We start from the raw sequence: 55868 nt of genomic DNA on the forward strand, positions 1-55868 counted from the left end.
CGGAGGTGCCGATGCCATGGGCCAACGCGCCAAACGCGCCGTGGGTCGAGGTGTGCGAGTCGCCGCAGACCACGGTCATGCCCGGCAAGGTCGCGCCCTGCTCCGGGCCGATCACGTGAACGATGCCCTGACGCACGTCATTCATTTTGAATTCGGTGATGCCATATTCGTCGCAGTAGTCATCGAGGGTCTGAACCTGCAAACGCGAAACCTGGTCGGTAATCGCTTCGATGCCGCCCTTGCGATCCGGGGTGGTCGGCACGTTGTGGTCCGGGGTGGCGATGATCGAGTCGACACGCCAAGGCTTGCGCCCGGCCAGACGCAGGCCTTCGAAAGCTTGGGGCGAAGTCACTTCATGGATGATGTGGCGGTCGATATAGATCAGCGACGACCCATCGTCGCGCCGTTTCACTTCATGGGAATCCCAGAGCTTGTCGTAAAGCGTTTTGCCGGCCATCAGACGGTCCTCATCAGCTTGCTTCTATTTTCTATGCCTTGGGTCGTGCACGGTTCAATAACCCCTTGGCTTGTGAGGTCGATCCTAGGGGGTTACATTAAATAACTCAAATTCATATTTTTCATGCTTTGGATAACCAACTGGAATACAACAATGGATCTGGCCAACCTCAACGCTTTTATCGCGATTGCCGAGACCGGGAGTTTCTCCGGCGCGGGCGAACGGCTGCACCTGACACAACCGGCGATCAGCAAGCGCATCGCCGGGCTGGAGCAGCAATTGAAGGTGCGCCTGTTTGATCGCCTGGGCCGTGAAGTCGGCCTGACCGAGGCCGGCCGCGCCCTGCTGCCACGGGCTTATCAGATTCTGAATGTGCTGGACGACACCCGCCGCGCCCTGACCAACCTGACCGGCGAAGTCAGCGGGCGCCTGACCCTGGCCACCAGTCACCACATCGGCCTGCACCGCTTGCCGCCCTTATTAAGGGAATTCACCCGACGTTACCCACAAGTAGCGCTGGATATTCAGTTCCTCGATTCGGAAGTGGCCTACGAAGAAATCCTCCATGGCCGCGCCGAGCTGGCGGTCATCACCCTGGCGCCGGAGCCCCATGCGTTGGTCAAGGCCACGCCAGTGTGGGACGACCCACTGGATTTCGTGGTCGCCCCGGAGCATTCGCTGATCAGCGACGGCCCGGTCAGCCTGGCGGATATCGCCCTGCATCCGGCGGTTTTCCCCGGCGGCAACACCTTTACTCACCACATCGTCCAGCGCCTGTTCGAAGCCCAAGGCCTTACACCGAACATCGCCATGAGCACGAATTATCTGGAAACCATCAAGATGATGGTGTCGATCGGCCTGGCCTGGAGCGTTTTGCCGCGCACCATGCTCGATGATCAGGTGGCGCGGATACCTTTGCCGGGCATACAACTCACTCGCCAGCTAGGCTATATCCTGCACACGGAAAGGACGCTTTCGAATGCGGCACGTGCCTTTATGGCCCTGCTGGATGCACAAATCGATCTGCCACGGACCCACGGCTGACTTGTGCTACTCCTATAGAGCTGCGAAACCCCGTGCCTAACGCCCCATTCAGCCCAAGGCCTGCTGCCAATGCCCAAATCTGTTGACCGTATTCCGCCGATGCCGCGTATTCAGGCCATTGACCCGCAGCGGTCAGAGCAGAGCTGGGAAAGCGCCCCGCAGTTGCTGGCCGCGCTCAACGGCGCGCATCTGGGCGCGTGGTATTGGGACATCGAACGCGGGCAGATCAGTTGGTCCCGGGGCACCCAGGCGCTGTTCGGCTTCGATCCCAAGCAACCGCTTCCGGCGGACCTGGAATACCTCGACCTGTTGCCGCCCGAGGACCGGGCGAAAACCATTCGTGCGTTCCATCAAGTCATCGCCGGCGCCCCGCTGGAACAGGCGATGCATCACCGCATCCGCTGGCCCGACGGCAGCCTGCACTGGCTGGAGATCAACGGCAGCCTGCTGCCGGACAAACACGGTCGGCCACGGATGATCGGGGTGATTCGCGAGATCACCCACCAGCGCCAACGCGAGCAGGCCCTGAGCAGCTCGGAAAAGCGCTTCGCCACGCTGTTCCACCTGTGCCCGAACATGGTGCTGCTGACCCGCCAGGAAGACGGACTGATCAGCGAGGCCAATCAATATTTCGAAAGCCTGTTCGGCTGGCCGGTGCAAAGCGTCATTGGCCGCACCACCCTGGAATTGGGCCTGTGGGTGCATCCCGAACAACGGGCCGTGCTGGTCAAGGCAACCAAAGCCAAGGGCGAATTGATCAGCATGGAAGTGCAGTTTCGCGCCAGCAACGGTCAGGTTCACGATGGCATCCTCAGCGCGCAAAAGGTCGAACTCGAAGGTCAGCCTTACTTATTGAGCACGTTCCTTGACACCACCGAACGCAAAGCCGCCGAACATGCACTCAAGGACAGCCAGGAACGCCTCGACCTGGCCCTGGACTCGGCGCAACTCGGCACTTGGGACTGGCACATTCCCAGCGGCATGCTCTATGGCTCGGCGCGGGCGGCGCAGTTGCATGGCCTGGATCCCAAGCCGTTTCATGAATCTTTCGATGAATTCTTCGAAGGCGTGCCCGGCGAAGAACGCAGCAGCATGCGCAATGCCTACCGCAGCCTGCGCGAAGGCCCGGCCGGCAATTATCAGTTGACCTATCGGGTGCAATTGCCCGACGGCAGTTCGCGTTTCCTGGAAAGCCGCGCCCGGCTCTATCGCGATGAAAACGGCCAGCCGTTGCGCATGGCCGGCACCCTGCTGGACATCACCGATCAGGTCGAGCGCGAGCAGCAACTGGTGGCCTCGGAGGAGAAATTCGCCACGCTGTTCCAGGTCAGCCCGGACCCGATCTGCGTCACCCGCCAGGAAAGTGGTCAGTTCATCGAGATCAACTCCAGCTTCACCCAGATATTCGGCTGGACCGCCGCCGACGTGATTGGCCGCAGCGCGGATGAAATCGGCCTGTGGGACGCCTCGGCGAAAAGCCTGCAACGCATCGAGCAGGTTATCCGCGAACAAGGCCTGAGCAACGTTGCGATCCTGGTGCAGCACAAGGACGGGCAAACCCTGACCTGCGTGATTTCCAGCCGGCAGATCAGCGTCGGCGAACAGCCGTGCATCGTCACGACCCTGCGCGACATCACCCAGCAACAGCGGTCAGAAGCGGCGCTTAAGGCCAGTGAAGAGAAATTCGCCAAGGCGTTCCACTCCAGCCCCGACGCCATCACCATCACCGAGCGCGACACCGGACGCTATCTGGAGGTCAACGACGGCTTCTGTCGCCTGACCGGCTATCGCGCCGACGAAGTGATTGGTAAAACCGTGTATCAGGTCGGCATCTGGGCCGAAGAGAAACAACGCTCGGCGCTGCTGGCCGAGCTACAGATCAAGGGCCGCGTGCACCATCAGGAGATGCTCGGGCGCAATAAACGCGGGGACCTGCTCACCGTCGAAGTCTCGGTAGAACCGATCACGCTTAACGAAACCGCATGCCTGCTGCTGACCGCCCGAGACGTCAGCCTGCTGAAAAACGCCGAAGCGCAGATCCGTCACCTGGCCTACCACGACCCGCTGACCAACCTGCCCAACCGCGCACTGTTGATGGATCGCCTGAGCCAGCAAATCGCCCTGCTCAAGCGCCACAACCTGCGCGGTGCCTTGATGTTTCTCGACCTCGACCACTTCAAGCACATCAACGACTCCCTGGGTCACCCGGTGGGCGACACGGTGTTGAAGATCATCACCGCACGGCTCGAAGCCAGTGTGCGCATGGAAGACACCGTGGCGCGGCTCGGTGGCGACGAGTTCGTGGTGCTGCTCAGTGGCCTGGAAGGTTCGCGCAGCGAAGTCAGCGAGCAGGTTCGGGAGCTGGCGGACACCTTGCGCGAATTGCTCTCGGAACCGATGTTCCTCGACGGCCAGCGCCTGCAAGTGACGCCGAGCATCGGTATCGCGCTGATCCCCGATCACGGCTCGACCCCGACCGACCTGCTCAAGCGCGCCGACATTGCCCTGTACCGGGCCAAGGATTCGGGGCGCAACACCACGCAGATGTACCACAACACCATGCAGAAGGCCGCCAGCGAACGGCTGCGCATGGAAACCGACCTGCGCCTGGCCCTTTCCCGGGGCGAATTCAGCGTACATTACCAACCGCAGGTCGATGCTCAGGACAACCGCATCATCGGCGCCGAAGCCTTGGTGCGCTGGAACCACCCAGAACTCGGCGCGCAATCGCCTACCGAGTTCATCAAGGTCCTGGAAGACAGCGGGTTGATTCTGGAAGTCGGCACCTGGATCCTCGACGAAGCCTGCGATGCCTTCAAACAATTGATCGCCAAGGGTCTGATTGACCCGCTCAATTTCAGCCTGTGCGTGAACATCAGCCCACGGCAATTCCGCCAGAACGACTTTGTCGAACGCATCGAACGCAGCCTGAGCAGCCATGGCCTGCCCTGCTCGCTGCTGAAACTGGAAATCACCGAAGGCATCGTCATCCAGAACCTGGAAGACACCATCAGCAAAATGCGCCGCCTGAAAAAACTCGGCGTGAGCTTTGCCATGGACGACTTCGGCACCGGCTATTCCTCACTGACCTACCTCAAGCGCCTGCCAGTGGACACACTGAAAATCGACCAGTCATTTATCCGCGACGCCACCACCGACCCCAACGACGCCGAAATCATCCGTGCCATCGTCGCCATGGCCCGCAGCCTGGGGCTGGAGGTGATTGCCGAAGGCGTTGAAACGCCGGAGCAACTGGCGTTTTTGCAGGGGTTGGGCTGCCATTTGTATCAAGGGTATTTGCACAGTCGGCCGTTGCCGGTGGAGGGGTTTCTGAAACTCCTCAAATGACGGGCACACACCCGAAATCGATGCAATCTCGTAGCAGCTGTCGAGCCCCGGCGAGGCTGCGTTCGGCGGCGCAGTCGTCGTGAAATCAAGCGATGCGGTGTGTCGGGCAAACCGCATATGCAGGGTTTGCGACGGCTTCGCCGCCGAACGCAGCCTCGCCGGGGCTCGACAGCTGCTACGACGGGTGTGTTGCGCTTCAGAGCAGCGGTGGGCTGGAATTTTTTAAGCGGCTTCCACGACTTGCAGGCCCAGCAAACGCGAAACCTGATCCAGCTCCGTTTCACGCCGCAGCACGGTGAACAACTCCACCGCTTCGGGATAATTGCGGGTCAGCATCGCCAGCCACTGCTTCAAGCGCCCCGGCGATTGACGGGCCGTCATCTGCGCCTTGGCTTGCAACCAGAAATCCTGAATCAGCGGCAGCAGCTCGGCCCAGGTCATCTCGACCACTTCTTCACCGGCGCGCGCGGCGGCGATTTGTCGGGCCAGGTCCGGGCGCGACACCAGACCGCGCCCAAGCATGATGTCTTCCACGCCGCTGATTTCGCGGCAACGGCGCCAGTCTTCGACGCTCCAGATATCGCCGTTGGCGAATACCGGGACTTTGACCACGTCCTGCACGCGCGGAATCCATTCCCAGTGGGCCGGGGGTTTGTAGCCATCGGTCTTGGTCCGCGCATGGACCACAATGTGCGCCGCGCCACCTTCGGCCAAGGCCGTGGCGCAGACCAGCGCGCCGTCCGGACTGTCGAAGCCCAGGCGCATCTTGGCGGTGACCGGGATATGCGCAGGCACCGCACGACGCACGGTTTCGACGATTTGATTGAGCAGTTCAGGCTCTTTGAGCAGGACCGCGCCGCCACGGGATTTGTTGACGGTCTTGGCCGGGCAGCCGAAGTTCAGGTCGATGACTTCCGAACCCAGTTCGCAGGCCAGTGCGGCGTTTTCCGCCAGACACACCGGGTCGGAACCGAGCAGCTGCACGCGCAACGGCACGCCGGACGCGGTGCGGGCACCGGTCAGCAGTTCAGGGCCGAACTTGTGGTAATAGGCGGGCGTGAGCAGTTGATCGTTGATCCGAATGAATTCGGTCACACACCAATCGATACCGCCGACGCGGGTCAGCACGTCCCGCAGGATGTTGTCGACCAACCCCTCCATGGGCGCCAAAGCAATTTGCATGGAAAACACACTCAACGAAAAACGTGCGGCAGTTTACTGGTTTCGGCGGCAATCTGCAGAACATCGCAGATCCACTGTGGGAGCGGGCTTGCTCGCGAAGGCACTCTGTCAGTCATATCAATGGTGACTGACACACCGCCTTCGCGAGCAAGCCCGCTCCCACATGATTAGGTTTTGGTTGTATCCAGGATCTGCAACGCCGGGCCATAGCCCTCGATAAATTCTGCCGGCATGCGCTTGGGCTTGCCGGTGGACAGTTCGATGCAGACGAAGGTGGTCTGGGCCCGCAGCAACGTGGTGTTATCGCTGGGGCGCTTGAGCTGGAAGTGTCGGGTCATTTTCAGGCGCTGGTCCCAATCGACGATCCAGGTCGCCAGTTGTAACTCATCACCTTCATAAGCAGCGGCGAGGTAATCGATCTCATGGCGAACCACGGCCATCGCCCGATCCAGCCGCCGGTACTCGACCAGATCCAGGCCAAGCCGTTGCGAGTGACGCCAGGCACAGCGCTCGAGCCAGGTCACGTACACCGCGTTATTTGCGTGGCCCAACCCGTCGATGTCCTCGGCGCCGACTTCCAGATCAATGATAAATGGCGTTGCCCGATCCCAGCCCATGCCCCACTCCCGGTCAGATAAATTCGACCGGGGCAGTGTAACGGATGTCAGGCCGATTGCCGCGCTTGAAGGCTGCGACCGGCCAGCAGTGATAACACCCCATCAATCACCCGAGGATCTGCCATCACCCGGTGATGACCGCCCTCTTCCAGGCGCAGCAGGCGACTGTCGAACCAGGCTTCGTGAATCAGCTGGGATTCCTTGACCTGCACGTAGCAATCGTCTTCGGCGTGTACGATCAGCCCCGGCATATCGAGTTGATAGTGCGCGACATCCAGGGTGGCGGCGCGCATGCCGACGTCTTTCTCGACCTGCCGGATGAACGCCGAGCGGGCTTTCGGTGGCAGCCGCACATAACGGGCGAAACCACGCAGCACGCCAAGAATTCGCGCCGGAGCGCCAATCGTGACCAGCGTTTCAGTGCGCAAACCCAACTGCACCGCGAGCATCGCACTGGCGCCGCCCATGGAGTGGCCGATCACCGCTTGCAGGGGCGGCAATTCAGCCGCGGCTTCGAGCATGGCCCGGGCGAACAACACCACGTTCGCCTCACGCCCCGGCGAGCGACCATGGGCCGGGCCGTCGAGGGCGACCACGGTGTAACCGGCGTCCACCAACGCGGTGATCAGGTTGGCGAACTGAGTCGGCCGGCCTTCCCAACCGTGCATCAGCAGGACCGTCGGCCCCTGCCCCCAGCGCAATGCCGAGAGGCCGAAGCGCAGGGTGATGCGCTCGGATCTAGCCAGCATCGGCAATTCCCAGTCACTGGGTGCGAACGTGCGCGGCGTCATGAATGCCAGGCGCATTTTGCTCGCGACCAGGTGTGGCGCGAACCAGCCCAAGGTGCCATTAACGCCACGAACCCACTTTAACGTGCTCATCGCTCCACTCCTCAGGCCATTTTGCCTTCAGGTCATAGCACCGCTGATTTGGCGGCGCGCAGCAATCGATCGGACAATTCGCCTGGCCCCAGCGCCCGCGCCAGAGCCAGACCACCGACCATCAAGGCCATGTCGGCCAAGGCTTTGTCGGTGTCTTCCGGGCTGGCCGCCAACTGCGCGACCATCAGTTCCACATGCTCATTCAATGCCACCCGGAATTCGTCCGGCAGACGGCCCAGTTCACCGACCGAAGCCGGGATCGGGCACGCCGAGCTAGAGGAATCACGGTGTTTGCGCGACAGGTAGAATGCAGCCACCAAGGCGCGGCGTTCTTCTCCGGTCAACTCGGCATCCATGTCGGCAATCAGCTCTCGACGGTGGCCGAGCAACTGCTTGAACGCTTCCAGCATCATCGCGTCCTTGCTTTCGAAGTGCGCATAGAAGCCGCCGACCGTCAGGCCGGCCGCGCCCATCACTTCGCCCACGCTAGGCTCGGCCGGGCCGCGCTGGATCAGCGCTGCGCTGGCAGCCTTGAGGATGCGTTCGCGGGTTTGAGCTTTTTTATCGTTCATCGTTGCCTCCGAATATTACGACTAGAATATTATTCGCATAATAAATTTGCGCAAGTCATGGGTGTGACCGCTGGTCTGAAGAACAGTTTTGAAGAAAAAGGAGAATTGGCCAAACGCCAGACAAACAAAAGGGCCATTCAATAATTGAATGACCCTTATAAATCCCGCAGAGCGGGTAATCGTGGCGTCCCCTAGGGGACTCGAACCCCTGTTACCGCCGTGAAAGGGCGGTGTCCTAGGCCACTAGACGAAGGGGACACAAACCCTTCTATACAGCTGACCAGTGCTGAGCGCTGATCGATTCAAGGCCGGTGTGGCCAGACCTTGAACTGTAAAATTGGTGGAGCTAAACGGGATCGAACCGTTGACCTCTTGCATGCCATGCAAGCGCTCTCCCAGCTGAGCTATAGCCCCGATTTATCGCCTGGCGGCGGAGCAGCATCTTGCGACACTGCTTCTGTAAAACTGGCGTCCCCTAGGGGACTCGAACCCCTGTTACCGCCGTGAAAGGGCGGTGTCCTAGGCCACTAGACGAAGGGGACGCAAACCCTTCTATACAACTGATCAACGCTGAGTGTTGATCGCTTCAAGGCCGGTGTGGCCAGACCTTGAAGTGTAAATTGGTGGAGCTAGACGGGATCGAACCGTCGACCTCTTGCATGCCATGCAAGCGCTCTCCCAGCTGAGCTATAGCCCCTCATCGCTGAGGACGGGGCGAATCTTAATGGCGCATCGGAAGGCTGTCAAACTTATTTTTAAAATATTTCAAAGTTTTTTGCCGACATAACAATCACTTACCGCCAAACCCCGTAAATCCGAGGCCAGATCCGTTCCTGTAGCAGCTGCCGCAGCCTGCGTTCGAGTGTGCAACACTCGCGATTCGGCGGCCCTGCCCTTTCAGACAGATTGTGTCGCTGCCATAAGGGGCCGCTACGCAGCCCAACGCAGCCTTCGGCAGCTGCTACAGAGTACAGTGGGAATCAGGCGATATTGCCCAACAGTTTTTCCCACTCCTTGTTTTCCTTCTTCGACACGCCACCGAGCAAGTCGAGGGCCTGGCGCAGACGGAAACGCGTCAGGTCCGGGCCGAGGATTTCCATCGCGTCGAGCACCGACACCGAACTGGCCTGCCCGGTGATTGCAGCGAACATCAGCGGCATCGCATCGCGCAGCTTCAATTCCAGGGATTCGACCACCGCCTGAATCGTCGCGGTGATGCTGTCCTTCTCCCACTGACGCAGGCTTTCGAGCTTCCACAGGATCAACTGCATCAACTGCCGAACCTGATCGCCCGAAAGCTTCTTGGATTCGAACAGCTTGGCATCCGGGTTCACGCCACCAGCGAAGAAGAAACCGGCCAGCGGTGCAACCTGGCTAAAGGTTTCAACCCGGCCTTGCACGTGCGGTGCGATCTTCATCATGTATTCAGGGTTCAGCGCCCAGGTCTGCAAGCGGCTGGCGAATTCTTCCACCGGCAAATCACGCAGCCACTGGCCGTTGAGCCACGACAGTTTCTCGATGTCGAAAATCGGCCCGCCAAGAGACACACGGCTCAGGTCGAAGTTGTCGACCATTTCCTGCAGGGAGAACTTCTCGCGCTCATCCGGCATCGACCAACCCATACGACCCAGGTAATTGAGCATCGCTTCCGGCATGAAGCCCATGCGCTCGTAGAACGTTACCGAGGTCGGGTTCTTGCGCTTGGACAGCTTGCTCTTGTCCGGGTTACGCAGCAGCGGCATGTAACACAGCTCCGGTTGTTCCCAGCCGAAGTACTCGTAAAGCAGGATCAGTTTCGGTGCCGAAGGCAGCCACTCTTCACCGCGCAGCACGTGGGTGATGCCCATCAAATGGTCATCGACCACGTTGGCCAGGAAGTACGTCGGCAGGCCGTCGGTCTTCATCAGCACTTGCATGTCCATGCGATCCCACGGGATCTCGACGTCGCCACGCAACATGTCCGGCACCACGCACACGCCTTCGCTCGGCACTTTCATACGGATCACGTGGGGTTCGCCAGCGGCCAGGCGACGGGCAACTTCTTCCGCCGACAGCAACAGCGCACGGCCGTCGTAACGCGGGGTTTCGCCGCGAGCCATTTGCTCGGCGCGCATCTGGTCCAGCTCTTCGGCGGTGCAGAAGCACGGGAAGGCATGGCCCATTTCAACCAGTTGCAGGCAGTACTTCTGATAAATATCGCCGCGTTCGCTCTGACGGTACGGACCGTGCGGACCGCCGACGTCCGGGCCTTCGCTCCAGTCGATGCCCAACCAGCGCAGGGCGTCGAAAATCTGCTGTTCGGACTCGCGGGTCGAACGCAATTGATCGGTGTCTTCAATCCGCAGGATGAACTCACCGCCGTGCTGCTTGGCAAAGCAGTAGTTGAACAATGCGATGTAAGCGGTACCTACGTGGGGGTCCCCGGTAGGCGATGGCGCGATGCGCGTGCGGACGGTGGTCATGGCAAATCTCGAATGAAGATAAAACAAAGGGCGAATGGTAACAGGCGACACCCGCCCGGCTCCAGTGAGCAGGGCATTTAAGCCAAGGTTGCGCCTACAACGCCCGTATGCCGTGGTGAATGACCGAATATCAGCCGATGGCATTTACCGTTTATCGGCTGTATGCCAGATTCGCCTGCTGATAACTTTCCTTACAATTCTCGACTACAGTCTGCCCCATGCCAGCCCAACTCAAGCGTCGCCTGTTCATTTTTCTGCTGATCGTCCTGTTGATCGCCGGAGGCTTCTTTGCCCATTGGTTCTTCAAGGGGCGCTTTTATGAAAGCACCGACAACGCGTATGTCCAGGGCGAGATCACCCGCGTCTCCAGCCAATTGGGCGCGCGCATCGATGAAGTCCTGGTGCAGGACAACCAGCACGTCGAGAAAGGCCAACTGTTGATCAAGCTTGAGGGCGACGATTTCCACCTCGCCGTCGACCGCGCCAACGCCGCTCTCGCCATGCGAGAAGCCGAGCAAGTGCAGGCCCGAAGCAAGCTGACCCAACAATCCAGCCTGATCGCCGCCAGCGATGCGCAGGTCGCGTCCAGCCAAGCCAGCTTGGGTCGTTCGCAAATCGACCTGTCCCGCGCCCAGACCTTGCGCAAACCCGGTTACGTCTCGGAAGAACGGGTGACCACCCTCTCCGCCGATAACCACATCGCCCGCTCGCAAGTGACCAAAGCCCAGGCCGACGCGCAAAGTCAGCGCCAGCAAGTCAACGCCCTGAGCGCCGAAATCAAACGCCTCGACGCAATGATCGCCAACGCCAAAACCGACTTGGCCCAGGCGCAATTGAACCTGACCCGTAGCGAAATCCACGCGCCCATCAGCGGTCTGATCGGCCAGCGCGCCGCCCGAAATGGCCAATACGTGCAGGCCGGCGCTTATCTGCTGTCGATCGTCCCGGACGAGGACATCTGGATTCAGGCCAATTTCAAGGAAACCCAGATCGGCCATATGCTGCCCGGGCAGAAAGCCGAGTTGACCTTCGATGCCTACGGCGACACGCCGATTGAAGCGCGGGTCAACAGTCTGTTCGCCGCGTCAGGTGCGCAGTTCAGCCTGTTGCCGCCGGACAATGCCACGGGCAACTTCACCAAAGTCGTACAACGGATTCCGGTAAAACTGACGTTCGCTGCGGACAATCCGCTGCACGGCAAGATCCGCCCGGGGATGTCAGTCACCGTCAAAGTGAACATCAAAGACGCCCCTGACGATGGCCGGTGATCAACTGATCCGCCCGGCCGGCGAACCGACCCGGCGCGACTGGATCGCGGTGATGAGTGTAATGCTCGGCGCCTTCATGGCGGTGCTCGACATCCAGATCACCAACTCCTCGCTCAAAGACATTCAGGGCGCGCTGTCGGCAACCCTGGAAGAAGGCTCGTGGATTTCCACCTCGTACCTGGTGGCGGAAATCATCATGATTCCGCTGACGGCGTGGCTGGTGCAGCTGCTGTCGGCGCGACGCCTGGCGGTGTGGGTGTCGCTGGGATTTCTCGGCGCCTCGCTGTTGTGCTCGATGGCCTGGAGCCTGGAAAGCATGATCGTGTTTCGCGCCTTGCAGGGATTCACCGGCGGTGCGCTGATCCCGCTGGCGTTCACCCTCACGCTGATCAAACTCCCGGAACACCACCGTGCCAAAGGCATGGCCATGTTCGCCATGACCGCGACGTTTGCGCCCTCCATCGGCCCGACCATCGGTGGCTGGCTCACGGAAAACTGGGGCTGGGAATACATTTTCTACATCAACATACCGCCCGGCCTGCTGATGATCGCCGGCCTGATGTATGGCCTGGAGAAGAAAGAAGCCCACTGGGAATTGCTCAAAAGCACCGACTACATGGGCATCCTGACCCTCGGCGTCGGCCTCGGTTGCTTGCAGGTGTTTCTCGAAGAAGGGCATCGCAAGGACTGGCTGGAATCGACCCTGATCGTGAGCCTGGGCAGCATTGCGCTGTTCAGCCTGATCAGCTTTGTGATCGTGCAGTTTTCCAAACCCAATCCGTTGATCAACCTGCGCATCCTCGGTAATCGCAACTTTGGGTTGTCGAGTATTTCCAGCCTCGGCATGGGCGTCGGGCTGTACGGCTCGATTTATTTGTTGCCGCTGTACCTGGCGCAGATCCAGAACTACAACGCTCTGCAGATCGGCGAAGTAATCATGTGGATGGGCGTGCCGCAGCTGTTTTTGATTCCGCTGGTGCCGAAGTTGATGAAGTTCATCCCGCCGAAGTGGCTGTGCACCATTGGTTTCGGGCTGTTCGGGTTGGCGAGTTTTTCGTCCGGCGTGTTGAATCCGGATTTCGCCGGGCCGCAGTTCAATCAGATCCAGATCATCCGCGCGCTGGGTCAACCGCTGATCATGGTGACCATCTCGCTGATCGCCACGGCGTATATCCTGCCTCAGGACGCGGGGTCGGCGTCGAGCCTGTTCAACATCCTGCGCAACCTCGGCGGCGCGATTGGCATCGCCCTCCTCGCCACCCTGCTGGATGCGCGGACCAAGACCTACTTTGATTACTTGCGCGAATCGATTGTGCCGAGCAATCCGCAAGTGGCGGAACGCATGGCGTCGATGGCGGACCGGTTTGGCAGTGATAACGCGGCGCTGGGCAAGATGAGTGAAATCGTGCATCAGCAGGCGTCGATCATGGCCTACAACGATGCGTTTCATTTTGTCGGGATTGCACTGGGGATCAGTATGTTGGCGGTGTTGCTGACCAAGGCGTTGCCGGCGGGGTTGAAGGCTGGGGAGGCGCACTGATGCACCACAATCCTTTGTAGGAGCTGCCGAAGGCTGCGATCTTTTGATTTTGTTTAAGGGCAAAGATCAAAAGATCGCAGCCTTCGGCAGCTCCTACAGGGGTCTGTCAAACGGAGATCAGCCGCTCCCGCAACTTGCCAATCTCATCGCGCATTTGCGCCGCCGCTTCGAATTCCAGATCCCGCGCCAACGCGTACATCTTCTCTTCCAAGGCTTTGATGCGCTTGGCGACTTCTCCCGGCGAACGCAATTCCGCTTCGTACTTGGCGCTCTCCTCTGCGGCCTTGGCCATGCCTTTGCGCTTCTTGCTGCGCGAGCCCGGTACGGTGGCGCCTTCCATGATGTCGGCGACGTCCTTGAACACGCCTTTGGGCGTGATGCCGTTGGCCAGGTTGAACGCGATTTGCTTGTCGCGACGACGCTCGGTCTCGCCGATCGCCCGCTCCATGGAGCCGGTAATCCGGTCGGCATACAGAATCGCCCGACCATTGAGGTTGCGCGCCGCCCGGCCGATGGTCTGGATCAGCGAGCGTTCGGAACGCAGGAAACCTTCCTTGTCCGCATCAAGAATCGCCACCAGCGACACCTCCGGCATGTCCAGGCCTTCACGCAGCAGGTTGATCCCCACCAGCACGTCGAAGGTGCCGAGGCGCAGGTCGCGGATGATTTCGACCCGCTCCACGGTGTCGATGTCCGAGTGCAGGTAACGCACGCGCACGCCGTGGTCGGCCAGATAGTCAGTCAAATCTTCGGACATGCGCTTGGTCAGCGTGGTGACCAGCACCCGCTCCTCCAGCGCCACGCGCTTGCCGATTTCCGAGAGCAGATCGTCGACTTGGGTCAGCGCCGGGCGGATTTCGATTTGCGGGTCCACCAGACCGGTCGGACGCACCAGTTGCTCGACCACACGACCGGCGTGCTCCGCCTCGTAGTTGCCCGGCGTCGCCGAGACAAAAATCGTCTGCGGGCTGATTTGTTCGAACTCGTCGAAACGCATCGGCCGGTTATCCAGCGCCGACGGCAGGCGGAAGCCGTATTCCACCAGCGTTTCTTTACGCGAACGGTCGCCCTTATACATCGCGCCGACCTGCGGCACGCTGACGTGGGATTCGTCGATCACCAGCAAGGCGTCGGCCGGCAGGTAGTCGAACAAGGTAGGCGGCGCCTGGCCGGACTCACGGCCCGACAGGTAGCGCGAGTAGTTTTCGATGCCGTTGCAGTAACCCAGCTCGAGGATCATCTCGAGGTCAAAACGGGTGCGCTGCTCCAGACGTTGGGCTTCCACCAGTTTGTTGTTGGTGCGCAGGTAGTCCAGGCGTTCCTGAAGCTCGACCTTGATCCCTTCGATCGCGCCGAGCAGGGTCTCCCGAGGCGTCACGTAGTGGCTTTTCGGGTAGAAGGTGAAACGCGGCAACTGCCGGGTGACTTCGCCGGTCAGCGGGTCGAACGCGGAAATTTTCTCCACTTCGTCATCGAACAGCTCGATGCGAATCGCTTCAAAATCGGATTCCGCCGGGTGGATATCGATCACGTCGCCGCGCACGCGGAACGTCGCACGGGCGAAATCCATGTCGTTGCGGGTGTATTGCAGATCGGCGAGACGCCGCAGCAAGGCGCGCTGATCGAGCTTGTCGCCGCGATCAACGTGCAAAACCATTTTCAGATAGGTTTCCGGGCTGCCCAGACCGTAGATGCAGGACACCGTGGTGACGATGATCGCGTCTTTGCGTTCCAGCAACGCTTTGGTTGCGGACAAACGCATCTGCTCGATGTGATCGTTGATCGAGGCATCCTTCTCGATGAAGGTGTCGGACGACGGCACGTACGCTTCGGGCTGGTAGTAGTCGTAGTAGGAAACGAAGTATTCGACGGCGTTGTTCGGGAAGAACGCCTTGAACTCGCCGTACAACTGCGCGGCCAGGGTTTTGTTCGGCGCCAGCACCAGGGTCGGACGCTGCACCTGGGCGATCACGTTGGCAATGCTGAAGGTCTTTCCCGAGCCGGTCACACCGAGCAACGTCTGGTGCGCCAGCCCGGCCTCGATGCCCTCGACCATCAGGCGGATGGCTTCCGGCTGATCGCCGGCGGGCTCGAAGCGGGTGACTAGCTGGAATTCAGACATGAAATACCTCTGGAATCGCGCCAGCACGGCCAAACCGGACAGGAACGAAAATAGCCGCAAACGACTGACGTCGCCCGAGGAAAAAACTGGATTGAGCTCAATGTGGAGCCGATTGCCCGCGCTTTCAAGGCAAACGTCCTACATCCCTCGAAGTCTTTGACGCTGCCAATCGACTAACGGTCGAAAAATAATCGGAAAAACTTAACCAAAAAGGCGAATCGTCTGTCGCCATCAATCGCAGATGGCCTCTATACTAGCTCCCCGTTTGTGCACCGCTCTAGTGCATTCGGCTGGAGCGCGACACGTCCCTCCACACTCCATTCAGAGCCGCCGCAAAAATGAGCCTGTTCTCCGCTGTCGAAATGGCACCACGCGATCCAATCCTGGGCCTCAACGAAGCATTCAACGCCGATACCCGTACCAATAAGGTCAACCTGGGGGTCGGTGTTTACTGCAACGAGGAGGGGCGAATTCCACTCCTGCGCGCCGTTGTCGAAGCCGAGACGATTCGCGTCGCTCAGCACGCTTCCCGTGGCTACCTGCCCATCGACGGGATTGCCGCCTACGACCAGGCCGTGCAAAAACTGCTGTTCGGCAATGACTCGCCACTGATCGCTTCCGGTCGCGTCCTCACCACCCAAGCCGTTGGCGGGACGGGCGCACTGAAAATCGGTGCCGACTTCCTCAAGCAACTGCTGCCGAACGCCATCGTGGCGATCAGCGACCCGAGCTGGGAAAACCACCGCGCGCTGTTCGAAACCGCGGGTTTCCCGGTGCAGAACTATCGCTACTACGACGCCGCGACCCACGACGTTAACCGCGCCGGCCTGCTGGAAGACCTGAACGCCCTGCCAAACGGCTCGATCGTTGTGCTGCACGCTTGCTGCCACAACCCGACCGGCGTGGACCTGAGCCCGGCGGACTGGAATAACGTGCTGGACGTGGTGAAAGCCAAGGGGCACGTACCGTTCCTCGACATGGCCTACCAGGGTTTTGGCGACGGCATCGACGAAGACGCGGCGGCTGTGCGTCTGTTCGCCGAATCGGGCCTGACCTTCTTCGTGTCCAGCTCGTTCTCCAAATCGTTCTCGTTGTACGGCGAGCGCGTGGGCGCCCTGTCGATCGTCAGCGAATCGAAAGAAGAAAGCGCGCGCGTCCTGTCGCAAGTCAAACGCGTGATCCGCACCAACTACTCCAACCCGCCGACCCACGGTGCCAGCATCGTCGCCGCCGTGCTGAACAGCCCGGTACTGCGCGCCCAGTGGGAAGAAGAACTGGCCGAAATGCGCCTGCGGATTCGCGGCATGCGCATCCAGATGGTTGAGGCGCTGGCGAAGCAAGCGCCACAGCGCGATTTCAGCTTTGTCGGTCGCCAACGCGGCATGTTCTCCTACTCCGGTCTGACCGTTGAGCAAGTGACCCGCCTGCGCAGCGAGTTCGGCATCTATGCACTGGACACTGGCCGCATCTGCGTGGCTGCACTGAACCAGAGCAATATCGAGGCAGTGACCAAGGCCATCGTTGCGGTGATCTGAGTTTTTGCTTGATACGAAAACGGGAAGCCGATTGGCTTCCCGTTTTTTATTTGTCTCAGATAAGTGTCAAAGCGATGTCTGCGCCCTCTAAACTGCACACAGATCCAATGTGGGAGCGGGCTTGCTCGCGAATGCGGTGTATCAGGCAACATCGATGTCGACTGACACGCCCTCTTCGCGAGCAAGCCCGCTCCCACAGGGTTTTGTGTACACCCGAATATCGACGAGAACCCACATGAAAAACGATGACCTACGCGCTGACCGGGACGAGCTGGACCATTTCGTGCCCCGCACCCCGACCAAACGCGGCAACAACCTGGTGCTGCAAGTGGCGGCCGGCGTGTTTCTCGGTGGCCTGGCCTTGTGGCTGGTGCAACTGGCCGCCACCTCGCTGTATGCCAAGCTGATGCTCGGCACCTTCACCTTCGGCGGTTAAGCCAGTTCGGTTGCGCGTTGGCTGGCGGCGTCGTCATACGCCACGTAAAGCGATTCGGCCACTTGGCTTTTGATGGCCTTGGCGCTTTCCAGACCCAGGACGAAGCCTTCGGCCTTGCCACCGGCGCGATTCAAATCGTCGGCGGTGCTGGCCTGAGTGATGGCGTCGAACAGTTTCTCGGCGTGAGGGCCGACACCTTTGGGCAAGCTGATCTGGGCGATGCTCATGCGAACACCCCGTTGTTGTGCGATGTGAGTGCTGGATGATTCATGGCGCGTACCTTTTCGGCGAATGGCCGGCAGCGCGTGTCACCACTTCCGGGCGGCTATGGTAGACCTCTGCTACGGTTCTGGTAACCGCCAATGAGCGTTAAAACACCCTTGGCGCCACTGAATCGATGAAGTTGGCAATGGATGCTTGACTTCTCTTTTTGAATCAGTAACATACACGCCATTCCGCGATAGCTCAGTTGGTAGAGCAAGTGACTGTTAATCACTGGGTCCCTGGTTCGAGTCCAGGTCGTGGAGCCAGACAGAAATACCGAAAAGCCCCTGAATCGAAAGGTTCAGGGGCTTTTTTGTGGACTATGGAAAGTCAAAAGATCGCAACCTTCGGCGGCGCCCACAGACGCGTAGGAGCTGCCGAAGGCTGCGATCTTTTGATCTACAGCCCTTTTAGCGTGTACCTGCCGTCAGACATGCTCCCCACTTTTCGAATGCACCGCCCTTGGCTCTGCATGCCCATGGTCGGCCTCGATGATCGGGATTTCCTTCCCGTCGCAGTCATGCAGCTTTCCTTCGCTGAAGTAATCGCCTTCGCGCAACGCCGCCAGGTCCTGATAGCGCAGGACGCGTTCGGTACCGGCCGCAAACACTGACTGCTGGTCCGAATTGCCGGTGGTGAAGTGGTTGAAGGTCAGGTTCAGCACGATGGCCATGATCGCCGACGAACTGATGCCCGAGTGGAAGATTGTCGCGAACCAGCTCGGGAAGTGGTCGTAGAAGTTCGGCGCGGCGATGGGGATCATGCCGAAGCCGATGGAGGTGGCGACGATGATCAGGTTGACGTTGTTGCGGTAATCAACCTTGGACAGCGTCCGAATGCCACTGGCGGCCACGGTGCCGAACAGCACGATGCCGGCACCGCCGAGCACCGACGTCGGCACAGCGGCAATGACCCGACCCATGAACGGCAACAGGCCGAGGATCACCAGGAAGATGCCGCCGGTAGCCACCACGAAGCGGCTCTTGATGCCGGTCACGGCCACCAGTCCGACGTTCTGGGCGAAGGCGCTTTGGGTGAAGGAACCGAAGATCGGCGCGATCATGCTCGACAGCATGTCAGCGCGCAGGCCATTGCCCAGGCGTTTGGAATCGACCTTGGTGCCGATGATTTCGCCCACCGCCAGGATGTCGGCGGAGGTTTCCACAAGGGTCACCATGATCACGATGCACATCGACAGGATCGCGGCAAAGTGAAAGGTCGGCATGCCGAAGTGGAACGGTGTCGGGAAGCCGAACATTGGCCCTTGGGTGACGGACGAGAAGTCCGCCATGCCGAGGAACACCGCAATCACCGTGCCGATGACCATGGCCAACAGAATCGACAGACGGGAGATGGTCGCGCTGCCGATCTTGCTCAACAGCAGCACCAGCACCAGGGTCACCGCTGCCAGACCGATGTTCGCCATGCTGCCGAAATCCGGGGCATGGTTGTTGCCGCCCATGGCCCAGCGTGCGGCTACCGGCATCAACGTCAGGCCGATGGTGGTGATCACGATGCCCGTGACCAGCGGCGGGAAGAACTTGGTGATTCGCGAGAACACTGGCGTGATCAGTAATCCGATCAACGACGCAGCGATCACTGCCCCGAGGATCGACTGGAAGCCCCCCTCCCCGCCGCTGCTGACAATTGCCACCATGGTCGCGACGCCAGAGAACGACACGCCCTGCACCAGCGGCAACTGACAACCGAAAAACGGTAACCCGAGGGTCTGCAGCAATGTCGCCAAGCCCCCCGCAAACAATGAAGCAGCAATCAACAAACCGATGTCCGCCGGCGAGAGCCCGGCCGCCTGGCCGATGATCAAGGGCACCGCGACGATGCCGCCGTACATGGTCAGAACGTGTTGCAGGCCGTAAGCCATATTCGCGCCGATCCCAAGGTTTTCATCCTCGGGCCGTTGGTGTGAAACATGGGGCGTTTTCATGGTTGGGGGGGTTCCCTGGTTTTTGTTATGCGCACACTGTATGCAAGACTCAGGACAAATGTCTATAGAGTTGTATACAACTAATCGGTCAGATTATGGACATCTGTTCCTCCTGACCGTCGCGCCGCGCAACCAACCGCTCTAAAACCTTGCAATACATCCATCCCGGCCTACCTCCCTTCTCCCGCTAATCTTTTTCCTTCATGGCGACCGCCGGCACGGATGCCCTCTTTTTTATACATATAAAGTATGCATAATGAAGCCATTCGAAATTCAGTACGACAAAGCAAAAAATGCGGCCAACAAACTCAAGCATCGAGGTATCAGCCTTGCAGAAACCGAGCCAGTGTTCGATGACGAGCGAGTCCTGACATTGCAGGACGGCGATCACGATGAACAGCGATGGATCATCGTGGGGCAGGACGCCAAAAGTCGTGTGCTGGTGGTTGCCTACACCTGGCGTGACCCGAATTTCGTTCGAATTATTTCCGCGCGCATCGCCACCAGAAACGAGCGCCGCCAATACAGGGAGGCATGACCATGAAAGACGAGTACGACTTCAGCAACGCCAAGCGCGGGGCGATTGCCTCCAGCAAAGGCAAGACCCGCATTACCATCATGCTGGATGATGCCGTTATCGAGGCGGCTCGCACGCTCGCGGAGAACGAGGGGTTCGGTTATCAGACCGTCATCAACAATACGTTGCGCCAGGTATTGCTCAGCGATAAAGGGCAAGCCGCGAAGACCGACCCACACTGCGGTGTCAGCGGCGGTCATCTCAAAAAAGGCGTCACGGCGACCGACCTGAAATGCCTCGAGAAAAAACTCGCAGACGCCCTCAGTGAAATCCATCGGGTGATGGAACCGGATGTCCGCCCCTAGTTAACAACTTCGTCGCACCGCCCGGAATGGATGCGTGGGCGGTGACTAAAGGAAATAGTTGCGATCTGTTGACGGAGAAATCATTGAAACACCCATCCCTGCTCAGGCTTCTAGCGGCCCTGTTAATGATCTTCGCCAGTGCTGCCAAAGCCGAACTCGCCTGTGACGATTTTCTGGCCAAGTTCGGCAACAAACCTGCGTTTATCGAGTTTCAAGGGTGCGAGCAATCAGTCGATCGCCAAGGGCAGCCGTTCTCGGCAAGTTACCAAGTGTCGGGGGCCAACGCAGCCAAAGCTGAAAAACACCTCAAGCAACAATTTGGCCTGCCAGCGCTCAAGCGAGTGTGTTGCATATGGGAATCGACGGCGCATTTCTATCGAGATAAGCAGACCGACATTGGTTACTTTATCGGGATGGGATCAGAAGAGACGCTGGTCCACGATCGGAAGTCCTGGCCATCCATCACCCACTTTTACATCAGCGTCGATGCCTATGCTGAGGATCCCTGAAGCCCGTCTGACGACGATCGCCACGAGAAAGAAGACTCGGTCAGGCCTGTTCTTTCGGCGCAATCAACCCCTTGAGCACCTGCCGCAACCGGGCATTGACCGGCACCCGAATCCCGAACTCTGCTTCCAGCAGCGCAATCAACTCATCCACCTCCTCGACCTGGCGGCGTTCGCTCTCGCTGCCGATCCGGTGGATCGCAAAGCTGCCGTTGTTCAGGGTCCGCCGCCAGCCTTCCCCGGTGCGCGCCACCATTAATTGTTTGACGAAGGACGACTCTGGATGGGTCGAGACGTACCAGTTGCCAATGGTGTAATCGATGTCTTCCTGGCGTTGCAGGTCGAAGATGTACATCGGCCGCCACTCATCAGCGACCTTCGCGCGAAGGGTGTAACCGTCGGCATGTTGTTCGAGGCGATAAGGTTCGTGGGGGGTGGATTGCTCGTCAGTAATATCCAGCATTAGCGGTGCGGTGGGCACCATGCCGCCGAAGCCGACGTCGGTGATGTAGCGCACGCCATCCAGAATCACCAGGCTCAAGCGGTGAGTGCGTGCCGTCCACGCGCCTTCAGGCTGCCCCATCACCACGCGACCGCTGATGCCGCGGGCGTCAAAGCCCAGCTCCTGCAGCAAAGCCAGGAACAGATTATTCAGTTCATAGCAGTAGCCACCGCGACCTTGGCGCAGGGCTTTGTGCTCAACCGAAGGCAAGTCGATAAGTACCGGCTCGCCCGACAACGTCGTGAGATTCTCGAACGGAAAAGCACCGGTGTGGCGCAGTTGAAGTTGACGCAGGGTTTCCAGTGTTGGCGCGGGAGGCGCGTTGAAACCCAAGCGTTGTAAATACAGATTCAGATTTTTCAGGCGTGGCTCGCTCATTGCTCAGTCCTTATGCGCGGGGCCGCGGATCACTCCGCCGATGGGCGCCATATATAAGGGATAAAGCGGCTGGACCGACAATTGATTTAGCCAATCGTCGGTCACGCCAATATCAACGGCGATCAACGGCGCTTGCGCGTCCCCAGCCGAATCCACGTCGGCGCATGGTCACTGGCATGGGGCTCGTTGCGCACCCAGGCATCGACGCCGGCCTCGTGCAGATACGGACTCAGCGCGGGGTTCAACAGCAGATGATCGATACGCAGCCCGGAATTTTTCTGCCAATGCTGTCGGAAATAATCCCAGAACGTGTAGAGGCGATCTTCCGGATAAAGATGCCGCAGGGAATCGGTCCAGCCCTGGTCCAGCAGTCGCTGATAACACTCACGGCTTTCGGGTTGCAGCAACGCGTCCTTGAGCCAGGAACGCGGGTTGTAGATGTCGAGGTCGGTGGGCACCACGTTGTAATCGCCGGCCAGCACCACCGGGTGATCACTGACCTGGAGGGCTTGCGCATAACTGATCAGGCGTTCGAACCACGCCAGTTTGTAATCGAACTTCGGCCCCGGTTGCGGGTTGCCGTTGGGCAAATACAGGCACCCCACCAAAATCCCATGAACGGCTGCTTCGAGATAACGGCTCTGAGTGTCGCTGTCGTCACCGGGCAAACCACGACGGCTCTCCAGCGGTTGCGCATCCCGGGCCAGAATCGCGACACCATTCCAGGACGATTGGCCCTGCCAGATCGCGCCGTAACCGGCAGCTTCCAGGTCGGCGGCCGGGAACGCACTGTCGAGGGATTTGAGTTCCTGCAGGCAGACAATGTCCGGCTGTTCTCGCGCCAGCCAGGCCAGCAGGCTGGGCAGTCGGGCCCGCAGGCCGTTGACGTTGAACGTCGCGATTCGCAAATTCTTCATCGGCCAAGGCTCCCGGCAACGAGGTGTCTAGCGTGTGACACCAGCCCGTTCTGGTGGTTGCGCCGACAAAGCAATGTGCCGCGTAATAGGCGCCCGACACCCTGCCTGATTTGCCGAGAACAGCGACGTCATGGAAACCAGCCTCGAAGGCCACCGAATCATCCTGCGCCCCCTGCAATACACCGACGCCGACGCTCTGGTCCAGGCGGCCGGGGACGGCGAATTGTGGAACCTGACGGTCACTGTCGTGCCCTCCCCGACCACCGTCGACAGCTACCTGAAGCGAGCGCTTGATGGTCGCGATACCGGCACCGTTTTGCCATTTGTCATCGTGCTCAAAGACACGGGCCAGGTCATCGGCTCGACACGGTTCTGGAAAGTCGACCGACTCAACCGCAAGCTCGAAATCGGCAGCAGCTGGATCGCCGCCAGTTGGCAGAAAACCTTCGTCAACACCGAAGCCAAATACCTGATGTTGCGTCATGCCTTCGAAACGCTCGATTGCGTGCGCGTGCAATTCACCACCGACGAAAACAACCAGACGTCACGCGACGCCATCCTCAGGCTGGGCGCACAGCAGGAAGGCATCGTGCGCCACGAACGGATCATGCCGGACGGACGCAAGCGCAACTCGGTGCGGTTCAGCATCATTGATGATGAGTGGCCGCAGGTTCGCCAGCATCTGGAAAAGAAACTGGCCGAGCCCACCTCTCGCTAACACCACAAATTGACTTTGGAAGCGAGCCTGCTCGCGAAAGCGTCGGCACATCTTGCATTAATGTGACTGACAGACTGCCTTCGCGAGCAAGCTCGCTCCCACATTGGAACATCGCCATTCGTCATGTTTTCGGCACCAATCGCGCGCCCTCCGACACCAATATCAGGTAACGACTCAACTCTGGAGACGTACCATGATCACGAAAAAAATCACCTCATTGCTGCTCGCAGGCTTGCTGTGCGCTGCGCCACTGGCCAGCTTCGCCGCCGACGATTCGCCTGACGCCACCGGCACCAAGTCCGGAGGGGTCAGCGATTCGCCAATGCCGCCCAATAGCACGCCCGGCGCACCGTCAGGTGGCAAGGAAGGCAACAACGGCACTAACTCTTCGAGCACAGGTTCTGGCGTCAATGGTGGCAATGGTGGCACCAGCGGTTCTGGCGCGGGTGGTGGCACGGGCGCTGCTGGTGGCGGGACGGGCGGAGCCGGCGGTGGCACGGGCAGCTGAACGCGTAAAGGCAGCTTCTGATTTTGATGATCAGGATCAGGGCCTGCCTGTTCACCGACTCAACGATCCGAACGCATCAACGCCTCGACGCCGCCCTCCATCGACAGCACCGCCGAACGATTTCGGCCAGAGTGTTTGGCCTGATACAACGCGGCGTCTGCACGCTGGATAAAGACTTCGATGCTATCCCGTCCGGTCGGCACAAACGAATAGCAGCCCAGGCTGACGGTCACATACCCGGTGGGCGAGCCGCTGTGGGTGATGTTCTTGTCCATGACGCTGCGACGGATCTGCTCGGCAATCACCAGTGCCCCGTGAATGTCAGTATCCGGCAGCAGCACCGCGAATTCTTCACCGCCATAGCGCACCGCCAGATCGGCCTTGCGATGACAACAACTCTTCAGCGCTCGCGCCACTTCCGCCAGGCAATGATCCCCCGCCACATGGCCATAAGTATCGTTGTAGCGCTTGAAGAAATCGATATCGAGCATCACCAGGCTCAACGGGCTCGCCTGTCGGGCACCACGGCCGAACTCGATGTCCAGCGCCCGCTCGAACAGGCGTCGGTTGGCCAGGCCGGTCAGGCTGTCGTGGGTCGCAATCAACTCCAGCGCTTCCTGGGCCTGGCGCAGGTCGGCTTCGATCCGCCCGCCGTCGCGCACCTGATGAATGAACACCCAGCCGAACAGCCCCACACCCAGCACCACCAACGCAACAATCACGCTGGATTGAAATGCCGTGGCGTACCAGTCCTTGAGAATCGCGTCCTTTGAAGACGCTGCCGACACCACCAACGGATAGGCTTCCAACTGACGGTAGCCATACAGACGCACCGTGCCATCGACCACCGAGCCGATCATCGCGTTGCCCGAGTTGGCGCTGGGCAAGTGCCTCTGGAAAATCGCGCCCTGGGCCAGCGACGTGCCGATCTGCGATTCCACAAATGGCCGCCGCGCCAGCAAGGTGCCGTCCGTGAGCGCCAGAAACATCGACCCATGCTCATCAATGCTGAAGCTTTTGAAGAACTGATCGAAGTACGCCATCTTGATGCCGGCGAGCAACACCCCCTGGAAATTGCCATCCTTGTCATTGACGCGCTTGGTCACCGGAATGATCCACTCGCCGTTCTCGCGACTGCGGATGGCCGGCCCGATGTGCGCCAGGGACGAAACGTTCTGCTGGTGGAATTTGAAGTACTCGCGGTCCATCACGCCCGAACCCCGGGGCAAGTCCTGGAACGAGGTCACGACCCACTGACCCTGTTTGTCGAACAGAAAAATCCCGTGCAACTGATGCAGTGCCTGCACCCGCTGAACGAAAGTTTTGTGCAGGCGCGGCAACTCGGTCGAGTCGTAACCGTCGACTTGAATCCAGTCCGCCAGGCTGGTCAGCACCAGATCGGCCTTCATGAACGTGTCTTCAGCCTGCTGCGCCATGGCCCGAGTGAGATTCGATGACGCGATTTCCGCCAACGCCAGGTCATGGCGCCGCGATTGCTCCAATTGCAGGTACAACAAACCACACAGGCACAGACACACCGCCGCGATAAAAAACGCCGCCGCCTTGAGCAGAGGCAAGCGTTTCAGTGCGCCGGGGGCATGGTGCGTGTCGTGAATGGGGATAGGCAAAAGTGTTTCCTGGAGGGCACGGCATGGGCGAAGGCCCAAAGCCCTTATTTTTTGTGAGCTTAGTCTACGGGGTCATCCGGGGCCAATGGCAAACCCGCTCTGCTAGGATCAAAGGCCTCAGGACCTGTCCCACAGGTTTACCCATGGAGGAAAACATGAGTGCTCAGTCTCACCCGGTCGCCATCAATACCGCCGTTTTCGATCTCGGTAATGTACTTATCCGCTGGAACCCCAGAAACCTTTACAAAAAATTGTTCGGCGACGACGTAGAAGCGATGGAAACCTTCCTGGCGGAGGTCTGCCACACCGCCTGGAACGAACAACAGGACCAGGGCCGAACCTGGCAGGAAGCGACCGCGGAAGCCATCGCCCGGCATCCGGACCAGGAACCGCTGATCCGCGCCTACCGCGAGCGCTGGGAAGAAATGCTCGGCGGCGCGATCGAAGACACGGTGGCCATTCTCGATGAACTGCACGCCAACGGCATCCGGCTGCTGGCGCTGACCAACTGGTCCGCCGAAACCTTCCCGATTGCCCTTGAGCGTTTTGAGTTCTTGCAGCGATTCGAAGGCATTCTGGTGTCCGGCGCCGAAGGCGTGATCAAGCCTTCGCCGGAGATTTTCCAGTTGCTGGCGTCACGGTATGACGTTGATTGCCGTCGCGCGGTGTTCATTGATGATCACCGGCCGAACATCGATGGGGCGCAGCGCGAGGGGTTTCATGCGGTGCAGTTCTTCAGCGCGGCGCAGTTGCGCGAGGATTTGGTGGCGTTGGGGTTGCCGGTTCAAGCAGGCTGACATTGGGGATAACTCATTCGCGAGCAAGCCCGCTCCCACAGTGGATCTGTGCCGCACATAAAATTTGTGCTCACTGAAGATCCACTGTGGGAGCGGGCTTGCTCGCGAAGAGGCCCCTCCAGTCACCACAAAGCTAAATGCCCAACCTGCGCATCGCACTCTGCAAATGCGCCCGCGCACTCTCGGCATCCCCCAGGCGCATCTGCTCATAAGCGCGCTGGGCAATTTCGTGAGGTATCGGCTTGAGCTCGCGCCCGCTCGCCATCGCCATCAACTGCACTTGGGCGGCGCGCTCCAGGTAATACAGATCATCCCAGGCCTCGGCGATGGTCGGTCCGGCAACGATCACACCGTGATTTTTCAGGAACAGGATATCGGTGTCGCCCATCACGCTGGCAATCCGGTCGCCTTCGGATTCGTCCAGGGCCAGGCCGTTATAGTCCTCATCCACCGCCGTGCGTCCGTAAAACTTCAATGCCGTCTGCCCCAGCCACAGCAGCGGCGGGCCTTGCAGCAGACACAACGCCGTGGCATTCGGCATATGGGTGTGAAACGCCACCCTCACCCTCGGCAATTGTTTATGCAGCCGCGCATGAATGTAGAACGCCGTCGCCTCCGGCTGCCCTTCACCGGCCACGACATTGCCGTGGAAGTCGCAGACCAACAGATTCTCGGCGCGGACCTCGGCGAACGCATACCCATAAGGGTTCACAAAAAACAGATCATCGCGGCCCGGCACCATGGCGGAGAAGTGGTTGCAGATGCCCTCCTCCAAACCGTGCAATGCCGCCAGCTGGAAGCACGCCGCCAGTTCCGTGCGGGCGGTAATGGCAGCCTCCGAATCCAGATTCAGGTCGGCGTAATGTGCCGGGCGAGAACTGCCTGCAAGGGTGTGTGCCATAGCGACGACTCCGTGAGTTACCAGCCAAGTGAAGTGAACAACGGCACGACCTGATCCAGCGTGCTCAAGATGGCATCGGGTCGATAATCCGGCAGCAATTGCCGACCGGTGCCACGGTCGATCCACACGCAGCGGAACTGCATGTCCCGGGCAGCCGCGTGATCCAGCGTCGGACTGGCGCAGATATGCACCACCTGATCACGCCGTACGCCGAGTTGCTCATGAGCGTAGTCAAACAGCCGTGGATTCGGCTTGTAAGCGCCGGCCTGTTGCGCGGTGATTACCCGATCGATATGCCCACCGAGTTGCGCGACGTTACCGGCGATGATGTCGTCATCGGTGTTGGACACGATGCACAGCTTGAAGCCCATGGCCTTGAGCTGCGCCAGGGTCTCGATCACTTCGGGAAAGGGCGGCATCCGCGGAATCGCCTCGACCAGCCGCAGGCTGTCTTCGGGCAGGCTCGCCAGCCCCAACTCTTCCAGGGCGAGTTGCAAGCCCTGGGTGCTCAAATGACGGAACGAACGGTGCGGCGGGATCTGCTCCAGCCGATGTTCATGCCGGTCGTACACCGCAATCAGGCGATCGGCATCGACCGAATGATCACCCTTGTCACGCAAAATCTCGGCGACCACGGCTTTCAAGCCTTCGTCCCACTGAATCAACGTGCCGTAGCAATCGAAGGTCAACCATTCGGGGCGCGGGGTGTGCTGGAGCGTCATGGGAGGATCCTCTGAGGTGTGGACTTCAGCTTATGAGTGCTTGGTGTTAGTGTGAAATTAAATCTATCCAGCAACCTCAGTTGAAAATCGAATATCAGGAGTCCGCCATGCTTGACCTTGAATTGCTCAAGAGCTTCGTCTGCGTGGTCGATGAAGGCAGCTTCACCCGCGCCGCCGAGCGCGTACACCGAACTCAGTCCACCGTCAGCCAACAGCTGCGCAAACTGGAAGAGTTAGTCGGGCATCCTCTGCTGATTCGTGATCGAACCGGGCAAAACGTCAGCGTCACCGAACATGGCGAACGGCTGATCGGGTATGCCCGGCGCTTGCTGGCGCTGTCCTCGGAAGCGGTGCAAGCCTTGGCCAGCGATGTCGATCTGGAGATCCTGCGCCTCGGCGTGCCGGAAGACTTCGACGCCCGACGCATGGCGGTGCTTCTCGCCGGGTTCAGCCAGGCCCGACCCCAGGCGCGACTGGAAACCATCAGCGGCATGAGCCTCGACCTCAAGCAGAAACTCGACGCCGGTGATATCGACATCGCCCTGATCAAACGCGAGCCGGACAGCGGACCGTGCTGGGCGTCCTGGCCGGAAGTGTTGGTGTGGGTGAAAGGCGCGGGAGTGGATTCGGCCAATGGGGTGTTGCCGTTGGCGTTGTTTCCTCAGGGGTGTATTTACCGGCAGCGGGCAATTCGCTTGCTGGACAAGGCTCAGCGACCGTGGCGCGTGGCGTTTGGCAGCCATAGCTTGACCGGGATTCAGGCAGCGGTGGCTTCGGGGTTGGGGGTTTCCGTGTTACCGACGTCGGCGGTATTGCCGGAGCATACGGTGTGTACGGATTTACCGGAGTTGCCGCCGTCGGAGTTGGCGTTGGTCAGTGGTGAGGGCACGTTGACCGGGATGCAGCGGGGGTTGGTGGAGTTTTTGCGGGGGGCGTTGGGTGGGGAGGTTCGGGGCTGAAAGCGCGCCTCCGTTTTTTTCAGGGCTTGTTGATTTCGCGTAGGAGATCGGCAGTGGGAATGTACAGGGTGTTTGAATAGTAGGGTTTGTAGCCATAAGCAGTGATGACTACTTTGCAGGGGATGTCTGATTTGTTTGCCAGAATTGAATTCAATTCACTCCCAGAAAGATTTCTTCGGGAAGTGCCTTTACTGCGTGTTTCGCTCAAAAAGGCACGGGTGACATAATTGAACGCCCCCGAGCAAGACCGGCAGTGTTCTTTTCAATCAAACCATAAGCTGAGCGTTCTATCGTGTTGCCAACAGTGAAATCACTATCACTTTCCAACGCACAGATAAGATTAGTTGAAGCCTGCCTCAACCCTTATCCTCGCCCATCAATATCCTGAAGATCAATATTGGAACTGAAACTGATATCGTACAGTGGAACCCCTTCCTCCCGTTTGACTGACAAAAACTCTATAATTGCAGATGACTTATTATGCTCTTTTACGCAAGACGAACATATCATAGCTAGAAGCAGCCACATTCAGATCTTCATTCTGGGCAAGCCCTACAATCATGAATAAACGCAACTGACTCATGGTTTATTGACCTCGCGCAGCAGGTCAGCCACGGGCACATTCATAACATTTGAGTAATAAGGCTTATAGCCATACGCTGTGAGTACAGCTTTGCAAGGAATACTACTCTTATTCGAAAGAATTGAATTTATTTCCTTTATAGATAAGTCATCATCTCCAGTGCCATTTTTTATAGTCCTCTTAAAAAAAGCACTCGTAACATAACGATAGCTCTGCCCATCTGTTTTGACCTGATCCGTCTCAATCAATCCATACGCTGAAAGCTGCCGAAAACGCTCCACGGAAATATCCTGGTCATCGCCAAGCGCACATTCAAGTATGGAAGATGCGACGCCCTCCCCCTCACCCTTGCCAAAGAGATCCAAAAAGTTAATGTCTGACCTGTAGTGAATATCATATAGAGAGGATTGATCTTCTCGTTCAATGGACACATAGCTCAGATTGGCAGTTGGAATCCGATGATCCTTGGCACAAGAAGAAACCAGGACAAGCACTAATAGAAGGAAAGAATTTTTCATATCATGAAAACTCCTTCATTATCGACTCAAACAGCAAGTCACTAGCAGATTTCGCTCCTGAGATCGGCTTAGCAAACAACGCATTAGCATTATAATGATTTGCATCTACATTGGCATTTATGGAAGGGCCGCAATCAATAATCCATTTTTCACCAAAATCCGCCACCCCATCTGAGTCATCCGGAGTCGAAGGCGTCGCCTTTACATTAATCCAGTTCTCAGCAACGGGAGAGGGTTTATCCATATAGATATCTGAGCCTAACCAGACTAAAGCACCCTCACCAACAGGATCCAGGGTGATCAACATTTTTATTTTATAACCCCAATCCGACATTATTTTCGTCAGATGGGCACCGTTCCAACCACCCAGACTATGCCCGACAATATATACCGGGCAGCTCTTATACGGAATTAAAGCCAACACATTTTTCTGAATATCTTTTTTGCCTCTGACATCATTGTAGCCAACCCATTCAGATTTATACTTCCCTTCGTCTTTCAAGGTACTAGTGCGCTTATCGAACGATGTCCGCGCTTGGAGAACATTTCGGAAAGGACCCGAGAAATAGTAACTTTCCTTATCCCCAGCCCCGCCCACGAAAATAACAATTGCCTTGGTACTCTCAATCGGCACAGTCTTTTCACTGACATCCTTCTTGTCCGTCAGCGTATGTTCACTTTGCTGCTTATACGTATTGCCTTTCGCGCACGTAACCGTTTCACCCGCCATGCCTCACTCCTCCAAAAACAGCTTGATGCTTTCGGGAAGGTGCGAGCTGATCGTGTGGGTGAACCCCGACGCGTCAGACACGCCATGCTCTTGGCGCCCATCCGCACGCTGAATCATGTACGGGTGATTCGGCATCGGCTCGCCGGTCGTTGCGTTCACCAGTTTCAACTTGTCTGTGAAGTTGACCGGCATCGGCAATAGCCCGGTGAACGGGGCAGTAACAACGGCATCGCCAATAATCACCGTGCCCGAGCCTCCAGTGACCACATTGCCGTGGCCACCGACGCTATCGAGGGTTGCGGCGTTCAAGCCATTGATGAACACCGTGGCGGAGACGCCGCCGGTAATCGGACTGCCGCAGGCCGATTTATCGGTCATGCGCGCAGCGGCCAAGCCATCGAAATTCACATTGGGCGAACCGCTGGCGATGGGATTGGTGCCGTGTCCCGGTAGCGGGCAAGCGGTGGGGTCGGTGAGGCGGGCGGCGGGTTTTCCGCTCATGCACAAGCTCCTTGCAGGCTTTTCTGACAATCCATTGAACAAGTGCGCAAGGATGAGGGAAGTGGCGGATTTGTTCAAACGTAGACTTCAGGGACCGCCAAAAAATTTGAACCGTGGAAATCCTGTGGGAGCGGGCTTGCTCGCGAAAGCGGTGTGTCTTTAGCAGACATGTTGACTGACACACCGACTTCGCGAGCAAGCCCGCTCCCACAGGGTCTACGTTTAACCGGCTGATTTAGCGCGACGGCGGAACCCGGATATCCCCGTCACGACACGACGTCTTCACGCCTTTGCCACACGCGCCAAACCCCAGGTCCTTGCCCATGCACACCCGCACTTCCGACAGCTCGGGGCCGTTGCAGATCACTGCGATGCCGTCCGCCGCAATCCCGGGATTGCTCTGGCGGAACAGGTTGACGATTTCCTGGGCCTGGAAGTAATGGGTGCTGCTGAAGGGTTGCAGCTGCTCCGGGATTTTCACCGCACCGACGGCTTTGTCCGCCGCGTCCAGATAACCCTTCGCGCCGAGGCCGCTGCAGGTGCCGTGCTTGGCCCATTCGTGTTCAAGCAACTTCGGGGTCGGGAACAGCGTCAGCCCTTGTGTCCGCTCGGCGGGTGACAACGCCACCATCGGCGGGCACGACTCCGGCCAGCCGCCCTTGGCGTATTGCGGCCACAGGCCGTGCAGGACAAAACCGTAGCCTTTGCCGGAACATTGCGCGTCGTCTTTGTGGGTCAGGCAGAAGGTCGGCGACCAGGACAGCGTCAGCAGGTAGTAATCGAACACCCCGGCCACCGACTCGACTGGCGCTTTGCCTTGCTGGGATTGCCGGGCACTGCTCAGCCCGATGTTGCCGAACGTTATCGCGAGGATTGCGATGACTGCGTAAAGCTTTTTCATATACCCACTCCTTGGGAATGATGATGGTTTGAGTCCTTGGCCGACGATCGGCCAAGGGTTGTTTTGTCACGCCGGTGTTTCAATCGCATGACGCACGGCAAAACGTGCATTACCTTGATAGCGCTATGATCACTCTTACATCACGACAGGGAATCGACATGAGTAAGGCAGACGAGCTCGCCGCAAAACTGAGAGAAACCCGGTATTCCGGCGCCGACGCAGCCGTCGGCACCGATCAGGCAATCGACAGTTGGCCGGGCGAAGTGTACGCAATGTATCACCAGATCGAAGCGTGGCTGAAGCCGCTGCTTGAGGCTGGCCTGAGCATCCGACGTAACCCCACCCATGTTTTCGAGCGCCATCCTGAAGGCGCGACTTACGCCTACTCCATCGATCAACTGCTGATCGAAGGCAACCACCACAGCCTCACCTTCGTGCCGATCGTGCGCTTCACTGCCGACGGCGAAGGTCGGGTTGAAATTCACCTCAAGGGCAAAGAGATTCCCTTGCTGCGGACTGTGAGCGAACACGGCGAAACCCAGTGGTGGTTGCAGTCGATCGAGCAATCCGGGCAACAACCGGATGCGGTGGCGTTGACTGAAGTGAATCTGCTGTCGGTGATCCAGGAAGGGCTGGATCTCTAAGCCTCACACTTTCCCTTGTGGGAGCGAGCCTGCTCGCGAAAGCGGTGTGCCAGTCACCATCCATGTCGGATGTGCTGGCCTCTTCGCGAGCAGGCTCGCTCCCACAGGAATTCGGTGATGCTCCTGCTCACTGGCTGACCACAATCTTCCCGATCATCTGCGGATGCAGCGTACAGAAATACTCAAACTCCCCCGGCGTGTTGAACACGTAGGAAAAGCTGTCATTGGTATCCAGCGCCCCGGAGCGAAACACTTTGTGGGTTTCCGCCACGGTGTGCGGGATCTGGTCATCGTTCACCCACGTCACTTTGGTCCCCACGGTCACGGTCATGTCCTTGGGACCGAACATGAATTCCTTGATATCGATTTTCACGTCTTGAGCCCATACCGGCGTCGATAGCATCAGCCACATCACCGTCAGCAATAACTTTTTCATCCTCGCACCCTCCCCTTAAACCAGTGTCGAATCGATCAGCGCCAGCGGATGCTCGCCCTGTGTCGCGCGCACATCGGTAAGCCCCAGATAATTGCGCAGTTGATCCGCCGCCACGGTCATCGGCCCCGGCGACGGCGCGGTGCCCGGTGCGGGCTGTGGATAAGCCGTGCCGCGTGCAGTGTGAAAGGTGATGTTGCCTTCGACCTTCTGGATGACCTGGTGGATATGCCCGTTCAGCACCGTCACCGAACCGTATTTGCGCAACATCGCAATCGCCTGATCGCCGTCCTCGGTGCCCCAGCCCCACGGCTGATAAATCGTCCACAACGGAATATGGGTAAACACCACAATCGGCGTGCTGGTGCTCACGGCGCGCAAATCATCGGCGAGCCAGGCGAGTTGATCGGCGCCCAGGTTCGCCTCACGGCCCGCCTGGAAGTTGAAGACGTTCACCAGCGCAATGAAATGCACGCCGTGATCATCGAAGCTGTACCAGCCGTTGCCTTTGGTGCCCTTGCCGTAACGCTCGAGGTAGAGCTTGCCGCCGCCCTCGTCGAGGGTGTCGTGCTCCCCCGGTACGTAATGAATCGTGGACGGCAAGCCCTTGAGCAGTTGCGCCGCAGTGTCGAACTCTTCCGCTTTGGACAGATGGGTGATGTCGCCGGTGTGCAGGATCAGCGCCGGCCGTTTCGGCAGGGCGATGACCTTGTCGATGGCCACTTGCAAGGTCTTCACCGGCTCCGGATTGGCTTCCTTGTTGAAGCCGATGTGCGAGTCGCTGATCTGCACAAAATGGAAGGTACTGGCCAATGCCTTGGGGTCAGTGACGTTGCCGGAACTGTCCAGCGCAAAGGCCCGCGGAACGCCGCCGCTTAAGGCCCAGAGCACACCGGCCCCAGCCCACGCGGAACACTTGAGCAGCGTTCGACGATCGATGCTCAGCGGGCCGTCGGTGCGGCGTTGATGTTTTGATTGAATGTCCATCGGTTTGCCCTCGTTGGCGGACTACAGTGATGTAGCTGACACGAGGTACAACCGAGTAGGACGGGTCTTTATTCCACGTCGAAAAATAAGTTTTTTCCCGGGAATAAAACACAGCGCATCACAGTTATAGGGGGGTGAAGGTACGAGAAACACTATGAAGCGATTTGAGGAGCTGTTTGCGCCGCACATGGACGCGGCCTATAACCTCGCGCGCTGGCTCACCGGCAACGACAGCGCTGCGCGCGATGTCGTGCAGGAAGCCGCCCTGCGCGCCTTCAGATTCCTGCACCGCTTCGCCGATGGCAATCCGAAAGCCTGGTTTCTGACTATCGTGCGCAACGAAAGCTACACCTGGCTCAAAGCAGCGGCGGGCCAGCATTGGGTCGCCATTGGCGATGAACTGCCCGAAGACGATACGGCGCTGAGCCACACCCAAACCCCGGAACTGCTGGCCATCCACACGGAAAACGCGGTGCTGATCCAGCAAGCCCTGTGCGCCTTGCCGCCGATTTTTCGCGAGGTAATTGTTCTGAAGGAACTCGAAGACATGCCCTACAAGGACATCGCCCTGGTGGCCGACATCCCCATCGGCACCGTCATGTCGAGACTTGCCCGGGCCCGCGCCATGCTCAAGCTCGAACTACTGAAGATGCACGATCATGAATAAACTCGACTGCACGGTTTGCCAGACGCTGGTTCACGGCTATCTGGACAAGGAACTGGACTCGGCAATGACGGCCAATGTGGCCGAGCATTTGGCCGGGTGTGCCGAGTGCACGCGGTTACTTGATGAGGCGCGGTTGCTGACGGTCAACGTGAAGCGGCATGCGCCGTACTACTCGGCGCCGGCGTCGTTGACTGCCAACGTGTTAGCCGCTGTTGCGCCACGAAGCAGCGCTGTCGAACGCTGGCGAACATGGTTCGCGCCTGCGTTTTCAGTGGCCGCATTGGCCTTGGCGATGGTGCTTTACGTGGCAACGCCTGGCAGCGAACAACCGCTGATGGACGAAGCCGTTTCGAGCCATGTCCGATCGTTGATGGGCGAGCATTTGAATGATGTGGTGTCGTCTGACCGGCACACTGTGAAGCCCTGGTTCACCGGCAAACTCGACTTCTCGCCACCGGTGTCCGATTACGCGGCGCAGGGGTTTCCGCTGCTGGGTGGGCGGCTGGATTATCTGCAACATCAGACCACGGCGGCGCTGAGTTATGGGCGGGCCAAGCACATCATCAATGTGTTTATCCTGCCGACGACTGAAGCGGACAAACCGCCGAAAACGCGGTCGATTCGGGGGTTCAACGTGGTGTCGTGGGAAGAGAATCACATGCAGTTTGTGATGGTTTCGGATGTGGAGAAAAGTGAGCTTGAGGCGCTTGGGCAGTTGCTCAGGAGCGGCGCCTGAGGTGATCAAATAACCCCGTAGGAGCTGCCGAAGGCTGCGGTCTTTTGACTTTTAAGATCAAGATCAAAAGATCGCAGCCTGCGGCAGCTCCTACGGGGCGGCTATGGCCTGACTTGCCCCACCGCTGCCTGCAAATCCAGCGCCGGCAACTTCACCGGCGAATTCAACGCCTTCAACACCGGGTTGTCGTACCCATACACATCCGGTTTAAACGCCACCCGCCCGTTGCTGCCCATGTCCACCGTCCAATACGCCAGCAACACCGGCACTTTCACCGGCAAACGAATGTTCTCGGTCTTGCCATTGGCCAGTTGCTTTTGAATCCCGGCACTGTTCCAGCGCACCGGATCGTTAAACAGCAACTCCACCAACTGCAACGGATTCTCGACCCGGATACAGCCCGAACTGGTGGCGCGAACGTTCTTCGCGAACAATTCCCGGTGCGGTGTGTCGTGCAGGTAAATCGCGTAATCATTGGGGAAGCGGATGACCACCTGACCCAACGAGTTTTCCGGCCCCGCATCCTGACGCAAAGTGATGCCCCGCGGATTGCTCCAGTCGATGGTCGCCGGATCGAGCACATTGCCTTCCCGATCCAGCGGACGGATCCGGTTGGCACTGAGGTAATTCGGGTTACTCAGGATTTTCGGCAACACGTCTTCTTTCAGAATCGTCGGCGGCACGGTCCAGGTCGGGTTGAACGTGACGTAAGTAATCTCGGCCTGGAAGATCGGCGTACTGCGAAACGGTTTACCGACCTGCACCCGGGAACGCCAAACGGGTTGGCCGTCGCGATACAACGCCACTTTATAGCCGGCGATATCAACAATCACGAATGTGCCCTGCAGCTTATAAAGCAGCCAGCGCGCCCGCTCCATGTTGACCCGCACCTGATCGATACGCGCCTGCACCGGCACGTTCAACGCCGCGAGAGTCGTCACCCCGGCCACGCCATCCGCGCCCAGATACTGCTCGGTTTGATACTTCTTCACGGCAGCGATCACGGCATCGTCGTAATCATTGTTCTTGCTGTGTTTCGAATCCAGATAACCACCCGCGGCCAAACGCGCGCGCAACTGCGCCACCGCGGGGCCATCCATTCCGGGTTTGAGTGACTGTCCTTCGGTAATTCTCGGCCAGCCGCCACGGTCGCGAATCTTGCGCAACTGCGCCAGGGCTTCGCGCAAACCGACGTACACCGCTTCTTGTGGCGGGGCCTGTGCAAAGGCGCGGGCGACGTCATGGGTGTCCAGCGCGGTGAAAAAGTTATTCACATCATCCCGGGGATCGGCGCCAGTGATGTCGAAATTCCAATGCATGTCCAACCGCGCAGGATCGACCTTGCCCCGGCGCAATTGCAGCAATGCCGTGAGATAAGTGCGGGTCGCCGCAAGGTCAAAGGCTGCTTGCTGTGCCGGCGTTGGCGCCGTGTTCTGCATCGACGCCTGGGCCATGGCCAAATCATCGCCGCGAAAATCGGTTGGCTCCAGCCCATCAATTTGCGTGTCGTTGAGGCTCTTCAACAACTGCGTGACGTCGTCCGGGTTGGTCCAGGCCGCCCGGAACTGCCGATGGGTATAGAAATCCAGAACCACACGGTTAACGTCGATGCGCTGATGGCGCGGCCGGGTCTGCAGCGGTGGGAACGCCGAGATCAACGGCTCCAACACCGCGTGAATCTCTTGGGCGACGTTATCGTCGGGTATCGCCTCGATCATGCTGATCGACGGAGTTTCCACCGCAATCGGCGAAGTTTCAGCGAAGGCCGTGCCGCTGATCAGAAAGCCCATAAAAAAGACGTGGCTTATGACGAATAACCTTGATAGTTGCCTCATGGATAATCCTTAATCTCGTGCGTTCAGCACTTGTCGTTTGCCCTGCTAAACTCGAAATAACTTAATGAGACATCTCTATGGCGCTAAACCGCTTTGGCTTTCTATGCTCGGCCCTGCTGCTGACGGCAACGTCAATACCGCTAGCCTACGCCGATTCGCTCGCCGCCGCCCTCGCCAAAGCGGCCCCCGGTGCTAACGCCAACGTCATTGGCCTGGCCGTACGCGCCACCCAATGCAGCATCGCCCAGGGCGCAGCCCCTGTACAAAGGCTCGCCGTGATCGATTACTCCCTGCCTTCGACCGAACAGCGGTTATGGGTGTTCGATTTAAAGAAGCGCAAATTGCTGTTCCATGAACTCGTCGCCCATGGTCGCAACAGCGGCGAAAACATGGCCGTCAACTTCTCCAACCAAAACGAAAGCTTCGCCACCAGCCTTGGCTTATACCGCACCCAGGCAAGTTATGTCGGGCAGAACGGCTATTCGTTGAGGATGGAAGGCTTGGAACCCGGGTTTAACGACAATGCGTTTGATCGGGCGATCGTGATTCACGGTGCGCCGTATGTCAGCCCGAAATTGGCGAAGATTAATGGAAGGATTGGTCGTAGCTTGGGGTGTCCAGCGGTAAGGCCGGCGATTGCGCATCGGTTGATTGATTCGATGAAGGATGGGCAGTTGTTGTTTTCTTATTATCCGGATCAACGGTGGTTGAAGACTTCTTCGTTTGTGAATTGTGGGAGTGGGACGATGGCGGGTGTGGCTGGGGTGAAGACTACTCGTTGAGTGGGTGGGCCGTGTGGTTATGACGCATTGTTGAATTCGAAAAAAATGGGCGACCTTAAAAGGTCGCCCATTTTTCGTTACGACGTGCAGCCAGAGGGCTCAACATCGATCTATTTTTCAAAAAATGCGGAGAGATTGCTCAAAAGAGCAATGTCCTACACGAGACTCGGAACTGTCCGTACACTTCAGCATTGCTGCGCTTTTGTCACGAGGCCTATAGTCCTTCCGACGCCCAAATGGCGTGTCGGGTTTGGCGACTCGATGGCAATTGAACTGAAACCTTCGATCATTTTCGGAACGCTTCAGAACGCATGTGGCTGCCTGTTTTATGGTGGCTGTGCGCGGGAGACCTCAGGGTCTGCCGGTTTCTCCATTGCCCGGTTCGCCAACCCGCGTACGGCTACCACCCAGTCGTTTGGCGACGATTGAGTAGTAGCTCTTTCAAACTAATGGAGCTTCATATGAACGAATACAAATTAGGTCTGGATGCCGGCAGTCAAAATCGCTGCAGTCTTTCAAAAAGTAAAACATTGGAAGTCATTTACCGTATTGATACTCTTAACTATCCTGTAAATGGACGCCCACCTCGAACGCCCTTCGCCTTAGAAGCACAGTAAACAGTCGATACTTACACGGTATTAGACAGGATCGAAATCCCTTATAAACTCGTCAGCCCGCAGCGCAACACCTTCGAGATTAAACTTATCCAAAATAATCTCATCAATGGGACTCAAATAAGGGGACACGTATACCCCTCTCTTGTCCCGATCACGCCCTTCCATTACTTCTTGAATATTACCATCACGCAACGAATGCCCAATAACTACGACAGGATTGGCCTGAAGCATCGACCGTACAGATCCAAAGGCGAAATCGCATTTTATGCTGCTATTTAAATCAGAAGTGGTCAATTGTAGTGTTTCAGGTCTAGACATCGTCCCAGCCAACTTATAAATAACTAATCGCCCCGAAACCAACTCGACATTTTCAAAGTTCGGTATTACCACTTGAAATGGAATATTTTGACTGACACACGCATCCTCAAACAACTCATCAAAATTTGTAGTAATAATTGCTTTGAATTTTCTCACGGCATACTCATGCGCCATCGTTGGTCTTACTGTTTGCGGCGTATCAAGCATTTGGCCTACCTTAGCCAGTAGGCCTAGCCTCCCCTTCTTCATTTCAAAATACGAAGCAACCTGGCTAAAGTTGTACAACAATAGATTATGATCTGAAGTTAAATCCGGCCATAGTTCTTGACCCAGCGCAGCAATCAGAGCATTAGCAGTCGGATATCCAGCAGAAATCGAAAGCCCTGCTCCTGCTATCATCACCCAACTCCGCTCGGGCAATAGGAAAGGCTCTGAGCCTTTTTTCAGTACCGTCGGAGAAGGAACTTTTATTGCCAAATCCCGAGACTGAACCCGTTGCTTTAGAAAACTATCTGTAAACAGGCTAATAAGGGATTCGGACACCTGATCTTCCAAGTCATCTGCCCATTCAAACTCACGCCGAAACAAACCATCACTCCAGTTGGAAATTTCACTTCGTAGCTTGTCTCGTTTCTTGTCCCGCTTCGCGCCATAAGGTAAGTGTTTTAAAAATGACACCACGGGCACACCAATACTTCGCGCGTAATCTAATTCAAGATGAGTAACAGACATGCCACGCCCTGCCCCATAACCTTCGGTGGGGACCCAGCCATATGTATCACCTAAAATCAGGACCATAAGGTGGCATTGCTCTATCTCCGCCTGTATCACTTCCCAACTGGACCTGCCATTAGGGCTCATCGACTCAGCATTCACGGGTTCCACACCAAACTGCAACAGTTTTTTTATTGTCGCTCGACGCTCATTCTGTAGATCGTCCATAGTACTACTAACAAACGCTCGTAATTTACTTGGCATCACTCCCCCTAAAACCAAATCGCAACTATATTAAAAAATATATTTGCACCACATCAAACAAAATACTCGCAACACACACTTTCAATTGCCGCACCGGCACTTAGACCGTTCAAACTTTAACCGATGGTAACTATTGTTGGCACGGTCGGATTGTCGAATAGATAACTTGACTCTTGAAAAGTGCGTCATCGGTCGCGACGCCTTGAACGAAGACAAATTGAAGACTGAGGCAAAGGACCATGAGGTTAATTGTTTCAGCATAACGTTCGTTCCCTGAACAGCTTTTATAGTTAATAGCCCGATGCTATCAGCCCGTCTCAGACCTGTCTTGCCCATTCCCAGGAGGATGAGCTCATCGTATCCTGTAGCTCTTTGCGCCTCCACAAGCCTAACCCTGATAAACTCCCCACCTCCCAAGCCCCACCCAGCCCAGATCCCCAATGCCCCCAATCACCGCCACACTCGCCCCACTCTCCCGCCGCTTCTCCGTCGCCCCGATGATGGATTGGGCGTACTAATCGCCCTAGCCCCGTAAATAAAGGCCAATAAGCCTACTCTAAACCCTCCGTACCAATTACGTACCAGCAACCTTTGCGCCCCATCAAATCCCCCCCTCTCTCGTCCGCTGTAGCAAATTTTAAGAAACCGTTTTCGCCTCCAATCAAGCACTGTCGTTGCCATGGTTGAGTTCTCTAAAAAAGGAGTCGGTAACTGTGACAAACGAATACTCATCGACGGATGTGCTGGAAATGCTTTAACACAATCAACTAGCCGTGACAGCGACGGCGAACAGCTAAGCGATTACTCCGACTATATTAAATAAGGTGTAGCCAGCCTGAAGGAACAGGGGCATGACCTGTCGGTAACTATCAGCCAAAAGGGGCCGCTCTGCTGGCGGGGATCGACCAAGCCAAGTCAAGATAAGGTTCTGTATGCAAGCGCCATAACACTATTCAGATAGTGGCATTTAGGCATCAATCTGGTAGGGTATGACCTCTTTGGTAATTGAATATTTGCAGGAGAGATTACGTGGAAGGTCTAAAGGTTGAACACTGGCATCAATGGGAAATTCTCTGCTGTCATTTTATGGCTCTTTTTGCGAAAAAAAATTTCGGACAAAATGTATTTTACCAATCATATGGAAGCAAAGGTCAAAGTCAATTCGGCATAGACTTAGTCCCGCTGAATAACAATTTTCCTGCAGTAGCGCAGTGCAAACTTAAGGAAACCTCATTTACTTGGAAGATGCTGGAAGACGAACTTCTAAAAACCAACAATTACAATGGAATCATTGAGTACTACGTATTATTCACCACAGCAAACAAGCATACATCTATACAAGACAAAATGACTGAAGGCTACTACACACACCAGCGGTTAAACGGTACAAGCTTTAGGGTTTTTGTAGTCTACTGGTCGTCTATAAAGACTCTCGATTTTATCCCTCGCGCAGTTTTGGAAAGCATATTTCCAAGCGCATTCAAAATCGCGATGCCTACCCAGTTGCAAGGCCCTACAACAAATGAGTACTTAATTTCACTAAGATCGTTGCGAGTGAACCTCGTGTACCTGCTGCCAGAAATTAAATTAAACTGGCTGGAATATTGGGATTTTTCTCAAGGCTACGTTCTTTGTAGCTTTTACGACTCTCTGGCAGAACTCAGCATCGATTACAACAGAGTATCAACAGCGCTGAATAACGAAGCCTTATTTGGGTGGCTGCACGAGGGCTCACGCGCATTGATAGCCGAGACCTTACCTGCGGGCAACAGATTTTTTTCCGCGCTAGAGCAATTCACTTCGTCTATAAATGCGCACATTATCGGAAAAACACTACCGGGGGGAGAAGAGATTCTAACTTTAGAGGGTGTCGAGAACCAGCTATGGCGGAGAATTACAAATGAATGGCGTTCTCTGGCAGATTACGTTCTGCAAGTATATCGTGAGGACGTATTAGGCGCTTCGCGCCACTGACAGATAAGCTTGAATAGTATTCAGTTGTTGTGCCTTGCTTTCATATATCGATAATATCCGATTAGGTCGATAGCCCTCGATTATTGGAAGCTGTCTGTCAAGAGCTGACGCACGAAAGTGACAACCAGGGGGAAATCGGATTACTAGCTGAGTGCTTACTAGATCAGAGTGTATCAAGGTTGTGAGGACATGATGACAATCAAGAGGACGAGTGAATGAGCATCATTAAATATTTCAAGGCCAACCCTGTATTGCAAACAGACATAGGGGCATTTGAATTTGAATGTGATTTGGGCCAAGGCGGAAACGCTAACGTATTAAAATTCAATCGTGGTGAAAAACCTTATGCAATAAAATTCATCCCTCATGGCGACGACTCCAAACTTCGCAGATTCAGGGACGAATTCTTTTGTGCCGCACAGATTCCGACCCATAAAAACATAGTCATAACATATCACTTCGATAAGACAACTATCGAGGGCTCCGACTACTCGCTCATCGTAATGAAATTCTACGACAGCACGCTACACAAGATCGGACATATAGCCAATGATTCTCCTGAAGAGCAAACTGCAAAGGGCGGTCGCTTGTTACAGCAGTTGATGGCTGGGCTTCATCACTTACATACCCACAACATTATACATCGAGACATCAAGCCACAAAATATCTTCTACGATGCAGAAGCTGAGTCGTTCGTGATTGGTGATTTAGGGATCGCACACTTTAAAACCGACGAGTTCGCGAAAGAGGCGCTGACTAAGCCATCCGAGAGGCTTGCAAACTATTTATTCAGTGCCCCAGAGCAAGTTGATAGTAAAGAAAATATCACAGCAGCTGCTGACATCTATTCCCTCGCACAAGTCATACAGTGGTTTTTCACTGGGAAAACTATCCGCGGGCTCGGACGCCCGCAGTTTTCGATTAATGCACAGGGAAAACTTCTATCGATTTTAGACTCATTCGCAGAGAAGGCCCTCAAACACAATCCTTCTGCACGATTCCAAAGTATCGATGAAATCCAGCAGTTCATCAAAGACAAAACAAAACCTCCCAAGAAGGATCCTTGGATAAAGCTTCATGATTTCGACGACGTGATTCGGCGATCATTTCCAAAAATCCGAAAGACCGTAGTTACTACAGACCATGCTGAAATCCTGGCATTTCTCACGCAGTTTCAGAAAGACTGCGAAAAAAATGATTTCTGGTATGTCATGGCTGATGGAGGCGACAACAACTTTTCCGGATTAGAGCACCTAGACGCGCAAAAGTGGCTGATGAATGATGAAACTGAAATCAGTGTCTCAAAGCTACTTGTTCATCGGGATAACGGGTATTTATACAAGAACTTTTTCATCCTACTATTAGAACCTGAGGCTCCATTTGCCTGGTCAGATTTTGAAGGCAATCTGATAGAAAGACCTTCGACAGACGGATGGGAGTCTGACTTTTCTATTTTGATGGATGGAAAACTTTACATTGACCCGGACGAGATAGGCAACGGCTATTATCGTGTTAACAATGAAACCTATAAAGTAGAATACGACCGCTTTAAGGGTAGGTACAGATATCTTCTCCCGAACGCTGTGATGGTCGTACCAGTGCAAACTGCATCGGCAGTGATGACTGACAAAAGCCCGACGTCGGACTTTATCAATGCATCAATTCAGGCACAGGACCTCCCTCTAGAAGATCTCAAGCAATATCTCGATGCGACGCGCAGCTACCACAGTACTGAGATCACCCAGTACAACTGACATCACATTGGGACATCCGTACAGGTCGTGGTACTCGCCAATACCATGCTCAGGAGGTCTTCCAACAGAAAGTTTTCGGAGCGGTATAACAACGCTCTGCAAAATGCCGTTGACCATAGGTTTCAGTTCAACCGCGTTATCAGCTTCCCAAGCTGATAACGCGGGTTCGATTCCCTTCACCCGCTCCACTATTTTCAAGGCTTCCAGCGGTGCAGAAGCCTGACTGCTCAAGACTGGTGACAGTTTTGGTGACAGTTTCTCTGTTCGTGCGATTGAGCATAATGCTCACACAGCGCGCAGAGACCGCAGTCTTCAGGCTTGCCCTCGGAAACCAGTAATTTTGGTATGCCCCTCCCCTATCCTACGTCGAAGCCCTTATTTCATTGGCTTTCGAAGACGTGGGACAAGGTAATTTTTTAGTAAGGTAGAAGTAAGACAATTACTTATTCCAAAGGTAATTTATTTTTCTGTGGATACCTTATAAATCAATGGGTTAAGACTGTATTACCTATCTGATTACTCCTGATTACCTTGGGAAGTAATCCAGCGAATTCAATGAATGCGGGGGTTTCAGAGATGCCGTCGCCCTCGTATTACGCCATTACCTTTTTCCGACAGCCTCGCGAAAATCCATACTCACTTGCTCAATCGGTACAGAGCAGCCAAGCACCGCGATGGTGCCCCCGAATCCTTTACATCCCCCTCGCAGGGAATCGCAGGTTTTTTTCCCCCTGTACTACCCTCCCCAGCGTCGATTCCTTGCCGTCCTCAGCCAGTTGCAGAAGTGCGGAAAAAAAGACCCATTTAGCCCGCAGGCGTGGTGGGGGGATGACGGCGCGCGCCAGGTAATAATCAGGTCGTCGGGCGGCCAGAAGAGCTTCTGTTCCCATAGTCAAACATCCACAGCTCGTCGCCCCAGTTCGCATACCGCCCAACCATCAATTACTGTACATAAAGCCAGTATCTGTACAGTGAATCCCCCATGAATTTCGACCAGGCAAAAGCGCTGAGACTTCAGCAGTGGCGCTCGACCCTCGACAATCCCTCCTTCCGAATTCACAACCCGGAGGCGTATCGCCAGACTCTCCACTCGATGAGCAAGGACCTGGCCGCCGAGGGGTTGATCGACCCACTTGAACAATTCGACATGGATGAATTAGCGAACGCAGCCTATTGGCATGTCGTCGAGGAGTTGCACAATTCGCCGCCCCGCTACTGCGGCGCCTCTACCTACGACGTTGTGGCGCGCGGCACAACCGAACTATTCGGACGTATAGGTCGCACAATTTTCCACTATGCAAGCTCGCTCGTTGACCCTTCACGGACGACCTATGACGGCAAAATTTATCCAGACGCCGACGGAGCAAACCTTGTGTTCAACGCTTCTAAAGCGGTTGCGAGAATTACCAACCTCACGATGACCATGCCCGACGGAACGCTGTGTGACCTTGTCGAGACTCGGCGAGTTGTTGACGGCGTCACTTACGAACCGATTGACGATCCCGATCTGTACCGCGCTCTGGTCGACACCGCACAAGTCGCCCAGGAGAGCCACAATCTGCGCGCGTTCGAAAAGGCACGCCCGCTTCTCGACCTGGCTAGGTTTCACACCTGCCCGACCTGCCTGGATCGTTTTGGGTATCGAGACGATTGCCCGATGTGCGCCGGCAAAGGGTTTGTAACGAAGCAAGTGGGCACTGGTCTATGTTGAAAAGCACAACGTGAGGACGGGGCCATGTGCGGAAGACTCTCGCAATACCGAGGCATTCACGACTTCGTGGCGGCGCTGAACATGCCCAATGCCCTGGTCAACTCCACCGGCGACCAACCCTTTGAGCGTTACAACGCCGCGCCCACCACGCAACTGGCGATCTTCCATCAGGAAGGCCAATACCTACACGCCGACATGGTGCGCTGGGGATGGCGACCGCACTGGGCTAAAGATCGCGCCGCACCGATAAACGCGCGAGTAGAGAAGGTCGCGCACGGTCCTTTTTTCTGCGCAATCTGGCCGCACCGGGCAATCATCGCTATCGACAACTGGTTCGAGTGGGTGGATGAAGGTGGCCCAAAGAAACGGCCCTACCTCATCCAACGGAAAGACCGGGCGCCGCTCCTTTGCGCTGCAATCGGCCAGTACCCCAACGCGGAGCACCCGCCAAGTGAGCACGATGGCTTCGTGATCATCACCGCCGACAGCGTTGGCGGCATGGTGGATATCCACGACAGGCGACCGGTAACGCTTTCTCCGGAACTGGCGCGCGAGTGGCTTGATCCGGCTACGCCCAAGGAACGGGCAGAGTTGATTGCTTTACAAAATGGCGAGCCGCCCGATGCGCTTGAGTGGTTTCAGGTCGCTCCAGCCATTGGAAATGTGCGAAATCAGGACGCAGCGCTGATAACGCCTATCGGCGAAGTCATCGGCGGAGGGCCAGATTAGGCGAAAAAACGAGCGATGGGCCACCACCCATTGCCACCTAATAGCCATCATGCTCAAGGTGCTTAGTTGCACATGACGAAAAGCTATATGCCCAATATTGGTGATATAGCTTTTCCTAGTACTAGTTTCAAAATCATGGTGATGGCCCCTTGACATCGAGAAAATATTAAAAACCCGGAGTGCCATCATTAAAAGCGACAGGATCATTTTGCCATCATCACAGTAAATGCCGGCCCCTTTACCGTCCGGCCTAGCGTTTCCGGGCCTTTTTTTTAATTTTGATGTCAACACCTGTTTTTTTATTAATTAATAAAATTGGATAACTTTCGAGGTAGATATTAAAACAGCCTAGCTATCAACCTCCTTAACTTAACGAAAACGCTTCCTAAATAAGAACACTCAAAACTAAAAACACTCAGCACCCCTGCAGAAATACGTACTTACTTACTTGCGTAATGGTGGGATTTTTACAAGTAAGAAATTTAAGTTAACCAGGCTTACTACCCCTTAAATCACGTCCACATACGTTAGAGGCCTGAACAGCCACAACCCTTATACGACAAGCCTTTCAGCTTGCCCTAGCCACCCTTCAGGCCAGAAATACCCCTCCCGCAGTCGTAAAATTTTAGCGGCTAAAATAGTCAGAGAAACTTGCACTTGACTAACAGCCGGCAAGCACTTTACTGTAACCAGACTTCTAACAGGCATACCAATCGAACGGAATTTTTTTTGCACGGCAAAGGCTTTCGTTCGAAAAGTATTCTGCTGGCGATAGTTAGAAGAGGGGCGCTGAAAAGCAAAAAAGGCAGATGGGGATTGGACCCCCATCTGCCTCGAAGCTAACAGCGCAAAAATAAAAACACTGGCGAGGTTTTTTCTCTCCAATCCTTTGCGCCGTCGTTTGCTCTTCACAACGTTAGCACACAGGATCTGAGAGACCAAGACTGGCGGCCACCCCCACAAGGCACTGAATATGTCGCCCCACGTCGTGGAGCTGCTCATTGAGCTCGTGCGCATGACTACCGAGCTGCTGAAGGTTCTACAGGTAGTTTTCGCCTAGAAACACCGGCAGGGTTGAAAGGCCCTGCCGTCTTGCTCCGCTAGCGGTAGTGCGGGCGTATCGGCATTCGCTGGGGCTACTGCTCGGGGGCTCTATGCTTCCACGGCCACCTCGTAAGGTTTGAACCGAATGACCTCCTCCCCCATCCAGTCATTCAGTTGCAGCATCCGCGTCTGCATAGGCTCCAACTCATTCGCCGCATAGATCTGCGCCGCCTCCCTAATCGACCCAAACCCCCCAGCATTCTGCGGCACAATCCCCATTAACTGCGGCGGTATCCGCAAACTCGCCAACACATCATCCCGCGTCTGATTCTTGATCGAATTAAACTCATCCTTAGCCGCCACCTCACTCACCGGAATCAACTGAATCCCATCCTTCTTCCCCGTCGGCGAGTACACAAACAAATTCCGAAAATTCCCCGGCCCCTTCGAATCCTTCAACGCCTTACGCAACGCATCGATATCCGCCTCCGTCTGCGCCGCATCCGTCATGTACAGGATGAACCCCGCATGACTCCCGTTCTCGTAGTACTTGCGCCGAAACAACGTCGCCGACTCATTCAGCAACGCCGACTGCAATGCGCTGATCCACTCCGGCAACCCATAAATCTCCTGGTGCAGATCCGCCTCCCGCAGATGAAACACGCTCCCCGCTTCAAACGCATGCTCACTTTTGAACCCCTGCACCTGGTAGAACCTCCCCTCCGGCCCCACCCGCATGTACTTCGCCAGCGGCGGCACCAACTGCCAAGTCCCCCCCGACACCGAACGACGCCGCTCCAGATACCCATTCCCCAGGCACAAAAAATCCAACGCGAACTGCTCAAACGCCGCACGGGAAAGCATCGGATGCGGGATAAACGTCTTACTCAATAGGTTGCGCTTAAACATCAACCCCGAATGCAAATGCACACTTGCACCCACCGACCGCGCCAGCCCATCCATCGACAACGGCGGCTTATACCAACGCCCGTTAAACCAGCACTCCAGATAGTCGAACACCTCCCGACCACCCAACACCGGCGTCGGCTCCCCGAAGCTAAAAACCTGCGTACCTGCTCCGCTGGAAACGGTCGCGGGGAGCAGTGCCTGTTCAGTCATCAATAAATCTCCATCCGCCCGGTATTGGCAGCCGTCTGCCCCTCAAGCGGTTCGTTATGCAAAGCATGAAAAAGCGCCCACGCCAGATCGGCGTGGCCAGTGTTGTCGTTGCGCCCAGCGGTATAGGTGTACTGACGCCCGCCAGCAGTAACCGTCTTACGAATCGCCATCAGCGACTGCGCCATGTCCGTCCAGCCGGCATCGAACTCCAGCCGCCCCTTGTGGATAACGTCATAAGCCTTGAGCACCAACCGGGTTTTAACCTCAGGCGAATAGCTAAAGGTGGTCACCGCCGGGAAGAATTGACGTACCAGCTGCGCCACGCCACTGCCCAGGCCAGTCACATCGATTCCGATGTACGTCACCCAATACCGGTCGCAGACGCGTTTGATAAAAGCCGCCTGAGCCGCAAAATCCATCCCCCGAAACTGATGCCGTTCAAGCACCCGAAACTTCCCACCCGGCACCAACGGCGGCGCAACCACCACCAGCCCCGAGCAGTCCCCCGTCTCAGCCGGGTCGTAACCAATCCATACCTGACGGTCACCGAACGGGCGCATGGCAAACGGCTTATAGTCCTCAGCCCACTCCACCCAGCTATCGACCATGCACGACTGCAACAACGCCAGCGGAAAGATGCTCGCGCCGTCGTCAACAAAGTCGCACATCAGTAGGTTCGCGAACGCTTCAGGGCTGTACTCGCGGCGAAGCTCTTCGATGTCGAACAGATCACAGCCGCCCTGCTCCGCATCAAGGATGTTAACGATCTGCCGCCATAACCGGTCCTCACACAGCCGCCCCTGCTGGAGCGATCCGTGGGATACATCGACCTTGGTGTGCTGCGCCGCCGGCTTGCCCTTGTTGAAGCGCTCACCGGTCCAGAAGGTGTAAGCCTCATGGGCCATGCTGGAAGGCGTCGAGAAGTAGGTTTTGCGCCACTTCTTGTGCATCGCCATGCCCGAGGCAACCTTGTTCAGCTCCTCAAACTTGAACGTCCAGAAGAATTCATCAAAGTAGAAATTGCCGTGGTAACCCTGGGCGGTGCGGGCGTTGGTTCCGAGGAAAAACAACTCGGCCCCATTGGGCAGCACAATCGGGTCACCGGTCAGCTCGACACCGCTAACCTCACGGGCAAACGCCTGGATGTAGCCGCGAAAAAGGTAGGCCTGATTTTTCGAAGCCGACAAGAAAATCTGATTGCGTCCAGTCTCCAGCGCATCGATAAACGCCTCACGCGCGAAGTAATAAGTTGCGCCGATCTGCCGACTCTTGAGGATGACCCGAGTGCGTTGATTGCCTGCCCGGCACCAGTCTTTTTGGTACTCAAAACAGCCGTCGAGAAACGCTTCGCGCAGTAACTCGACCTGGTCTTCGCTGATGTCATTTTTCGGGGTTTTCTTCTTCGGCCCTTCGTTGCGCTTGGCCAGGTTCGGGTTGAGGTCGGTTTCAGTACCGCCCCCCTGAAAACGCTGAATGCGGGCCTGTCGCTCCAACTGCCGGTGCAGCAGATCAATCTCTTTGAAGTCGCCGCTGGTCTTGCCGTCCTTTAGGATCAGCTGTACCAACCGCGCCTCAAGCGCCCCACCGATACGCTCGACCGTGTCCGCCTGATCCCACGCATCTCGGGCCTTCCAGCTATGTAGCGTCTTCTCCTTCTCGCCCGTCGCCTCGGCAATCTCGCAGACACGCCAACCCATCCAGTACAAAAACTTGGATTGGCGGCGGGGATCGATGGGCAACAGCGCGGTGGTAGTCATCACGACGATGCTGCCGCCCAGGCCCGCCACTCAATAGCGCCGGCCCTTGTGCCCTCCCCGCCTACAACCCCGCCTCATTGCCGCCACCCGCGCGCGACCCGACCATGCCCCTCACTGCAACGCACTGAGCATTCCCGGCATGAAAAAATTCCGCAGCAACTGGTTCCGCGTCGCCGTCGAAGGCGCGACCTCGGACAAACGCACCATCAAACGCGACTGGCTGGAACAGGCCGCCAAAAACTTCAACCCGTCCACCTACGGCGCCCGCATCTGGCTGGAGCATTTCCGCAGCCTGCTGCCCGACAGTCCGTTCAAAGCCTACGGCGACGTCCTCGCGGTGAAGACCGAAGAAATCGACATCCACGGCCAGAAAAAACTCGCCCTGTTCGCCCAGGTCGAGCCCACCGTCGACCTGATCGCCATGAACAAGGCCAAGCAAAAGATCTACACCTCGATTGAAATCGACGACAGCTTCGCCGACACCGGAGAGGCCTACATCGTCGGTCTGGCCGTGACCGACTCCCCGGCCAGCCTCGGCACCGACGTCCTCGCCTTCTCGGCGCAGAAGCCCGACGCCAGCCCCTTCAAGGACCGGCACTACTCCGCCACCTCAATGTTCACCGAAGCCGTCGAAGCCGAGCTGACATTTGAAGAGTTTGAAGACAGGCCCAGCCTCGGCGCCCAGCTCTTCAGCAAGGTACAAACCCTGCTCAAAGGCAAACAGGCCAAGGACGACAGCGAGTTCGGCCACATCGGCCAAGCCGTCGAAACCATCGCCGAGCACGTCAAAGACCTGCCCGACCAACTGGCCGCAGAGAGGCAGTTTTCCGCAGCACTGAAAACGCAGCTCGACCAGTTAGCCAAGGACTTCACCGAGCTAAAACACAAACTCTCGACCACCCAAGATCTCAACCAAAAAACACGTCCTCCGGTCACCGGCGGCGCAAACCACGTCATGACCGACTGCTGATATCAAGGACAACCTCCATGCGCAACGACACCCGCAACCTCTTCAACGCCTACCTCGGCCAGCTAACCAAACTGCACGGCGTGCCCAACGTCACTACCAAATTCGCTACCGCCCCCAGCGTCACCCAGACCCTGGAAACCCGCATGCAGGAATCCAGTCAGTTCCTCAGCGCGATCAACATCTACGGCGTCACCGAGCAGATGGGTGAAAAGATCGGCATGGGCATCGGCGGCCCCAACGCCGGCACCACCGACACCACCCAGAAAGACCGCGAAACCACCGACATCACCACCCTCGATGATCGCGGCTACTTCTGCTCGCAGACCAACTTCGACACCCACCTGCGCTACAGCAAACTGGACGCCTGGGCCAAGTTCCCCGATTTCCAGGCGCGCATCCGTGACGCCATCCTCAAGCGCCAGGCGCTGGACCGCATCCTGATCGGCTGGAACGGCACCCACCGCGCCGTCACCTCGAACCCGGCGACCCACCCGCTGCGCGAAGACGTCAACATTGGTTGGCTGCAAAAGATGCGCACCGAAAACGCCGCGCGGGTGATGAAGGAAATCGCTGAAGGCTCGGGCAAAATCGCCATCGGTGCTGGAAAGGACTTCACCAACCTTGACGCCCTGGTCTTCAGCATGGTCGAGGAGTTCATTGCCCCTTGGTATCAGGAAGACCCGGACCTGGTGGTGATCTGCGGTCGCCAACTGCTGGCCGACAAATACTTCCCGATCATCAACAAGGACAACGTCCCGAGCGAAATGCTGGCCGCCGACATCGTCACCAGCCAAAAGCGCCTGGGCAACTTGCCCGCGGTGCGCGTGCCCTATTTCCCGGCGCGCGGGCTGCTGGTGACCAAACTCGAAAACCTATCGATCTACTGGCAGGAAGGCAGCCGCCGTCGCACCGTCCTCGACAACGCCAAACGCGACCGCATCGAAAACTACGAATCGGTCAACGACGCCTACGTCATCGAGGACCTGGAATGCGCGGCCCTCGCTGAAAACATCGAAATCGCATCGTAAGACAGACGACCATGACCAACCCCTGCCGGCATCACTTCCTGCGCGTCACGGCCGCCATAGAGGCGGCCGCTGTCGAACCCAATCAAACCATGGCCGGTGCCACCGCCTACGAACACCAGCTCAACCAGCTACTGCAAGATCGCCTGCGCCTGAAACAGATCCAATCGAACCAAGGCAAAGCCGAACTCAAACGCCAGTTGCTCCCCGACTACGTGCCCTACGTGCAAGGCGTGCTGGAAGCTGGGCTCGGGGCGCAAGACGAAGTGCTGACCACCCTCATGGTCTGGCGCTTCGATGCCGGCGACTTCAACGGCGGCCTCGACATCGCCGCGTACGTGCTCAAGCACAAAATGATCATGCCGGATCGTTTCGCCCGCACCTTGGGCTGCCTGGTCGCCGAAGACATCGCCACGGCGGCATTGAGTGCACAGAAGCTCAACGAACCGTTCGACTTGGCCACCCTGCAACGCGCCGCCGACCTGACCGACGCCGAAGACATGCCCGACCAGGCCCGCGCCAAGCTGTTCCTCGCCATGGGCCGCGCCACCCTGGACGGCCTCACCGAAGAACTGCCCGACCAGCCCGGTCAAGTTCAGGCCGGCATCGACCTGCTGAAAAAAGCCATCGAACGGCACGACGCCTGCGGTGGCAAAAAGGATCTAGAGCGGGCCGAACGCCTACTCAACAAACTTGCCGCCACGGGCGGCTAACCGAGCGTCCCCACGCACCCCGCCGGCTCGGGGCGGATCGGCCAGGCCACGCACCTGAACGAGAAGCCCCGACCACCGGCGACCTATTGCAGAGTGCAGCGCAATGAGCGGATTCATCGCGGGCGGCAAGGCCCCCAGCGGCCACATCAACACCGACCCCTTCTGGCCGTCGATCAATCTGGACGACGTGCGCGGCACACTGCGCATCGACTCCAGCGTCACCGCCATCCGACTGGAAACCGCGACCATCGCCGCCGCCATCAGCGTCAACCGCGAGCTCGCCGCGTGGCGCCGTACCCAACAAGCCAAGGGCTACGCCACGCTGGCCGACGTACCGGCCGACCCGATCAAAGGCGTGTCGCAACTCGTCCACCTGTACCAACGGGCGATCTACGCCGCGACCGGCGCAGAAATCTGCGAACGCTACCGCTCTTACGACAGCACCAACAGCGGCCACCAGAACGCCGACGAACTCACCCCCAGCATCGACGAATTGCGCCGCGACCAGCGCTGGGCGGTGCGCGACTTCCTCGGCCTCGGCCGCACCACCGTGGAGTTGATCTGATGCCCGTCACCGTCCGCGCCCGGCAAAACGACACCGTTGATGCCCTTTGTTGGCGACATTACGGCCGCACCGCCGGCGTGACCGAAGCCGTACTTCAAGCCAACCCCGGGCTGGCCGACCACGGCCCGACCTTGCCCCAGGGCTTGGCCGTGCAAATGCCCGACACACACACCGCCGCCCCGCAAAGGCAGAGGGTGAACCTATGGGATTGACCCACCGATACCGCGCTTAAACCAAGGAAGGAAACACATGCCCGAACGCCCCGACACCTGGGCCTGGCTCGCCGCCTGGCTCGAACAACACTGGCCGACCCTGTACGCCGGCCTCCTCGCCCTAATAATCGCCGCGCTACGAATCATGTACGGCGGTGGCACCTGGCGCCGTATCGCCATCGAAGCCCCGCTCTGCGGCGCCTTGGCCTTGGCCGCCAGCCACGGCCTACCGTTGCTCGGTGTTTCCACGTCCACCGCGCCTTTTTTTGGTGGCATCATCGGTCTGCTCGGCGTGGAAGGAACCCGCGCCGCCGCCAGGAAATTTTTCATTCGCAAGGAAGCCTCACGATGATTTCATTACGTCACGGCGACCGCTCGCAAGCGGTGCGCCACCTGCAAACCACCCTGAACAACCACGGCGCTCGCCTGAACGTTGACGGGCATTACGGCGACACCACCGAAGCCGCCGTGCGTGCCTATCAGTTGAGCGTCGGCCTAGTGGTCGATGGCATCGCCGGCCCCAAAACACAGACCGCGCTTGCCGGCGATGACTGCCAACGACTGCTGAAAAACGCCGATCTGGTCAACGCCTCAGAACGCCTCGACGTGCCCCTAGCCGCCATCTACGCGGTCAACGAAGTCGAGTCCAAAGGCATGGGCTTTCTGGACAGCGGCAAACCGGTGATCCTGTTCGAACGCCACATCATGTACCGCCAGCTTTCGAAAGTTCGCCAAGACAGCGAAAACCTCAACGACCTCAAACGCCGCGCCGACCAACTCGCCGCCGCTCACCCGGCCATCGTCAATCCGAAACCCGGTGGCTACGTCGGCGGCAACGCTGAACATCAGCGCCTGGGCAGCGCCCGCGTGCTTGATGACGTGGCCGCTTTGGAATCCGCCTCCTGGGGCGCCTTCCAGATCATGGGGTTTCACTGGCAACGCCTGGGCTATGCCAGCGTGCAAGACTTCGTGGCCGTCATGAGCGCAGACGAATCGAAGCAGTTTGATGCGTTCGTGCGCTTCATCGAAACCGATCCGGTTTTGCACAAGGCACTGAAGGCACGCAAATGGGCCGAGTTTGCCAGGATCTACAACGGACCGGACTACCAACGAAACCTGTACGACATCAAGCTCCAGCGCGCCTATCAGCGGCATGAGAACTGCGGTTGTGGTCAGAGGGTAGCTGCATGATCCGTCCTTACATCGCTGATCAAGACAACCGCCACGTATGAACAAACCTGAAAGCCTGCGTACTCATCTGCTGAGCACCATCGCCGAACTCAAGCACAACCCTGACCGGCTGCTGATCTTCATCGACAACGGCAAGGTGCGCTGCACCGCTGCCGCGAGCCTGTCGTTCGAATACAGCTTCGACCTGCAGATCATCCTCACCGACTTCGCCGGCCATCCCGACAGCGTCATGTTGCCGCTGCTCGGCTGGCTGAGCGTGCATCAGCCCGAGTTGCTGGAGAACCTGAACAAGTCCGCCGATGGCATCCAGTTTGAGGCGGATGTTCTGGATAACAGCAAAGTGGATATGAGTTTGACGTTGCCGCTGACTGAGCGTGTGGTCGTGGGGAAGGACGACCAGGGCAACACCACCATTCGCCATTCGGGTGAACCGCAGCGAGTCGCGGCATTTCTCGACCCTAATTGGGTGCCAGGAGCCCAAGGCGCCGTTAGTGAATGGGGAGTGACGAAATGACTAATCGACTGGAGGCGTTGGAAGACTGGGCGGCTGGCCTACTTGCGCAACTTGAGCCAGCATCGCGAAAGCGGCTCGCCCGAAGCCTCGGCCAGACGTTGCGGAGTAGCCAGCAGAAACGAATCATTGCCCAGCGCAATCCGGACGGCAGCAAATATGCGCCGCGCAAACAGCGCAACCTACGCGGTAAATCGGGACGGATGAAGAGAAAGGTTCAAATGTTTCAGAAGATACGTACGGTCAGATTTTTTAAGTTTCAAGGCGACGAA

General features: G+C 57.3%; 55 protein-coding genes and 5 tRNA genes (2 of these 60 only partly in view). 32 read left to right on the forward strand and 28 right to left on the reverse strand.

The window, feature by feature from the left end; all coding sequences use genetic code 11:
- A protein-coding gene (leuC, locus tag HB680_RS01280) for a 3-isopropylmalate dehydratase large subunit (RefSeq protein ID WP_213936783.1) crosses the window boundary here: on the reverse strand, positions 1–457 show its 5' end (the start). 962 nt of this gene lie to the left of the window's left edge; the window shows 457 of its 1419 coding nt (coding positions 1–457); it begins with the start codon at positions 455–457; the stop codon falls past the left edge of the window.
- Between the two features lie 153 nt (positions 458–610).
- On the opposite strand from leuC, the gene HB680_RS01285 reads away from it, so the two are divergent.
- Both HB680_RS01285 and HB680_RS01290 read left to right on the forward strand, forming a co-directional pair.
- Entirely contained in the window at positions 611–1501 is an 891-nt protein-coding gene (locus tag HB680_RS01285; RefSeq protein WP_213936784.1) for a LysR family transcriptional regulator, read from the forward strand.
- Positions 1502–1570: 69 nt separating this feature from the next.
- Positions 1571–4849: a PAS domain S-box protein gene (locus tag HB680_RS01290; protein ID WP_213936785.1), complete on the forward strand. Its 3279-nt coding sequence runs from the start codon at positions 1571–1573 to the stop codon at positions 4847–4849.
- Positions 4850–5071: 222 nt separating this feature from the next.
- On the opposite strand, the gene HB680_RS01295 is transcribed toward HB680_RS01290, so the two are convergent.
- The 9 genes from HB680_RS01295 to gltX all read right to left on the reverse strand — a co-directional run bounded on the left by HB680_RS01295 (position 5072) and on the right by gltX (position 10563).
- On the reverse strand, positions 5072–6031 hold the full coding sequence (locus HB680_RS01295; protein WP_213936786.1) for a tRNA-dihydrouridine synthase: 960 nt from the start codon (positions 6029–6031) through the stop codon (positions 5072–5074).
- Between the two features lie 167 nt (positions 6032–6198).
- A complete protein-coding gene (locus HB680_RS01300; protein ID WP_213936787.1) occupies positions 6199–6648 on the reverse strand; it encodes a thioesterase family protein in 450 nt (149 codons plus the stop codon).
- A gap of 47 nt (positions 6649–6695) precedes the next feature.
- Complete coding sequence (locus HB680_RS01305) at positions 6696–7529, reverse strand: alpha/beta hydrolase (protein ID WP_213936788.1); 834 nt, start codon at positions 7527–7529, stop codon at positions 6696–6698.
- A 32-nt stretch (positions 7530–7561) separates the two neighbouring features.
- Positions 7562–8101, reverse strand: coding sequence for a TetR/AcrR family transcriptional regulator (locus HB680_RS01310; RefSeq protein ID WP_054054121.1), 540 nt, complete (start codon positions 8099–8101; stop codon positions 7562–7564).
- Positions 8102–8283: 182 nt separating this feature from the next.
- Positions 8284–8359: transfer RNA gene (locus tag HB680_RS01315), tRNA-Glu, on the reverse strand.
- A gap of 80 nt (positions 8360–8439) precedes the next feature.
- A tRNA-Ala gene (locus tag HB680_RS01320) sits at positions 8440–8515 on the reverse strand.
- A gap of 52 nt (positions 8516–8567) precedes the next feature.
- A tRNA-Glu gene (locus tag HB680_RS01325) sits at positions 8568–8643 on the reverse strand.
- A 79-nt stretch (positions 8644–8722) separates the two neighbouring features.
- Positions 8723–8798, reverse strand: a tRNA-Ala gene (locus HB680_RS01330).
- A gap of 283 nt (positions 8799–9081) precedes the next feature.
- Complete coding sequence (gene gltX / locus HB680_RS01335; RefSeq protein ID WP_213936789.1) at positions 9082–10563, reverse strand: glutamate--tRNA ligase; 1482 nt, start codon at positions 10561–10563, stop codon at positions 9082–9084.
- 218 nt (positions 10564–10781) lie between these two features.
- Here gltX and HB680_RS01340 point away from each other — a divergent pair, with 218 nt between their 5' ends.
- Both HB680_RS01340 and HB680_RS01345 read left to right on the forward strand, forming a co-directional pair.
- Positions 10782–11831, forward strand: coding sequence for an HlyD family secretion protein (locus tag HB680_RS01340; RefSeq protein WP_213936790.1), 1050 nt, complete (start codon positions 10782–10784; stop codon positions 11829–11831).
- A gap of 49 nt (positions 11832–11880) precedes the next feature.
- A complete protein-coding gene (locus HB680_RS01345) occupies positions 11881–13371 on the forward strand; it encodes a DHA2 family efflux MFS transporter permease subunit (protein ID WP_213937101.1) in 1491 nt (496 codons plus the stop codon).
- 106 nt (positions 13372–13477) lie between these two features.
- On the opposite strand, the gene uvrB is transcribed toward HB680_RS01345, so the two are convergent.
- Entirely contained in the window at positions 13478–15493 is a 2016-nt protein-coding gene (uvrB, locus tag HB680_RS01350; RefSeq protein WP_213936791.1) for an excinuclease ABC subunit UvrB, read from the reverse strand.
- Positions 15494–15831: 338 nt separating this feature from the next.
- Here uvrB and HB680_RS01355 point away from each other — a divergent pair, with 338 nt between their 5' ends.
- Together HB680_RS01355 and HB680_RS01360 are read left to right on the forward strand one after the other, a co-directional pair.
- Positions 15832–17028: an amino acid aminotransferase gene (locus tag HB680_RS01355; protein ID WP_213936792.1), complete on the forward strand. Its 1197-nt coding sequence runs from the start codon at positions 15832–15834 to the stop codon at positions 17026–17028.
- A gap of 235 nt (positions 17029–17263) precedes the next feature.
- Positions 17264–17464, forward strand: coding sequence for a hypothetical protein (locus HB680_RS01360; RefSeq protein ID WP_213936793.1), 201 nt, complete (start codon positions 17264–17266; stop codon positions 17462–17464).
- On the opposite strand, the gene HB680_RS01365 is transcribed toward HB680_RS01360, so the two are convergent.
- Positions 17461–17691: a hypothetical protein gene (locus HB680_RS01365; RefSeq protein WP_010456061.1), complete on the reverse strand. Its 231-nt coding sequence runs from the start codon at positions 17689–17691 to the stop codon at positions 17461–17463. The two genes, HB680_RS01360 and HB680_RS01365, sit on opposite strands and share 4 nt — an antisense overlap.
- Positions 17692–17918: 227 nt before the next feature.
- On the opposite strand from HB680_RS01365, the gene HB680_RS01370 reads away from it, so the two are divergent.
- A tRNA-Asn gene (locus tag HB680_RS01370) sits at positions 17919–17994 on the forward strand.
- 161 nt (positions 17995–18155) lie between these two features.
- Here HB680_RS01370 and HB680_RS01375 read toward each other — a convergent pair.
- Positions 18156–19673, reverse strand: coding sequence for a nucleobase:cation symporter-2 family protein (locus HB680_RS01375; RefSeq protein ID WP_213936794.1), 1518 nt, complete (start codon positions 19671–19673; stop codon positions 18156–18158).
- Positions 19674–19929: 256 nt separating this feature from the next.
- Here HB680_RS01375 and HB680_RS01380 point away from each other — a divergent pair, with 256 nt between their 5' ends.
- From HB680_RS01380 to HB680_RS01390, 3 genes are all read left to right on the forward strand, one after another.
- Complete coding sequence (locus tag HB680_RS01380; protein WP_213936795.1) at positions 19930–20211, forward strand: BrnT family toxin; 282 nt, start codon at positions 19930–19932, stop codon at positions 20209–20211.
- Between the two features lie 2 nt (positions 20212–20213).
- Complete coding sequence (locus tag HB680_RS01385; RefSeq protein ID WP_213936796.1) at positions 20214–20555, forward strand: BrnA antitoxin family protein; 342 nt, start codon at positions 20214–20216, stop codon at positions 20553–20555.
- An 83-nt stretch (positions 20556–20638) separates the two neighbouring features.
- Entirely contained in the window at positions 20639–21064 is a 426-nt protein-coding gene (locus HB680_RS01390) for a DUF4952 domain-containing protein (RefSeq protein WP_213936797.1), read from the forward strand.
- 40 nt (positions 21065–21104) lie between these two features.
- Here HB680_RS01390 and HB680_RS01395 read toward each other — a convergent pair whose 3' ends face one another.
- Both HB680_RS01395 and HB680_RS01400 read right to left on the reverse strand, forming a co-directional pair.
- Positions 21105–21941, reverse strand: a complete 837-nt coding sequence (locus tag HB680_RS01395) for an arylamine N-acetyltransferase (RefSeq protein WP_213936798.1) — start codon at positions 21939–21941, stop codon at positions 21105–21107.
- A 122-nt stretch (positions 21942–22063) separates the two neighbouring features.
- Complete coding sequence (locus HB680_RS01400) at positions 22064–22858, reverse strand: exodeoxyribonuclease III (protein WP_213936799.1); 795 nt, start codon at positions 22856–22858, stop codon at positions 22064–22066.
- Between the two features lie 130 nt (positions 22859–22988).
- Between HB680_RS01400 and HB680_RS01405 the strand changes: the two genes are divergently transcribed.
- On the forward strand, positions 22989–23576 hold the full coding sequence (locus tag HB680_RS01405) for a GNAT family protein (RefSeq protein ID WP_213936800.1): 588 nt from the start codon (positions 22989–22991) through the stop codon (positions 23574–23576).
- A gap of 193 nt (positions 23577–23769) precedes the next feature.
- A complete protein-coding gene (locus tag HB680_RS01410; RefSeq protein WP_213936801.1) occupies positions 23770–24084 on the forward strand; it encodes a hypothetical protein in 315 nt (104 codons plus the stop codon).
- A gap of 59 nt (positions 24085–24143) precedes the next feature.
- Here the strand turns inward: HB680_RS01410 and HB680_RS01415 are convergent, their stop codons facing one another.
- Positions 24144–25712 (reverse strand): GGDEF domain-containing protein, encoded by a 1569-nt coding sequence (locus tag HB680_RS01415; protein WP_213936802.1) that lies wholly within the window; start codon positions 25710–25712, stop codon positions 24144–24146.
- Positions 25713–25867: 155 nt separating this feature from the next.
- Between HB680_RS01415 and HB680_RS01420 the strand changes: the two genes are divergently transcribed.
- Positions 25868–26509 carry an HAD family phosphatase gene (locus HB680_RS01420; RefSeq protein ID WP_213936803.1) on the forward strand — a complete coding sequence of 214 codons (642 nt, stop codon included), beginning with the start codon at positions 25868–25870 and terminating at the stop codon, positions 26507–26509.
- Between the two features lie 133 nt (positions 26510–26642).
- On the opposite strand, the gene HB680_RS01425 is transcribed toward HB680_RS01420, so the two are convergent.
- Positions 26643–27410, reverse strand: a complete 768-nt coding sequence (locus tag HB680_RS01425) for an aldolase (protein ID WP_213936804.1) — start codon at positions 27408–27410, stop codon at positions 26643–26645.
- Between the two features lie 17 nt (positions 27411–27427).
- Positions 27428–28132, reverse strand: coding sequence for a haloacid dehalogenase type II (locus tag HB680_RS01430; protein WP_213936805.1), 705 nt, complete (start codon positions 28130–28132; stop codon positions 27428–27430).
- A gap of 107 nt (positions 28133–28239) precedes the next feature.
- On the opposite strand from HB680_RS01430, the gene HB680_RS01435 reads away from it, so the two are divergent.
- Positions 28240–29091, forward strand: a complete 852-nt coding sequence (locus tag HB680_RS01435; protein WP_213936806.1) for a LysR substrate-binding domain-containing protein — start codon at positions 28240–28242, stop codon at positions 29089–29091.
- A gap of 579 nt (positions 29092–29670) precedes the next feature.
- On the opposite strand, the gene HB680_RS01440 is transcribed toward HB680_RS01435, so the two are convergent.
- The 4 genes from HB680_RS01440 to HB680_RS01455 all read right to left on the reverse strand — a co-directional run bounded on the left by HB680_RS01440 (position 29671) and on the right by HB680_RS01455 (position 32324).
- The gene (locus HB680_RS01440; RefSeq protein WP_213936807.1) at positions 29671–30192 is read right to left on the reverse strand and encodes a hypothetical protein; all 522 of its coding nucleotides are present in this window, start codon (positions 30190–30192) and stop codon (positions 29671–29673) included.
- 1 nt (position 30193) lies between these two features.
- On the reverse strand, positions 30194–30922 hold the full coding sequence (locus HB680_RS01445) for an alpha/beta hydrolase (RefSeq protein WP_213936808.1): 729 nt from the start codon (positions 30920–30922) through the stop codon (positions 30194–30196).
- Between the two features lie 3 nt (positions 30923–30925).
- The gene (locus HB680_RS01450) at positions 30926–31423 is read right to left on the reverse strand and encodes a PAAR domain-containing protein (RefSeq protein WP_213936809.1); all 498 of its coding nucleotides are present in this window, start codon (positions 31421–31423) and stop codon (positions 30926–30928) included.
- A gap of 235 nt (positions 31424–31658) precedes the next feature.
- Complete coding sequence (locus HB680_RS01455; protein ID WP_213936810.1) at positions 31659–32324, reverse strand: ribonuclease T2; 666 nt, start codon at positions 32322–32324, stop codon at positions 31659–31661.
- Between the two features lie 158 nt (positions 32325–32482).
- On the opposite strand from HB680_RS01455, the gene HB680_RS01460 reads away from it, so the two are divergent.
- On the forward strand, positions 32483–32968 hold the full coding sequence (locus HB680_RS01460) for a hypothetical protein (RefSeq protein ID WP_213936811.1): 486 nt from the start codon (positions 32483–32485) through the stop codon (positions 32966–32968).
- A 127-nt stretch (positions 32969–33095) separates the two neighbouring features.
- Here HB680_RS01460 and HB680_RS01465 read toward each other — a convergent pair whose 3' ends face one another.
- Positions 33096–33404, reverse strand: coding sequence for a cupredoxin family copper-binding protein (locus tag HB680_RS01465; protein WP_213936812.1), 309 nt, complete (start codon positions 33402–33404; stop codon positions 33096–33098).
- 15 nt (positions 33405–33419) lie between these two features.
- Positions 33420–34388, reverse strand: coding sequence for a metallophosphoesterase (locus HB680_RS01470; protein WP_213936813.1), 969 nt, complete (start codon positions 34386–34388; stop codon positions 33420–33422).
- A 154-nt stretch (positions 34389–34542) separates the two neighbouring features.
- On the opposite strand from HB680_RS01470, the gene HB680_RS01475 reads away from it, so the two are divergent.
- Positions 34543–35055: a sigma-70 family RNA polymerase sigma factor gene (locus HB680_RS01475; RefSeq protein ID WP_213936814.1), complete on the forward strand. Its 513-nt coding sequence runs from the start codon at positions 34543–34545 to the stop codon at positions 35053–35055.
- Positions 35048–35791: an anti-sigma factor gene (locus HB680_RS01480; RefSeq protein WP_213936815.1), complete on the forward strand. Its 744-nt coding sequence runs from the start codon at positions 35048–35050 to the stop codon at positions 35789–35791. The genes HB680_RS01475 and HB680_RS01480 overlap by 8 nt, the downstream gene beginning before the upstream one ends.
- Before the next feature lie 101 nt (positions 35792–35892).
- On the opposite strand, the gene HB680_RS01485 is transcribed toward HB680_RS01480, so the two are convergent.
- Positions 35893–37626 (reverse strand): L,D-transpeptidase family protein, encoded by a 1734-nt coding sequence (locus tag HB680_RS01485; RefSeq protein ID WP_213936816.1) that lies wholly within the window; start codon positions 37624–37626, stop codon positions 35893–35895.
- Between the two features lie 77 nt (positions 37627–37703).
- On the opposite strand from HB680_RS01485, the gene HB680_RS01490 reads away from it, so the two are divergent.
- Positions 37704–38408, forward strand: coding sequence for a murein L,D-transpeptidase catalytic domain family protein (locus tag HB680_RS01490; RefSeq protein ID WP_213936817.1), 705 nt, complete (start codon positions 37704–37706; stop codon positions 38406–38408).
- Positions 38409–38869: 461 nt separating this feature from the next.
- Positions 38870–39025, forward strand: coding sequence for a hypothetical protein (locus HB680_RS01500; protein WP_213936819.1), 156 nt, complete (start codon positions 38870–38872; stop codon positions 39023–39025).
- A 21-nt stretch (positions 39026–39046) separates the two neighbouring features.
- Here HB680_RS01500 and HB680_RS01505 read toward each other — a convergent pair whose 3' ends face one another.
- Complete coding sequence (locus tag HB680_RS01505; protein ID WP_213936820.1) at positions 39047–40321, reverse strand: DUF4062 domain-containing protein; 1275 nt, start codon at positions 40319–40321, stop codon at positions 39047–39049.
- A 1029-nt stretch (positions 40322–41350) separates the two neighbouring features.
- On the opposite strand from HB680_RS01505, the gene HB680_RS01510 reads away from it, so the two are divergent.
- From HB680_RS01510 to HB680_RS01525, 4 genes are all read left to right on the forward strand, one after another.
- Entirely contained in the window at positions 41351–42295 is a 945-nt protein-coding gene (locus HB680_RS01510) for a hypothetical protein (RefSeq protein WP_213936821.1), read from the forward strand.
- Positions 42296–42510: 215 nt separating this feature from the next.
- Complete coding sequence (locus tag HB680_RS01515; RefSeq protein WP_213936822.1) at positions 42511–44049, forward strand: protein kinase; 1539 nt, start codon at positions 42511–42513, stop codon at positions 44047–44049.
- 982 nt (positions 44050–45031) lie between these two features.
- The gene (locus tag HB680_RS01520; RefSeq protein ID WP_213936823.1) at positions 45032–45760 is read left to right on the forward strand and encodes a hypothetical protein; all 729 of its coding nucleotides are present in this window, start codon (positions 45032–45034) and stop codon (positions 45758–45760) included.
- Between the two features lie 24 nt (positions 45761–45784).
- Positions 45785–46489, forward strand: a complete 705-nt coding sequence (locus tag HB680_RS01525) for an SOS response-associated peptidase family protein (protein WP_213936824.1) — start codon at positions 45785–45787, stop codon at positions 46487–46489.
- Between the two features lie 1152 nt (positions 46490–47641).
- Here the strand turns inward: HB680_RS01525 and HB680_RS01530 are convergent.
- Both HB680_RS01530 and HB680_RS01535 read right to left on the reverse strand, forming a co-directional pair.
- Complete coding sequence (locus tag HB680_RS01530) at positions 47642–48652, reverse strand: phage portal protein (RefSeq protein WP_213936825.1); 1011 nt, start codon at positions 48650–48652, stop codon at positions 47642–47644.
- Positions 48652–50409, reverse strand: a complete 1758-nt coding sequence (locus tag HB680_RS01535; RefSeq protein WP_213937102.1) for a terminase ATPase subunit family protein — start codon at positions 50407–50409, stop codon at positions 48652–48654. The genes HB680_RS01530 and HB680_RS01535 overlap by 1 nt, the downstream gene beginning before the upstream one ends.
- 139 nt (positions 50410–50548) lie before the next feature.
- On the opposite strand from HB680_RS01535, the gene HB680_RS01540 reads away from it, so the two are divergent.
- The 9 genes from HB680_RS01540 to HB680_RS01580 form a co-directional block, all read left to right on the forward strand.
- Positions 50549–51379: a GPO family capsid scaffolding protein gene (locus tag HB680_RS01540; protein WP_213936826.1), complete on the forward strand. Its 831-nt coding sequence runs from the start codon at positions 50549–50551 to the stop codon at positions 51377–51379.
- A gap of 17 nt (positions 51380–51396) precedes the next feature.
- Positions 51397–52407 (forward strand): phage major capsid protein, P2 family, encoded by a 1011-nt coding sequence (locus HB680_RS01545; RefSeq protein WP_213936827.1) that lies wholly within the window; start codon positions 51397–51399, stop codon positions 52405–52407.
- 11 nt (positions 52408–52418) lie between these two features.
- The gene (locus tag HB680_RS01550) at positions 52419–53117 is read left to right on the forward strand and encodes a terminase endonuclease subunit (protein WP_213936828.1); all 699 of its coding nucleotides are present in this window, start codon (positions 52419–52421) and stop codon (positions 53115–53117) included.
- A 103-nt stretch (positions 53118–53220) separates the two neighbouring features.
- Complete coding sequence (locus tag HB680_RS01555) at positions 53221–53682, forward strand: head completion/stabilization protein (protein WP_213936829.1); 462 nt, start codon at positions 53221–53223, stop codon at positions 53680–53682.
- Positions 53682–53894 (forward strand): tail protein X, encoded by a 213-nt coding sequence (locus HB680_RS01560; protein ID WP_213936830.1) that lies wholly within the window; start codon positions 53682–53684, stop codon positions 53892–53894. Before HB680_RS01555 ends, HB680_RS01560 begins: the two co-directional genes overlap by 1 nt.
- Positions 53895–53931: 37 nt before the next feature.
- Complete coding sequence (locus tag HB680_RS01565) at positions 53932–54246, forward strand: phage holin, lambda family (RefSeq protein ID WP_213936831.1); 315 nt, start codon at positions 53932–53934, stop codon at positions 54244–54246.
- Positions 54243–55085, forward strand: a complete 843-nt coding sequence (locus HB680_RS01570) for an N-acetylmuramidase family protein (RefSeq protein ID WP_213936832.1) — start codon at positions 54243–54245, stop codon at positions 55083–55085. Before HB680_RS01565 ends, HB680_RS01570 begins: the two co-directional genes overlap by 4 nt.
- Positions 55086–55122: 37 nt before the next feature.
- A complete protein-coding gene (locus HB680_RS01575) occupies positions 55123–55599 on the forward strand; it encodes a phage tail protein (protein WP_213936833.1) in 477 nt (158 codons plus the stop codon).
- Positions 55596–55868 carry the 5' portion of a phage virion morphogenesis protein gene (locus HB680_RS01580; RefSeq protein ID WP_213936834.1) on the forward strand. It continues 186 nt past the right edge of the window, so the window shows 273 of its 459 coding nt (coding positions 1–273); its start codon is at positions 55596–55598; its stop codon lies beyond the right edge, outside the window. Before HB680_RS01575 ends, HB680_RS01580 begins: the two co-directional genes overlap by 4 nt.

The sequence above is a fragment of the Pseudomonas sp. dw_612 genome, from assembly GCF_018449725.1.
GTDB lineage: Bacteria > Pseudomonadota > Gammaproteobacteria > Pseudomonadales > Pseudomonadaceae > Aquipseudomonas.

What these genes read in the sequence shown, in the direction of transcription:
- HB680_RS01565 (WP_213936831.1), top strand. Translation starts at nt 53,932, where the DNA reads ATGCCCGAACGCCCCGACACCTGGGCCTGGCTCGCCGCCTGGCTCGAA.
- HB680_RS01540 (WP_213936826.1), top strand. Translation starts at nt 50,549, where the DNA reads ATGAAAAAATTCCGCAGCAACTGGTTCCGCGTCGCCGTCGAAGGCGCG.
- HB680_RS01465 (WP_213936812.1), bottom strand. Translation starts at nt 33,404, where the DNA reads ATGAAAAAGTTATTGCTGACGGTGATGTGGCTGATGCTATCGACGCCG.
- HB680_RS01455 (WP_213936810.1), bottom strand. Translation starts at nt 32,324, where the DNA reads ATGAAAAAGCTTTACGCAGTCATCGCAATCCTCGCGATAACGTTCGGC.
- HB680_RS01535 (WP_213937102.1), bottom strand. Translation starts at nt 50,409, where the DNA reads ATGACTACCACCGCGCTGTTGCCCATCGATCCCCGCCGCCAATCCAAG.
- HB680_RS01545 (WP_213936827.1), top strand. Translation starts at nt 51,397, where the DNA reads ATGCGCAACGACACCCGCAACCTCTTCAACGCCTACCTCGGCCAGCTA.
- uvrB (WP_213936791.1), bottom strand. Translation starts at nt 15,493, where the DNA reads ATGTCTGAATTCCAGCTAGTCACCCGCTTCGAGCCCGCCGGCGATCAG.
- HB680_RS01310 (WP_054054121.1), bottom strand. Translation starts at nt 8,101, where the DNA reads ATGAACGATAAAAAAGCTCAAACCCGCGAACGCATCCTCAAGGCTGCC.
- HB680_RS01400 (WP_213936799.1), bottom strand. Translation starts at nt 22,858, where the DNA reads ATGAAGAATTTGCGAATCGCGACGTTCAACGTCAACGGCCTGCGGGCC.
- HB680_RS01355 (WP_213936792.1), top strand. Translation starts at nt 15,832, where the DNA reads ATGAGCCTGTTCTCCGCTGTCGAAATGGCACCACGCGATCCAATCCTG.
- HB680_RS01520 (WP_213936823.1), top strand. Translation starts at nt 45,032, where the DNA reads ATGAATTTCGACCAGGCAAAAGCGCTGAGACTTCAGCAGTGGCGCTCG.
- HB680_RS01550 (WP_213936828.1), top strand. Translation starts at nt 52,419, where the DNA reads ATGACCAACCCCTGCCGGCATCACTTCCTGCGCGTCACGGCCGCCATA.
- HB680_RS01305 (WP_213936788.1), bottom strand. Translation starts at nt 7,529, where the DNA reads ATGAGCACGTTAAAGTGGGTTCGTGGCGTTAATGGCACCTTGGGCTGG.
- HB680_RS01480 (WP_213936815.1), top strand. Translation starts at nt 35,048, where the DNA reads ATGAATAAACTCGACTGCACGGTTTGCCAGACGCTGGTTCACGGCTAT.
- HB680_RS01295 (WP_213936786.1), bottom strand. Translation starts at nt 6,031, where the DNA reads ATGCAAATTGCTTTGGCGCCCATGGAGGGGTTGGTCGACAACATCCTG.
- HB680_RS01430 (WP_213936805.1), bottom strand. Translation starts at nt 28,132, where the DNA reads ATGACGCTCCAGCACACCCCGCGCCCCGAATGGTTGACCTTCGATTGC.
- HB680_RS01300 (WP_213936787.1), bottom strand. Translation starts at nt 6,648, where the DNA reads ATGGGCTGGGATCGGGCAACGCCATTTATCATTGATCTGGAAGTCGGC.
- HB680_RS01490 (WP_213936817.1), top strand. Translation starts at nt 37,704, where the DNA reads ATGGCGCTAAACCGCTTTGGCTTTCTATGCTCGGCCCTGCTGCTGACG.
- HB680_RS01385 (WP_213936796.1), top strand. Translation starts at nt 20,214, where the DNA reads ATGAAAGACGAGTACGACTTCAGCAACGCCAAGCGCGGGGCGATTGCC.
- HB680_RS01440 (WP_213936807.1), bottom strand. Translation starts at nt 30,192, where the DNA reads ATGAAAAATTCTTTCCTTCTATTAGTGCTTGTCCTGGTTTCTTCTTGT.
- HB680_RS01380 (WP_213936795.1), top strand. Translation starts at nt 19,930, where the DNA reads ATGAAGCCATTCGAAATTCAGTACGACAAAGCAAAAAATGCGGCCAAC.
- HB680_RS01470 (WP_213936813.1), bottom strand. Translation starts at nt 34,388, where the DNA reads ATGGACATTCAATCAAAACATCAACGCCGCACCGACGGCCCGCTGAGC.
- HB680_RS01405 (WP_213936800.1), top strand. Translation starts at nt 22,989, where the DNA reads ATGGAAACCAGCCTCGAAGGCCACCGAATCATCCTGCGCCCCCTGCAA.
- HB680_RS01530 (WP_213936825.1), bottom strand. Translation starts at nt 48,652, where the DNA reads ATGACTGAACAGGCACTGCTCCCCGCGACCGTTTCCAGCGGAGCAGGT.
- gltX (WP_213936789.1), bottom strand. Translation starts at nt 10,563, where the DNA reads ATGACCACCGTCCGCACGCGCATCGCGCCATCGCCTACCGGGGACCCC.
- HB680_RS01420 (WP_213936803.1), top strand. Translation starts at nt 25,868, where the DNA reads ATGAGTGCTCAGTCTCACCCGGTCGCCATCAATACCGCCGTTTTCGAT.
- HB680_RS01445 (WP_213936808.1), bottom strand. Translation starts at nt 30,922, where the DNA reads ATGGCGGGTGAAACGGTTACGTGCGCGAAAGGCAATACGTATAAGCAG.
- HB680_RS01360 (WP_213936793.1), top strand. Translation starts at nt 17,264, where the DNA reads ATGAAAAACGATGACCTACGCGCTGACCGGGACGAGCTGGACCATTTC.
- HB680_RS01555 (WP_213936829.1), top strand. Translation starts at nt 53,221, where the DNA reads ATGAGCGGATTCATCGCGGGCGGCAAGGCCCCCAGCGGCCACATCAAC.
- HB680_RS01485 (WP_213936816.1), bottom strand. Translation starts at nt 37,626, where the DNA reads ATGAGGCAACTATCAAGGTTATTCGTCATAAGCCACGTCTTTTTTATG.
- HB680_RS01560 (WP_213936830.1), top strand. Translation starts at nt 53,682, where the DNA reads ATGCCCGTCACCGTCCGCGCCCGGCAAAACGACACCGTTGATGCCCTT.
- HB680_RS01290 (WP_213936785.1), top strand. Translation starts at nt 1,571, where the DNA reads ATGCCCAAATCTGTTGACCGTATTCCGCCGATGCCGCGTATTCAGGCC.
- HB680_RS01500 (WP_213936819.1), top strand. Translation starts at nt 38,870, where the DNA reads ATGAACGAATACAAATTAGGTCTGGATGCCGGCAGTCAAAATCGCTGC.
- HB680_RS01475 (WP_213936814.1), top strand. Translation starts at nt 34,543, where the DNA reads ATGAAGCGATTTGAGGAGCTGTTTGCGCCGCACATGGACGCGGCCTAT.
- HB680_RS01285 (WP_213936784.1), top strand. Translation starts at nt 611, where the DNA reads ATGGATCTGGCCAACCTCAACGCTTTTATCGCGATTGCCGAGACCGGG.
- HB680_RS01515 (WP_213936822.1), top strand. Translation starts at nt 42,511, where the DNA reads ATGAGCATCATTAAATATTTCAAGGCCAACCCTGTATTGCAAACAGAC.
- HB680_RS01575 (WP_213936833.1), top strand. Translation starts at nt 55,123, where the DNA reads ATGAACAAACCTGAAAGCCTGCGTACTCATCTGCTGAGCACCATCGCC.
- HB680_RS01340 (WP_213936790.1), top strand. Translation starts at nt 10,782, where the DNA reads ATGCCAGCCCAACTCAAGCGTCGCCTGTTCATTTTTCTGCTGATCGTC.
- HB680_RS01525 (WP_213936824.1), top strand. Translation starts at nt 45,785, where the DNA reads ATGTGCGGAAGACTCTCGCAATACCGAGGCATTCACGACTTCGTGGCG.
- HB680_RS01505 (WP_213936820.1), bottom strand. Translation starts at nt 40,321, where the DNA reads ATGCCAAGTAAATTACGAGCGTTTGTTAGTAGTACTATGGACGATCTA.
- HB680_RS01450 (WP_213936809.1), bottom strand. Translation starts at nt 31,423, where the DNA reads ATGAGCGGAAAACCCGCCGCCCGCCTCACCGACCCCACCGCTTGCCCG.
- HB680_RS01435 (WP_213936806.1), top strand. Translation starts at nt 28,240, where the DNA reads ATGCTTGACCTTGAATTGCTCAAGAGCTTCGTCTGCGTGGTCGATGAA.
- HB680_RS01410 (WP_213936801.1), top strand. Translation starts at nt 23,770, where the DNA reads ATGATCACGAAAAAAATCACCTCATTGCTGCTCGCAGGCTTGCTGTGC.
- HB680_RS01425 (WP_213936804.1), bottom strand. Translation starts at nt 27,410, where the DNA reads ATGGCACACACCCTTGCAGGCAGTTCTCGCCCGGCACATTACGCCGAC.
- HB680_RS01375 (WP_213936794.1), bottom strand. Translation starts at nt 19,673, where the DNA reads ATGAAAACGCCCCATGTTTCACACCAACGGCCCGAGGATGAAAACCTT.
- HB680_RS01395 (WP_213936798.1), bottom strand. Translation starts at nt 21,941, where the DNA reads ATGAGCGAGCCACGCCTGAAAAATCTGAATCTGTATTTACAACGCTTG.
- HB680_RS01460 (WP_213936811.1), top strand. Translation starts at nt 32,483, where the DNA reads ATGAGTAAGGCAGACGAGCTCGCCGCAAAACTGAGAGAAACCCGGTAT.
- HB680_RS01570 (WP_213936832.1), top strand. Translation starts at nt 54,243, where the DNA reads ATGATTTCATTACGTCACGGCGACCGCTCGCAAGCGGTGCGCCACCTG.
- HB680_RS01365 (WP_010456061.1), bottom strand. Translation starts at nt 17,691, where the DNA reads ATGAGCATCGCCCAGATCAGCTTGCCCAAAGGTGTCGGCCCTCACGCC.